At 37.3% G+C, this 57,671-nt stretch carries 40 protein-coding genes and 3 tRNA genes (1 of these 43 running past the window's edge); 27 read left to right on the forward strand and 16 right to left on the reverse strand.

The window, feature by feature from the left end; translation table 11 throughout:
* From DKG80_RS17090 to DKG80_RS17115, 6 genes are all read right to left on the reverse strand, one after another.
* A partial coding sequence (locus DKG80_RS17090; RefSeq protein WP_162555943.1) for a hypothetical protein occupies nt 1-293 on the reverse strand: 293 nt, incomplete at its 3' end.
* Nucleotides 294-312: 19 nt separating this feature from the next.
* Nucleotides 313-1,851, reverse strand: a complete 1,539-nt coding sequence (locus tag DKG80_RS17095; RefSeq protein WP_221409151.1) for a hypothetical protein — start codon at nt 1,849-1,851, stop codon at nt 313-315.
* A 44-nt stretch (nt 1,852-1,895) separates the two neighbouring features.
* Nucleotides 1,896-3,083, reverse strand: a complete 1,188-nt coding sequence (locus DKG80_RS17100; protein WP_162555944.1) for a hypothetical protein — start codon at nt 3,081-3,083, stop codon at nt 1,896-1,898.
* A gap of 12 nt (nt 3,084-3,095) precedes the next feature.
* On the reverse strand, nt 3,096-4,196 hold the full coding sequence (locus DKG80_RS17105) for a porin family protein (protein WP_109832599.1): 1,101 nt from the start codon (nt 4,194-4,196) through the stop codon (nt 3,096-3,098).
* A gap of 17 nt (nt 4,197-4,213) precedes the next feature.
* Entirely contained in the window at nt 4,214-7,198 is a 2,985-nt protein-coding gene (locus DKG80_RS17110; protein ID WP_109832600.1) for a WD40 repeat domain-containing protein, read from the reverse strand.
* Nucleotides 7,199-7,207: 9 nt separating this feature from the next.
* On the reverse strand, nt 7,208-9,928 hold the full coding sequence (locus DKG80_RS17115) for an MFS transporter (protein ID WP_162555945.1): 2,721 nt from the start codon (nt 9,926-9,928) through the stop codon (nt 7,208-7,210).
* Nucleotides 9,929-10,728: 800 nt separating this feature from the next.
* On the opposite strand from DKG80_RS17115, the gene DKG80_RS17120 reads away from it, so the two are divergent.
* The 16 genes from DKG80_RS17120 to DKG80_RS17185 are packed head-to-tail and all read left to right on the forward strand — an operon-like array spanning nt 10,729 to nt 30,222.
* Entirely contained in the window at nt 10,729-12,492 is a 1,764-nt protein-coding gene (locus DKG80_RS17120) for a glycosyl hydrolase family 18 protein (protein WP_109832602.1), read from the forward strand.
* A gap of 2 nt (nt 12,493-12,494) precedes the next feature.
* On the forward strand, nt 12,495-13,031 hold the full coding sequence (locus DKG80_RS17125; protein WP_109832603.1) for a DUF4255 domain-containing protein: 537 nt from the start codon (nt 12,495-12,497) through the stop codon (nt 13,029-13,031).
* Nucleotides 13,031-13,960: a hypothetical protein gene (locus tag DKG80_RS17130; protein WP_109832604.1), complete on the forward strand. Its 930-nt coding sequence runs from the start codon at nt 13,031-13,033 to the stop codon at nt 13,958-13,960. Before DKG80_RS17125 ends, DKG80_RS17130 begins: the two co-directional genes overlap by 1 nt.
* 26 nt (nt 13,961-13,986) lie before the next feature.
* Nucleotides 13,987-15,570: a phage tail sheath family protein gene (locus tag DKG80_RS17135; RefSeq protein ID WP_109832605.1), complete on the forward strand. Its 1,584-nt coding sequence runs from the start codon at nt 13,987-13,989 to the stop codon at nt 15,568-15,570.
* A gap of 37 nt (nt 15,571-15,607) precedes the next feature.
* Nucleotides 15,608-16,045: a phage tail protein gene (locus DKG80_RS17140; RefSeq protein ID WP_109832606.1), complete on the forward strand. Its 438-nt coding sequence runs from the start codon at nt 15,608-15,610 to the stop codon at nt 16,043-16,045.
* An 18-nt stretch (nt 16,046-16,063) separates the two neighbouring features.
* Nucleotides 16,064-16,543 (forward strand): phage tail protein, encoded by a 480-nt coding sequence (locus DKG80_RS17145; protein WP_109832607.1) that lies wholly within the window; start codon nt 16,064-16,066, stop codon nt 16,541-16,543.
* A 12-nt stretch (nt 16,544-16,555) separates the two neighbouring features.
* On the forward strand, nt 16,556-16,720 hold the full coding sequence (locus DKG80_RS21195; protein ID WP_162555946.1) for a DUF5908 family protein: 165 nt from the start codon (nt 16,556-16,558) through the stop codon (nt 16,718-16,720).
* A gap of 13 nt (nt 16,721-16,733) precedes the next feature.
* Entirely contained in the window at nt 16,734-17,414 is a 681-nt protein-coding gene (locus tag DKG80_RS17150) for a CIS tube protein (protein ID WP_162555947.1), read from the forward strand.
* A 4-nt stretch (nt 17,415-17,418) separates the two neighbouring features.
* Complete coding sequence (gene vgrG / locus DKG80_RS17155; protein ID WP_109832609.1) at nt 17,419-19,200, forward strand: type VI secretion system tip protein VgrG; 1,782 nt, start codon at nt 17,419-17,421, stop codon at nt 19,198-19,200.
* Between the two features lie 8 nt (nt 19,201-19,208).
* Entirely contained in the window at nt 19,209-19,499 is a 291-nt protein-coding gene (locus tag DKG80_RS17160; RefSeq protein ID WP_109832610.1) for a PAAR domain-containing protein, read from the forward strand.
* A gap of 13 nt (nt 19,500-19,512) precedes the next feature.
* Nucleotides 19,513-19,950 (forward strand): GPW/gp25 family protein, encoded by a 438-nt coding sequence (locus DKG80_RS17165; RefSeq protein ID WP_109832611.1) that lies wholly within the window; start codon nt 19,513-19,515, stop codon nt 19,948-19,950.
* Between the two features lie 10 nt (nt 19,951-19,960).
* Nucleotides 19,961-23,665, forward strand: a complete 3,705-nt coding sequence (locus DKG80_RS17170; RefSeq protein WP_109832612.1) for a baseplate J/gp47 family protein — start codon at nt 19,961-19,963, stop codon at nt 23,663-23,665.
* A 12-nt stretch (nt 23,666-23,677) separates the two neighbouring features.
* Nucleotides 23,678-24,424 (forward strand): hypothetical protein, encoded by a 747-nt coding sequence (locus DKG80_RS17175; RefSeq protein WP_109832613.1) that lies wholly within the window; start codon nt 23,678-23,680, stop codon nt 24,422-24,424.
* A complete protein-coding gene (locus tag DKG80_RS21200; protein ID WP_162555948.1) occupies nt 24,421-24,570 on the forward strand; it encodes a hypothetical protein in 150 nt (49 codons plus the stop codon). The genes DKG80_RS17175 and DKG80_RS21200 overlap by 4 nt, the downstream gene beginning before the upstream one ends.
* 6 nt (nt 24,571-24,576) lie before the next feature.
* On the forward strand, nt 24,577-27,405 hold the full coding sequence (locus DKG80_RS17180) for a hypothetical protein (RefSeq protein ID WP_109832614.1): 2,829 nt from the start codon (nt 24,577-24,579) through the stop codon (nt 27,403-27,405).
* Nucleotides 27,406-30,222: a contractile injection system tape measure protein gene (locus DKG80_RS17185; RefSeq protein WP_109832615.1), complete on the forward strand. Its 2,817-nt coding sequence runs from the start codon at nt 27,406-27,408 to the stop codon at nt 30,220-30,222.
* Nucleotides 30,223-30,496: 274 nt separating this feature from the next.
* Here the strand turns inward: DKG80_RS17185 and DKG80_RS17190 are convergent, their stop codons facing one another.
* Nucleotides 30,497-31,147 (reverse strand): hypothetical protein, encoded by a 651-nt coding sequence (locus DKG80_RS17190; RefSeq protein WP_109832616.1) that lies wholly within the window; start codon nt 31,145-31,147, stop codon nt 30,497-30,499.
* Between the two features lie 171 nt (nt 31,148-31,318).
* Here DKG80_RS17190 and DKG80_RS17195 point away from each other — a divergent pair, with 171 nt between their 5' ends.
* Entirely contained in the window at nt 31,319-32,734 is a 1,416-nt protein-coding gene (locus tag DKG80_RS17195; RefSeq protein ID WP_109832617.1) for an AAA family ATPase, read from the forward strand.
* 252 nt (nt 32,735-32,986) lie between these two features.
* Here DKG80_RS17195 and DKG80_RS17200 read toward each other — a convergent pair whose 3' ends face one another.
* Nucleotides 32,987-33,274 carry a hypothetical protein gene (locus tag DKG80_RS17200; RefSeq protein WP_109832618.1) on the reverse strand — a complete coding sequence of 96 codons (288 nt, stop codon included), beginning with the start codon at nt 33,272-33,274 and terminating at the stop codon, nt 32,987-32,989.
* 615 nt (nt 33,275-33,889) lie between these two features.
* Between DKG80_RS17200 and DKG80_RS17205 the strand changes: the two genes are divergently transcribed.
* From DKG80_RS17205 to DKG80_RS17235, 7 genes are all read left to right on the forward strand, one after another.
* Nucleotides 33,890-35,872 (forward strand): hypothetical protein, encoded by a 1,983-nt coding sequence (locus DKG80_RS17205; protein WP_109832619.1) that lies wholly within the window; start codon nt 33,890-33,892, stop codon nt 35,870-35,872.
* A 166-nt stretch (nt 35,873-36,038) separates the two neighbouring features.
* Nucleotides 36,039-36,305, forward strand: coding sequence for a hypothetical protein (locus DKG80_RS21205; protein WP_162555949.1), 267 nt, complete (start codon nt 36,039-36,041; stop codon nt 36,303-36,305).
* 56 nt (nt 36,306-36,361) lie between these two features.
* The gene (locus DKG80_RS17215; RefSeq protein WP_221409152.1) at nt 36,362-36,838 is read left to right on the forward strand and encodes a hypothetical protein; all 477 of its coding nucleotides are present in this window, start codon (nt 36,362-36,364) and stop codon (nt 36,836-36,838) included.
* A gap of 56 nt (nt 36,839-36,894) precedes the next feature.
* A complete protein-coding gene (locus DKG80_RS17220; protein ID WP_221409153.1) occupies nt 36,895-37,374 on the forward strand; it encodes a hypothetical protein in 480 nt (159 codons plus the stop codon).
* Between the two features lie 32 nt (nt 37,375-37,406).
* Nucleotides 37,407-38,261, forward strand: coding sequence for a YARHG domain-containing protein (locus tag DKG80_RS17225; RefSeq protein WP_109832623.1), 855 nt, complete (start codon nt 37,407-37,409; stop codon nt 38,259-38,261).
* Nucleotides 38,262-39,241: 980 nt separating this feature from the next.
* Complete coding sequence (locus tag DKG80_RS17230) at nt 39,242-40,366, forward strand: FISUMP domain-containing protein (RefSeq protein WP_109832624.1); 1,125 nt, start codon at nt 39,242-39,244, stop codon at nt 40,364-40,366.
* A gap of 63 nt (nt 40,367-40,429) precedes the next feature.
* Nucleotides 40,430-46,582 (forward strand): Ig-like domain-containing protein, encoded by a 6,153-nt coding sequence (locus tag DKG80_RS17235; RefSeq protein ID WP_109832625.1) that lies wholly within the window; start codon nt 40,430-40,432, stop codon nt 46,580-46,582.
* Nucleotides 46,583-47,439: 857 nt separating this feature from the next.
* Here DKG80_RS17235 and DKG80_RS17240 read toward each other — a convergent pair.
* The 4 genes from DKG80_RS17240 to DKG80_RS17255 form a co-directional block, all read right to left on the reverse strand.
* Nucleotides 47,440-47,613, reverse strand: coding sequence for a hypothetical protein (locus DKG80_RS17240; protein ID WP_162555951.1), 174 nt, complete (start codon nt 47,611-47,613; stop codon nt 47,440-47,442).
* 73 nt (nt 47,614-47,686) lie between these two features.
* The gene (locus DKG80_RS17245) at nt 47,687-48,841 is read right to left on the reverse strand and encodes a leucine-rich repeat domain-containing protein (RefSeq protein WP_109832627.1); all 1,155 of its coding nucleotides are present in this window, start codon (nt 48,839-48,841) and stop codon (nt 47,687-47,689) included.
* Nucleotides 48,819-51,845: a hypothetical protein gene (locus DKG80_RS17250; RefSeq protein WP_109832628.1), complete on the reverse strand. Its 3,027-nt coding sequence runs from the start codon at nt 51,843-51,845 to the stop codon at nt 48,819-48,821. The genes DKG80_RS17245 and DKG80_RS17250 overlap by 23 nt, the downstream gene beginning before the upstream one ends.
* Before the next feature lie 89 nt (nt 51,846-51,934).
* On the reverse strand, nt 51,935-54,109 hold the full coding sequence (locus DKG80_RS17255; RefSeq protein WP_109832629.1) for a carbohydrate binding family 9 domain-containing protein: 2,175 nt from the start codon (nt 54,107-54,109) through the stop codon (nt 51,935-51,937).
* Nucleotides 54,110-54,649: 540 nt separating this feature from the next.
* Here DKG80_RS17255 and DKG80_RS17260 point away from each other — a divergent pair.
* Both DKG80_RS17260 and DKG80_RS17265 read left to right on the forward strand, forming a co-directional pair.
* Nucleotides 54,650-55,411 (forward strand): sensor histidine kinase, encoded by a 762-nt coding sequence (locus tag DKG80_RS17260; protein ID WP_162555953.1) that lies wholly within the window; start codon nt 54,650-54,652, stop codon nt 55,409-55,411.
* Between the two features lie 4 nt (nt 55,412-55,415).
* Nucleotides 55,416-56,123: a LytR/AlgR family response regulator transcription factor gene (locus tag DKG80_RS17265; protein ID WP_109832631.1), complete on the forward strand. Its 708-nt coding sequence runs from the start codon at nt 55,416-55,418 to the stop codon at nt 56,121-56,123.
* Between the two features lie 89 nt (nt 56,124-56,212).
* Here the strand turns inward: DKG80_RS17265 and DKG80_RS17270 are convergent.
* The 3 genes from DKG80_RS17270 to DKG80_RS17280 all read right to left on the reverse strand — a co-directional run bounded on the left by DKG80_RS17270 (nt 56,213) and on the right by DKG80_RS17280 (nt 56,498).
* A tRNA-Lys gene (locus DKG80_RS17270) sits at nt 56,213-56,285 on the reverse strand.
* Nucleotides 56,286-56,318: 33 nt separating this feature from the next.
* Nucleotides 56,319-56,391: transfer RNA gene (locus DKG80_RS17275), tRNA-Lys, on the reverse strand.
* Between the two features lie 34 nt (nt 56,392-56,425).
* Nucleotides 56,426-56,498, reverse strand: a tRNA-Lys gene (locus DKG80_RS17280).
* A gap of 73 nt (nt 56,499-56,571) precedes the next feature.
* On the opposite strand from DKG80_RS17280, the gene DKG80_RS17285 reads away from it, so the two are divergent.
* On the forward strand, nt 56,572-57,321 hold the full coding sequence (locus DKG80_RS17285; RefSeq protein WP_109832632.1) for an SH3 domain-containing protein: 750 nt from the start codon (nt 56,572-56,574) through the stop codon (nt 57,319-57,321).
* Here the strand turns inward: DKG80_RS17285 and DKG80_RS17290 are convergent, their stop codons facing one another.
* A protein-coding gene (locus tag DKG80_RS17290; protein WP_109832633.1) for an SDR family oxidoreductase crosses the window boundary here: on the reverse strand, nt 57,322-57,671 show its 3' portion. 457 nt of this gene lie beyond the right edge of the window; only the last 350 of its 807 coding nucleotides appear in the window; its start codon lies off the right edge, out of view; it ends in the stop codon at nt 57,322-57,324.

A 57,671-nucleotide genomic window follows, 5' to 3' on the forward strand; every position in this document is an offset into this window, starting at 1 on the left:
GTTTTGAGCTTGACTTGTACTTGGCTATTGGCTTCTGTATAAAAGCCATTGATTCGGTCACTGACTCTTTTGCGTTCTTTTTCCTGATCGCCTTTCCCTTTTTTTTGTGAGTCATTGGCCCGAGTGAGTTGCCGTTGGCGTTCTCTGACCATTTGGTCCACAGCTACTTTCTCTTCGGATTGTAGACTTTTGTCTAATGCACTTTTTTCTTTTTGTTCGAGGGCTTTGGCTTCTTTGGGAGCTTTCTCTACGTCTTCTTTGATTCCGTCTCGGGCTGCGCGGGCTTCGACCATCGGTGCGGCAGTGGAGGATTCAAATTCCTTGAGGAGGTTCTGGGGATTGTAGTTCGTTTTTAATCAGGTCATCTCCAGCGGTCTTGTATTCTGTAAAGTCTGACTGTACTGAAGGTACTGGAGGTAACATTCCTTCAGCAAGGTTCAGGGCTTGTACTTTTGAAGGGGCTTCTACTCCTGGGAGCTCTTGTTTGGCTGATTCGTGGACAGGGGTAGGAGCGTCTTTGATTTTTTGATAGTTGCCTTTGACGTCTCCTGTTTGCTTTTTGATGAGCTTATTCATCCCATCAACGGAGTCTTTGGCGGGGTTGTGTTCACTTAGACGTTTGACAGCTTCTTTGGTAGTGGGTAGGCTGTCGGCCATTTTTTTAGAGACGTCTTGTTTTGGAGTGTCAGCATCCAGTTTAGGCTCTGGAGACTTCTCTACGTTGGTGATGGCTTGGTCATTGGCTTTGCTGGTGGCTTCTTCTTTGGGAGGGACTACGGCTTTTTGAACGTCTGCTACTTTTTTGGCTGCTCCTTCCGTCTTTTGTACTTGACGTGAGGTCTTACCTACTTTGGATAGTCCTTTGGTATAGGCGGATTTGGAGTTGGTGTCTAGTTCTTCTCCAGTTTTAGTAAGTGTGTCAGTTTTGGCTTTAGTGGCGTCTACTTTGGCTTCGGTAGATTCTGGTTTGTTTATTTTAAGTACATCACCGCCTTTGCCTTTTTCCTCTTTATCCTTCTTAGAAGGGTTTTCTCCTTTCTTGGCTGCTTTATCATTGACTGCAGGGGCTTTAGTAACGGGTGTTGCGTTTTCTTTTGGGGCTTCGGGGAGCTTGGTTGTTGTTGCTGTAGCTGCAGTCTTCGCAGTAGTTGTTTCAGCTTTCTTTGTTACTGAGGCAGGGGGATTAGCACCACCATTAGTACTGCTTGATGTTTTAGTGATGTTTTCTTCATTCTCACCACTCTCACTCAACGGTTGGTTGAAGTTTTGTGGTTCGGCGAGCCATAAGATGTTTGGGAATTCTTCTTTGAGGACAGAGACAAATGCTGTGGAGCCCCAGCCGAGTCCTTCTCGTACTACTTTACTTTCGAAATGTTTGAACTTGGTTCTGGTGCGTTCTTTTTCCCGACGCACGGTTATAGCCTTTAGATAGGATGTCTTGACGCCTTTGTAGTATTTGATGATGCCTTTTTCGAAATCTTCCTTGGCTTTTTTGCGACGGTTGATTTCTTGAAGCTTGGCGAAGCTTTCTTGTCTTCTGGTGCTTAAGTCTGGTTTTTTCTTGGCTTTGACCGGTTGAGGAGATGGTTTTTTGGTTGGTTTAGGAGACGGTAGCGAAGATACTTTAGGTGTAGAGGGTGGAGCGGGTGCAGTCTTTTTTTTCTGCATACTTTGGAACTCTGCCATGACTTCTTCTCTGGAGTAGTGCAAGGAAGGGTCTCTATCAGCTAGACTGGCTAGCACTCTTTGTCGGTGGCGATCTTCGGGGGAGAGGAAGGCTACAGGGGTGTGATCACTTTCTTGTCCCTCTAATTCATATTCGTGCTCCTCGGCAGAATCAAAATATGACATCTGTGTTCCCATTGATTTAGTTAATTGATAATTAAAAAGTCATTCTAATATAACTCTCCTTCTGGATTGGTTTTCATTAATATCACAGACTGATTAGTAAAAGCATAGCTAGTACCGAATACATGAAGTCCATCAGCTGATTCTGATATTCGATGAGATATATCGTTTCCATAACTATTTTCATATACTTTTTCCCAGATTAGATTACCTTGACTATCCCACTCTGCTATCATTTGATCTTGGTTATCTACAGCAGTAATTTGATATCCTGAAACTAGTAAATTGCCATTACTTGCTTGTTGAAAACCATAGAGTAAAAACTCTTTATCTCTTGTCTGTGTGATAGTTTCTTGAACCAAAATATTTTCATTTATATCAAAAAGTATCATCATTCCTTGAAACGACCCACTTTCGTTATTTCCTCCAGCTATGATAAATCTACTCTGATATGGGTACAAACCAAAGGCTAGGTTTGATGCTCCGTTAAATTGACCTAATTCAACGCTTTCTATTTTTATACCTGTTGTATCAGCTAGATTAATTGATATACTGCTGCTACCAGATGTTGGCTCATTATTTGAACCTATCCATACAATCTTGTTTTTATCTACTTCTATGATATCTACCACATTTTTTGCACTATGAGTAGTATAATTCTTAGACCATTTGATATCAAAAGTGTTTGGCTCTAGCTTCATGATGATATTATCCCATAGGTTATCATCTGAAGTAGTCTCAGCTGCAACTATGTAACTAGAGTTATCTGTCATTTTTACAAAGTGTCCATTTCTTTCAGACTCTTCAAGGGTTCCTATAGAAAGACTGTCCATTGTATTGCCATTGAAGTCCAATATCCAAAGAATCATTTCTGTACTCAGATCCTCAAGTATCATATGACCAAGAGCCAGGATTCTATTTTCTTCAACGATCATGTCAGATGCTACCGCTATAGTTCCAAAGCCAAATTCTCGACTCCATTCAGTATTACCAAATTCATCGATTTTAGTAATTAGGTAATGACTTTCAGTTTCTGGATTGATCTTTTTCGTAGCCAATATATAGTGTCCATCACTTTCTGAGGGTTTTACATCTACAAACTCTTCTTCAAATGCACCTCCAATATACTTTTGATAAATATTAGGCTCTGTATTTTTATTTAGTTCATCTGATTCACATCCAAATAAAAATAAGGCGAACAATAGGTTTAGGGTAGTTAATTTTAAATATTTCATGATTATAAGAGGTTAGAGAATATTAGATTTTTTCTTTTTCAATTTCTTCGGTCTATATATTGGAATTCCATAGCCAATCTCAACTGTGAATTGATTGATGGAAAAGTCGTTCGGAATGTAATTGTATTTGTTGATCAAGTTAGTGTTAGCGTATCTTTTGTCAGGTTCTATCAAGTTACTAAGTCCGTATGAATATCCAATTTCCATCATTAGATATCCATTACCGACTACATTCTTCCAATAGCCTCCAATGGCTGATTGTAAAGAGAAGAAGAGTTTAGCTTTTTGATCAGAAAGATCTTCTGCTGGACCTACTACAGATTGGTAACCTAATTCTTCGTTTAAAGAGTCAATCCTTACTAATGTAGCACTACTAGATACTAAATAATTGACTTTAGCTCCCAACTGTAGGTAGAACCTTAGATCACGTTTAGTATAACTAAATCTGGTGTGGAGTGGAATGCTAAGAGTCGAGAATGATTCTTCTACTGACACATTTGAGTAACTAAACTGACGATTACTATATTCAAAATTACTTTTGGAGTAAGATAGACCAGTTTCTAAAGAGAGTAATGGGGTAATTAAGAATTCACTCGTGAATGAGACTCTGTAACCAATTTTAGCCGTATAAGTTCCTAAAGACCTGTCTATATCATCTTGACCAAAATTGTCAATTACGTTGACCATAGTGCTATTTACTCCTGCTTTGAGTCCAATTATAGCAATAGGATGGTGGCGAAATTGATTGTATAAATCAACAAATTCCGACGGGTCTACATTAGGATCAATTATATACTCAGGATTTAAGTTAAGTAGTTTTTGCATGTTCTTAGATGCTTCTTCCTCTTCATTGAGGTACAGATAGGTGATCGTAAGTAGTTTGTAAGCCCTAATTTTATCCTGTTTATTGAAGTTACTTTTACCTTCTACACAGGGTTTAATGAGGCTTTGGACTTCCTCAATCTGACCATTTTTGTATTTTTCTTCTGCCAAATTAAGGTTAAGCTTACATCCTTGCTCATCTCCACCTGTCGGTTTTTGAGCTAGAGTAGGTATAATGGTCGATACATATGAAATCATTGCAGCAGCAATAAATTTGGAAAGGGTATTCATTTTGTTATTTATTTAGGTTAATCACAGGTGGAGTTTACAATTTCACTGAAATCTTCCCCCGCATAGTGGATCCATTCTTCTTGTGTAAGTTGTTTTCGATGTATGTTTGGGCATATATTAGCCGCCATTTCGTCTAGATCTAGAGGCCAAGTTTTGATTAGATAGTCTCTACTTCCTGCCCACAAGTATTTATCGTCTTGAGTAAAGGCGATTGACCAAACCCAGTCCTGATGATCTTTCAATATGATAGGGGCATCGTCTTTTGATAAAATATTCCAAATTCGAACAGTCTTATCAAAACTAGCTGTAGCTAAGAAATGGTTTTGATGATCAAAAGCAATTTGATTGACTCTAGCACTGTGACCAGGGAATTCGACTGTCTTTATAGGTGTTTTTAAGTAAACCTTACCTTTTTCATCTCCTACAGCGATATATCTTCCGTCTTGGCTATAAACTAGTGTATAGATGGACGATGGACTGGTAAGAATTTCTGAAGCATGCTTAGTATTTAAATCATATTCTTCAACCAAGCCATTGTCCCAGCCTACAAGTACAACATCCTTCTCAGGATGCACCGCTACTGCGTTGATTTTACCTGTTTTGTAAGTGATTTCTGTGAATTTATCTAAATCTAAATCATACAGCATCAATTGATTGTTGGAACCTATACAAACCAAATTGTTTTTGGGAGTGAAAGCTAAATGCCAAGTATCTGTCCATTCTGTTGGAATCATGTGTTTGAGTGATTTATTGTTTGACTTTAAATCATACACTTCAATGAAATTGAAGTTTCCACTGCATGCCAATAGATTTTCCTTGTTGTTTAGTGCCAGAGATTTATTGATTCTGGTTCCAGATTCATTTTTTTTGATGTAACTGTGAAACTTGTTTTTTTTCCATCGGATGATATTTCCGTCGCTTCCGGTTGAGAACATATCTCCGTTTTTAGCCCCAACTATGCTTCGGACATTTTGTTCGTGTTCACTCAAATTGAAAATACTTTCATCCTGTAACGATTTGAGTGAATAATAGAGTCCGTCATAGATATCAGGATCTTTTTCGAGTTTTTTAGTCTTGCCAGTATTTTCTATGGATTCATAAAAATTGTATGCTTGTTTCGCTACTAGGCTTTTTTTCTGAGGCTTATCATTTTCTATTTCTTTGGACTTAATAGCCATTGATTTGGCAATAGATAATAGTCTCAGCTCTGTAGCTTCTTTTTGCTTTTCTAAAGCGATTTTTTTCTGATTTTCAGCTTTTACCGCATTAGAGTCGGCTTCAATCTTAGCTACTCTGGCAAGTTCTTCCTTTTGTTTGGCAACCAATTCGCTTTGCTTTGCTAATTGTTCACTTAGCTTAGCCTTTACTCTTGCTCTTTCGGCTGCTTTAGCACTATTTTCGGCTTCTTCTTGTGCTGCGATAGCTTCGAGTTTTTTGTTTTCAGCTATTTTGGCACTTTCTCTAGCTGTGATCCAAGACCATCCGGCGGCAAGGGTTAAGAGAAACATGACAGCGGCAATTCGCCTAAAAATAACTATTCTTCTTCTTTGAACCTTTTCTTTTAAGATTTGAGCCCGCTCATATTCAGATTCGCTGTGCTCAAGAAACAAAATGGTGCTTTCGAAGGCTTTGTTGTGCATTAACCCCCAAGCCACACTTGGTTTTTGTTTTTTGTACCAGTCTTGAGCTAATAGTAAATCTGGTGGAACCCAAAGACCAGCTTTACCTTCTTGGTGCATGATGGCAGCTTCAGCGAGTCTTTTGTAAAGTTTGACAGATTCCGCCTCATCATCAACCCATTCTGAAAGTTCAACCCAATTTCTCATTAAACTTTCATGTGAAATATCTATCACAGTTTCATCCTTGAGATCGGTGCCTGCTGGAGGGAGTAGAAGTGATCTAGATGGGCTTCTAAAGAAGTCAACTATTTTTACAATACGATGCTTGTCAGCGTTAACAATTTCACAAATTTCAGAAAGCTGTGTAGGTCGTCGTACACCTCGACCACCATCCCCTTTTTCAGTAAGAGTTTTAAATATCTTTTGACAGATTTTTTGATCCTCTTTCTCTAATTCTCGATAGGCCTCACGAGCATGTTCAGATAGTGCATTTTGCATTCCTCCTATAGATTCGTAGTCCTCTTTTGTAATTGGTTCTGAGGGTGGTTTAAGCTTGCTCCACTGAGACCAAGTTCTCATCATGGCATGTTGCATAATTGGAAGTTGATCAGAGCTTTCGCCCATTTCATCAAGTATTAAGTCTACAAGAGAGTCTTTTATTTTAGCTTTTCTGAATTTTATCGGCCCAACTATCGCTTCTCTCTTTTCTTCTTTGGTAAGCTGAGGAATTAGATATTGACTATTATTAATGATTTTTGTTAATCTAGGGAATTTGGCACAGTCGCCTATAAAATCCGCTCTGACTGCTAATACTATATAAATCGGCGATTCGATTTGAGAAAGAGAAGAAACTATAATGTCGATAACCGAAAGAGCAGATTTTGATCCAGTTTCGTCATCATCATTGAACCTGAAAATTTCTTCAAACTGATCAATGAATAAAAGATAATTTGTATTGGAACTATTGGCTTGTTCTTCTACAATATCATTAAACGATTCTGGGTTGTTAAGCAGGGAATTTTCAAGGCTTTCAATATCTGAAAATTTCTTATTTTCCATTCCTATCTCAAACATACATTCGGCTAAGTTTTTAATAGGATTTTTTCCAGGTGTCATGGAAAGAATATTCCAGCTTTTCCCATAACTGTTCTCTTTTTGATTAGGTAGTTCAGAGAGTAATCCACAAGATATAAATGAGGATTTTCCTACTCCTGAGGCACCTACAATAGCAATAAACTTGTTGTTTAAAAGTTGATCTATGACAAGTTTGACTTGTTTTTCTCTACCAAAAAACAAGTCACTTTCATCAGGTTTGAAAGGCCTAAGGCCTGGGAATGGGTTGACTATTCTTTTAGTAATAGGTTTAGTAATCGTAGATTTCATGATTAAAGCTTAGTTTAGGTTAAATGAAACTTGAGACCAATTCAGATAAATATTTGACTCTGAATATTGACAGTTTGATAATATTGATTTGGCAATTGCTTCATCCATATACAGTGCATTTTCAAAGTCAGTTTTGGGTATATAAAATAGAACAGATTTTTGTTCGCTAGTGAGTTTAATGTCTCTTTCATTTGACACAAATCCCAAAGGGTGAATCATCTGATTTTGGCCTTTTTTAGAGCTGTTTTTTTGAGTGTCAACTTGAATAGTGCCCTCGTATATGAAATAATAATTCATCTCATCAATCGTAGTGGTAGTAATAACTTCATTTGCGTCTAATCTCAATATTTTGATAAGCCTTGTTAGGGTAGTTATACTTACACCGGATACGTCGTTTAGTTCTTTTACCTGTGATAAAAACTCTGCTATTTCTTGACGCAAAATAGAGTTTGATCCAGAAGTTTGTTTGTTTTCTATCTCTAGAAGGGTATCATAGACGTATGAAAACATGTCTTTTTGATTATATCTCGCTTTAAGATCTGAAAAAATATCTGGATAGTTTACTAGCAAGGAATATGCAGCTGTCTCTCTTAATATTGGGTTTTTATTGACTAATTGCGCTGAAAGGATCTCAGCTGTTTTGTCATCAGAAAATTCACATAAATCAATTAGAGCTCGTGTCTTTGTCCAGCCATTCATCCAGCGATAATCTCTGAAAATGATACTAGTAAGTAAGTCTCGCTTATTGTATTTCTCACAGGCAAAGACTCCTTCTAAATCATTGATTTTTTCTCTGTATGCTGATGTTTTTAAAAGAGGAATTAAATAGGTCTTAAGTTCGTCGTTGATGAATAAGTCGAGAAGTTGAGACGCTAACTCTGAATCATCTACATTTTGACTGTTGATATTGTTTTTAACTGATTCGACTGATTTTGGATCATATAGAAGAGATAGTAATCTAAACATCGTCTCGTACTTATCTTTAATCTCTATTTCAAGAGCTTTTATAAGTTCATTAGAACAGTGATTTGATTTAGCATCTAGTAATGCTGACATATTCCAAATAGTAGCCTCACATACTTCTGCAATTTCTGACCTTACACTTCTAGCCATCTTTTCATTAGTTATAGTGAAGCCACATTTACTCAATGATTCAAGGGCTACCGAAACTATGTTATGATTTGGATCTTTAAGGTATTCTAAGAGCTTATGTACGGCATACTCATTACCAATTTTGCCGATCGCCATTACTATTCTTTTCTGAGTATCCTCATTTTTTCTATTAAGTTCAAAAGCTGTTTCAAGCATATCAACAGTATTGTTATTGCCTGAGGATAAAACAGATATTACGGCACTTGAATATTGAGAGTATGTAATTCGATTGATTACACCGTTGACTGTGTCATTGTTTGTTAGGTTTTGACTTCCTATGATTGAATTTAAAATAATAGAGGGGATGCTGTCTTTTAATAAGGCGTCTAAAACTCCTATTCGTTCACTGTCAGAAAGTTCAGATAGTAATAACGCTCCATAAAGTCTTTCATATGGTAGTTTACTTGAGGTAAGTTGTGTGATGTACTTTCTATCTTGAATAATTTCAATAGTTTGTGAAAGTGATTTAACCGTTGAATTAATTAGTTTCTGTGTTTTTAAGGTAGAGAAGTTCTTGTCCGTTTGAATTCTTTTAAGTTGGTCGTAAGCTTTTATTAAGTGTAAGGTTTTAATTTCTTTGACGACTAACTCTTGTACATTTTCGTCTTTATGTTCAACAAGGTTTGACAAAACACTTCTATACTGGACGGGATCAATAATTTTAAGAGTTTTAAGCTGCGTAATGACGTCAGGGTAATCCGCAGAGCTAACCTTTTTTACTAGCACATCTGATAGACTGTCTATAAATGATTGATCATGCTTAATGAGATCACGTTGTTTATCTAGGTTTTCTTCGAGAAGAGAAGTGTATTCTTGATGTAAGTTTTTGAAAGAGAAATGTAATATCAAGCAGCCGAATATAATAAGTAGGCCAAGTGAAATAGGAATTTGACTATGCTCCGAGATAAATTCAAATGCTATTGGATAGTTGATAATAAAGTAACCTAATCCAGAGGTAATTGCTAATACAATACAGGTGCCGTATCCATTAACAATATTGTCAATACTGTTTTTTTGACGGATATCAATCGGTGTGAAATAGGTAATAAACCCAGTAGTTTGAAATCCATAAGTATAGCTAATGGAAACTATTGTGAAGATGTTACAAACAATGAAAAATCTTATATAAGTTACATCATAACCAGAGAAAGAGTATAAATAGCCAATACTTAAACAGAATAATGTTCCAATAGCTATAGTGGATGGTATAAATGAAAGAATCTTAGATAAACCAAATTTTCTAATTGTTTGACTCCCAGTTTGTGATAGTAAAATGAATGTGAGAAGTGATACACATAAGGTAAATATTAGACCAGAGATTAGGTTGTTTGGTTGATTTACCTTGAATTCTGCTACCGAGTAAACGAATAAAAGAAAAACTAGAAAGATTATGCTCTGGCTAACAGTTGAGAAAAAGAAAAGAGATAAATAGTATTTGTTTTTTATAAGTTTAGTAAGTCTGTTTTGGTATTGTAAATACTGCTTATTCCATTTTAATTCACTAAGAGGTTTGTGTTTAATTGATGCAAATTGTAGCGTTAAAAAAGTAAGAATAGAAGCTCCTAATGAAATGAGCATCAAGGTTGATAATAAATGGGTGTCTGAGGATATATTATCTGATATTATTAACAATAAAAGAATTACTATACTCAAAGAAACGGATGAGAAGTATCCTATTTTAGTATGAAACACATATTTTCTTAACTCTCGAATATTAATAAAATCTAAGGCAATTAGTTTTTGACTTTTATTCAATATCCAAAGGAAAGGTACCAAAGAAGCTATTTGAAACTCAAAAAATTCAATTCCTAAGAAAGAACCTTTTATCTTAAAATAATAGCTAAGATACTGAACTACAGTAGTTATTGAAATAATGATGGAACAGGAGCTTACTGTTGGATAATTCCGCTGTAAGTAATTGAATAAAGTTATAAGAGGTAAACCAAATAAGCTGGCCAGAATTAGTAGTCTAGGTAAATTTTCAAATGAGACATCAGAAAATAAAGAATTAACCGAAATGATTAACTGCGAGACGAAGGCAAGTCCAATACAAAAGCCAACTGTGTTGATCGATATTAGGGACTCTCGAATTCTAAGGTTAGGTTTAGTTTTTATAGCAGGTTTCATTAGAAAAAAATGGTATAATTAGATAGAACACTTGGTTAAATTCACCGTGAAATTAAAATAACTACTTTAAAATAAAAGTGTGTTTACATCAAAAAATCTATTTACATGAGAACTTTATTGAGCTACAAAAAAAAATAAAAATTAGTGTTGTTAGTTTTTAGATTTATGTTTTATTTGCTCTCGAAAGCAGTGAGAACTGCAAGGAATTTAATTTACTAAACCGTTATTTCTAATTTTTACCTAGTACCATTTTGTTTAACCTCCTATCAATACGAACCCTATCTACTTTAGTCTTTGCGATTCTAGCTTTTTCTGTTGCAGCGCAAAATGATCCTTTAAAGTCTTTTTTTAATCAAAGAGTTAAAGAGTACAACGATAATGAACCTCTTGAGGCTAAGTCAGACTCATTTTCTATAGATCCAAAACTAAAAGAAACGGTTAGTGAAGATTCTATGCTTCTGTCAAATGAATATGTTGATTCAGGGCAGTTGCATGCGATAGATACCATTTCTTTTATAAAAAGATCTAATGCTGTAAAGAAACGTCGTCCTAAACAGGATTATAAAAATGAGTCTCAATGGAGTAAGCATTATCGTATTACTCAAGCTGAAACTTATAAAGAAGAACACATTCTAGATGATTCTTATAGGGTGTTTGGTTGGCATCCGTATTGGATGGGGACAGCATACCAAGATTATAACTATTCGCTTCTATCAACAATAGCATATTTCTCATATGAGTTGAATCCCAATACAGGAGGATACAGGACTATCCATGACTGGAAAAGTACAAGTATGATAGATTCTGCCAAAGCTCATGGAACCAACGTGTTACTGAGTGTGACAAACTTTGGAAAAGAGAATAATAGGGTTTTTCTAGCATCAACAAAGGCACAAAGAGAATTTATCAAAATTCTGATTTCTCTGTTAGAAGAAAGAGGAGCCAATGGAGTTAATATAGATTTTGAGAGTATTCCGTCTGATCAGAAAGGGAATTTCACAGCATTTATTATTCAATTACATAATGAGCTTAAGAAAACCGATAAAAATTATCAGGTGACATTAGCCATTCCTCCGATAGATTATTCGAGTGTATATGAATTTAAAGTACTGAATAGCTACATTGACCTATTTGTAATCATGGGCTATGAGTTTTATGGTGCTAATAGTAATGAGGCTGGTCCAGTATCTCCTGTTGGAAGTGGAAACGTTTGGTGGGATTATAACTTACAAGGTGTATTAGATGAATATTCTGCTGAAGGAATTGCATTAGATAAAACTCTAATGGGGTTGCCATATTACGGTGCAGAGTGGAAAACAGAAAGTTTAAAATTCCCTTCTAAGGCTAAAAGTTTTGTAAAGTATCCGATGTACCGGGATATCATAAAGAAATATGGAAAGCTCCCGTGCTGTGAAGAAAAAGGGAGTATGAGCAAATATTATGTCTACCGTGATTCCAATGACGAGTATCGTCAGCTGTGGTATGATGATAGTCTTTCCTTGAGTAAAAAGTATGATTGGGTAAAAGAGAAAGGTTTAGCTGGTGTTGGGATTTGGGCACTAGGCTATGATAATGGACATTCGGAACTTTGGAAATTACTAGCTGCGAAATTTGCATATTCTGGTATGGAAGAGAATTCTGCTAGGTTTAGTAAGTTCTTTGGTCGTTATTCTCCACGTAGATTATTGATGTTACTGATGAGAGTAATTAAAGACCCTACTTATTTGACTAGAAATCCAAGACCATTATTATCTCTTTTTGGCGCGATTTCAGGTTTAAGTCTAATCGGTTTCTTCTTCATCTACAGATATGGTTATCGTATTTCAAGAACATTTAATGTCGCATTAAAGGGGACAGTTACACTCTTAGTATTGTTGATGGTAGGTTTAGTTTTTTTAGCTATGAAGTTCTCAGTTGGAGGGCAACTACTGTACCTGAGTATCGGGTTTCTTCTTGGAGGGGCGATAATCATGTGGTTGAGTAGAAATTTTTTAAAAGAAAAAGAACTTCCGTAATTATGATAGGATCTGCATTAATTACTATAGCTGAATCGGTAAACGAACATCTGAATAACATATTTTCTATTTCAGATGACAAAGTAATTGTTTCGAATTTAGTGGATTTCGAAGGGAACATGGCAGTTACTGACCCCGATAGATTGATTTTAAGTTTGGTCAATCTCCAGCCAGAAAAAGTTACACAAAGAGGTCAAATTTCAAATAAAGGAGTACTTAACGTGAATTTGTACCTTTTATTTTCTTCTACATTCATTGATGCCAATTATGTGCAAGGTTTAGATTATTTGGCTGCGATTATGTCTTATTTTGAAGTAAATAAAGCACTTAACCATTCCAATACACCTAATTTAGATTCAGGTCTAGAAAAACTTACTTTCGAAATTTTTCCTCAAAATATTCAAGATACAAGCTATCTGTGGGGAGCTGTAGGGGCTAAGTATTTGCCGTCAGTTATTTATAAAATGAGGATGGTAAAGCTTAGGGAAGAAAATATGAATTTGAGTGCTCCTTTAACTGGTTTATCTACCAAATTTTAATGATAAGTTTTCAATTTCAATATCGACCTTTCATACAAGTTGACGTTAGTCATAGTTACTTTGATAATGACTCTATCAGTTATTTGAAAGTTATCCCGGACAGATCAACAGAATCTCTAATCCGAGATTTAGGAATAGTTTTCAAGCAGGAGGATTTTAGATTTATCCTGTTAGCTGATCAAGTCAATGAAGATTCTTTTAAGGTAAGACTTCAGAGACTTGAAGAACTTAGGTTTGGTTTTTGGCTGTCCTATGGTACTCCATATTTTAGAGGAGTTACGCAAGGAGCTTCCTTAGAAACGGATACTTTGTTCTACTTTTCAAATGAGAATAATAAAAGTGAGCTCCATCAAAAAAGTGTAGTAGGGAAAGATGAACAAATTACACTTTTAGAAGATTCTCCTTATAAGGAAAGAGTTCAATCAGTTGAAGGAATAGTTGTCGTAGGGCAGGAAAAATTTTTGGTGTTACCCAGTTTACCTCTAAAGTATCCGCTAGGGTATGTAGAGTTGATTTTTGGAGCTCAAGAGTTGAAATCTTTAATCGATTCAATTGATAATGGAGACGGGATTCCCAACCAGAATTATCAGATCAACTTTGAGTCACGAGAATTACCCTGGAAGTATGTTTTAAATTCAAGTAGTGCCCAAAGATTGAAAAATACTCTGGTATTATCAGATGCTAAGAATATAAAGTTTAAAGGACCTGTTGAAGAACACGAGAGAACGGGGGTAAACTCTGTCTCCTTCTTATCTAATAGCTCTTTGAAGTTGAGTGAGTTTTCAAATTATCAATTTCAATTGGTAGAAATGAATGGAAGTAAGGTAGAAAAAGTAATAAAGAAGAGGTTACCAGTTCCACGTGTTGACTCAGTAATAAAGGATAATTCGAGTGGGGAACTACTCGCATATATACATATTAATCTATAAATATAATCTATAACAAAATCTAGAAGATGGCAATGAACTTGGCTACTCCTGGTGTTTACATTGAAGAATTAAACGCCTTTCCGAATTCTGTAGCAGGAATTCCGACTTCTGTACCGGCCTTTGTAGGCTACACAGAAAACACTAGAAGAGACGGCAAGTCTCTGATTAATCAACCGGTAAGAATTAGCTCTTTGTCTGATTACATCAAAATTTTTGGTGGAGCAGCAAAATCTACTTTCAGTATTCAGGAAGCTAATGGTGCTGACGAAGCTGTTGCAGAAATTGCGGGCAAAGGCTATAAACTAGTACCTGATACGACTAGTAGATTTTTACTTTTTGATAGTATTAGACTATTTTTTGCGAATGGAGGAAGTACTTGCTGGATAGTGAGTGTTGGAAGCTATGAAAAAGAGGCTCCAGCCCCAACGCCAGCTAAAAGCAAAGATGGCAAGGAGAGCAAAGAAGCTCCAAAAGCTGCTGCTTCGCCTGTAGCAAACACAATTGCAAAAAAGGCTCTATTGGATGGTATTACTGCATTGGTTGCTGAATCTGAACCGTCTATGTTGGTTATTCCTGAGACAGTAATGTTATCTGAGGGTGACTGTTTTGCTGTACAGCAAGAAATGTTATCACACTGTGGCTTCAAAATGAAAGACAGGTTTGCTTTGTTGGATGTATACAACGGTGCTAAACCAAGATCATATGATGCTAATGATGTTATTGACAGATTTAGAGAGGGTATTGGTCTTAATCAGCTTTCATATGGTGCAGCATATTACCCATGGGTTCATACTGCAGTGGTAGATACTGATGAAATTGATGTAAGTAATATTTCCAATCTCGATGTTCTTGAATCTGTGTTGGGTAAAGAAGCTGAGAAACTTGCTGACAATGCTAAAAAAGCTGATGAAGTAAAAGCTGAATTAAAGAAAGTAACACAGGGAGTAATTGATTCAGAAACAGCTACTCAAATGTTAGGAGTAATTAGTCCTGCATTCAAGAAATTTCAAGCTGGAATGAAGACTTTTATGAATATTCTTCCTCCAGCGGCAGGGATGGCTGGTGTTTATTGTATGGTAGACGATGAGAGAGGAATCTGGAAAGCTCCAGCTAATGTCAGTATCAATTCTGTTGTTTCACCTACAGTAAAATTGACGAATGAAGATCAGGAAGATTTGAATGTTACGGTTTCGGGTAAGTCTATTAATGCTATTCGAGCTTTTGTTGGAGACGGAACTACTGTTTGGGGTGCTAGAACTCTGAACGGAAATAGTCAAGACTGGAAGTATATTAATGTAAGAAGAACAATTACATTCATAGAAGAGTCTATTAAATATGCTGCTAAGAAGTATGTCTATGAACCTAACACTGCTAATACTTGGGTATTGATCAAAAGTATGATTAGTTCATTCTTGAACAATATTTGGAGACAAGGTGGACTTGTTGGCTTGACAGCAGAGCAGGCTTTTGATGTGCAAGTTGGCATGGGCTCTACAATGACTCCTAACGATGTTTTGGATGGAATCATGAAAATAACAGTGAAAGTAGCGGTTTCAAGACCTGCTGAATTCATTGTGGTTACTTTCCAGCAGAAAATGCAGGAGTCTTAATTTAATCAAATACTTAACGCTTTAGACAGATAAAAAAATGGCAGAAGAATTATGGCCTGTTCCCAAGTTTCATTTTGAAGTTACTTGGGGAGATATAGATTTAGGTTTTCAAGAAGTAACAGGGTTAGAAATGGAAACCCAGTTCATTGAGTACAGAGCAGGAAACGATCCTGATTTAATTTCTCAGAAGATACCAGGTTTGAAAAAGCATGGTAATATCACTCTTAAGAAAGGTGTTTTTGAAAATGACACCACTTTCTATGATTGGTTTGCAGATGTACAAACCAATACTGATAGAAGAGAAGATATAACGATTTCGTTGTTGAATGAGGAACACGAGCCTGTGATGACTTGGACAGTTCGAAATGCGTTTCCAGTGAAAATTTCTGGTCCTGACTTAAAGGCAGATGCCAATGAAGTAGCTCTTGAAACTATAGAGTTAGCTCATGAAGGCATTGAGCAATCTGCAGGTTAATTGATAAACAATTAATTGATGGCAGGGAATAGTGATTATCCTTTAACAGGATATCGGTTTCGTTTAACGCTTGCTGGAGTTACTTCATTCCAGCAAGCGTTGGGAGCCGATGATACTAGTTTTCAAGAAATTTCTGGAATTAGCTCTCAGTTGGCCGTTGAAGAATACAAGGAAGGTGGACGGAATGGTTTTGTTCACCACCTACCTTCTCATGTTAAGCATTCTAATCTGGTTTTGAAAAGAGGAATAACAAGCAAGTTTAGTGAGTTATCTACTTGGTGTATGACTACTATGAAGTCTGGTTTAGCTATTCCGGTCGAATTAAAACAAGTTTATATTCAATTATTAGATGATTCTAATTCTCCTGTTTTAAGTTGGATTTTCGCGAATGCCTATCCAGTAAAATGGGAATATTCAGCTCTTGATGCACAGAAAGGTGATATATTCATTCAGACAGTAGAATTATGTCATCAAGGTATGATTGAATTGCCAATATAAATATAGATGATCATGGCTATTGAGATCAAGGAGCTAAAAATTAGAATGACTGTAGCAAACGGAACAATATCAAGACAAAATACCGATGATATTATAAACAAACAGCACGAAGACTGGATGGTTAAAAAAATTACCAATAGGGTACTAGAGAGAATAAAACGAAATTCAGAAAGATAAAAATTAAAAAGTAATGATCCCGAATACCCCAATGGACTTGGTGGGAACCAAGCTTACTATTGATAATAAAAAAGAAAAATTTCAAGTTCAAGTTAATCCAACATCTATTAGTTTAACAAAGGGAATTGGCTATAATCCTAAAAATGGAATGGGAAGTGATGGTGCGACCCTTACTTTTAAAAGCAAAAAGCCTACAACCCTTTCTTTCGAAATTTTGTTCGATGGTACTGGAGCATTGGGTTTTGGAGATATGAGTAGGAGCTTATCAAAGGATCATGATGTAGATGCGAGAATTAAAAAATTAGAAGATGTAGTCTTAAAATATCAATCAGCCGAACATGAAACACCGCTAGTAAAGGTTGATTGGGGAGAACTTATATTTGAAGGAAGGCTCACCTCTTTAGATTATACCCATTCTATGTTTAAACCAGGTGGGAAACTTTTAAGAACGAAGGCCAAGCTAACATTTACAAGCTCCGAAAAGGAAGAGAAAATAGCAAAGAGACAGAATGAGAATTCTCCCGATTTGACTCATTTAGTTACTGTAAAAGCCGGTGATACTCTTCCGTCAATGTGTCAAAAAATTTATAAAGACAGTCAATACTATTTACAGGTAGCTAAAGTAAATAGCTTGACTAGTTTTCGGGCGTTGAAACCTGGTATGCAAATTCTTTTCCCACCTTTGAAAAAGTGAAGATATGTTGGCAAATAATGATAAGTCTGTAGTTACACATCAAGTATTGGTAGATGGGGTTCAACTTGAAACTAGCTATTTTATAAGTGCTATCTATGTTTCCAAAGAAATTAATAGGGTCGCTTCAGCTAAACTAACCTTTAGTGATGGAGGGCTGGGTACAGACGATGAATTTAGAATCAGTGATTCCGGAATTTTAGAACCTGGTAAGAAGGTGGAAATTAAAGTTGGTTACAATACGGATGAGAAATCTTTATTTGAAGGTATAGTTACTAAAAACTCCTTGACAGTAAATGATGTAGAAGGTTTTGTGCTTACTGTAGAATGTAAGGATCCCGTCGTGAAAATGACCGTTGGGCGTAAAAATTCAGTTTTTTACGAAAAGAAGGACTCTGATATCATAAACGAATTAGTCAAAGCTTCAGGAAGTCAAGCTACTGTTGGAGAAACGTCTACAGAGCATGAAGAAATGATTCAACACTATATCTCAGACTGGGATTTTATGCTAATGAGGGCGGAGGCCAATGGTTTTATCGTAGCAAATTCAGATGGGGAATTAATAGTAGATAAACCATCTACAAAGCAGTCAAAAATAGAAGTCCGATTTGATGGGACGATTCGTTCATTTGATGCAGTATTGGATGCTCAAAATCAACTTGCAGAGGCGGAGGTGACTGCATGGGATAGAAGTGAACAAAAGCTTGTCAACACAGTTGTAAAAGCCCCTAAACAAGAGAAACAAGGAGGGGTGCGCTCCTCAAAATTGGCGGAAGTTATAGGTGTTGATACTTATACAATGCAATCTGGTGCAAACGTGGTGATGTCGGATTTACAAGCTTGGGGAGAGTCAAAATTATTAAAGTCAGAACTCTCGAAGATAAAAGGAAGTGTTACGATTGGTGGTACATCGGATGCGGAATTAGATACTTGGTTTAAGTTGGAAGGTGTCGGAAAAACATTTGATGGTGATGCCTATATATCTGGTGTGTATCATAGAATAGAAGATGGCGATTGGGAGACCGAATTGCGGATAGGATTGTCTGAGGGCTGGTATGTTGATCATACTCCAAATATTGCAGCTATGCCAGCCTCTGGAATATCATCACCGATTCATGGATTGCATATTGGTATTGTGAAACAAATTCATGAGGATCCTATGGGAGATCACAGAATACAGGTGTCAATTCCCACGCTTCAACAAGATAATATGCCTGTTTGGGCTAGAGTCTCAAATTTATATAGTAGCAAGGGAGCGGGCTTTTTCTTCATGCCAGAGTTAGAAGATGAGGTTGTTTTAGGCTTTTTTAATGATGACCCAAATTTCCCAGTAGTACTCGGCTCTATGTACAATAAGATGGCAGAGCCAGCTTATGTGGCTAGTGAAAACAATGAGATTAAATCTATTTTAACTACTAGCAAACTAGAGATTCAATTCAATGAGGAAGAAAAAAAAATAACCATTCTCACACCTGAGGGACAGAAAATTGTTCTGGATGATAATAATAAATCTCTTACCCTAATGGATGAGGCAAACTCTAATGAAATTACTTTAGGGAACGGTGGTTTACAGATAAATTCTGCTGAGGATATAGTACTTTTTGCTGAGGGTAATATTTCAATGAAATCTAACGGTAATATTGAGCTAATGGCTGAAGGAGATTTGTTAGGAAAAGGTATGAATGTTGAAATTAAAGCAGATACAAAATTTTCTGCAGAAGGTGCACAAGCTGAATTGAAAGGTTCAGCTAGTACCGTGATTGAAGGGGGATTAGTTCAGATAAATTAATAAGTAAGATGTCTTTTGCAGCGGTAATCGGAGATTTTCATGTTTGTCCAATGGTAACAGGTACAGTTCCTCATGTGGGGGGACCTATCACAGGCCCATGTATCTCTACAGTATTGATCGGTGGTAAACCTGCAGCAGTAGTTGGGGATTGTCTTCAATGTACGGGGCCTCCAGATAGCATTGCCATGGGATCTACTACTGTGATGATTGGAGGAATGCCTGCAGCGAGGGTGGGAGATACTTGTAGTCATGGAGGAACTATTGTAGGTCCAGGAGTCCCAACTGTAGTAATAGGATAAAGTATTTAGCAAAATGAGTCGAAATAAGTCGTTTTTAGGTGTTGGGTGGAAGTTTCCCCCTGAGTTTGAGCAAAGGAATGGAAGCATTGTATTGGTTTCAGAAGAAGAGGATATACGGGAGAGTCTATACATTTTATTATCCACTCACCCTGGTGAAAGAGTAATGTTACCAGACTATGGTTGTAATCTTAGGTTTATCACATTTGAGAAACTAGATTCTAACCTTGTGACCAATGTTAAGTATGCTATCGAAAATGCAGTCTTATTTTTTGAACCCAGAATTACATTAGAAGAAGTAAGAGTATCTCCAAATGATGAAGATCAAGGACGTTTAGATATTCAACTTGAGTACACTGTACGAAAGACAAATACTAGAAGTAATATGGTTTATCCATATTATATCATAGAAGGGACTAATGTAAGATTTAAACCAAATACCCAAGCCGAGTAAGTAGATAGTCATGAAGGATACCCAAATTTCTTCCAACATAGGAACAAAGCAAGAGAAAAGGTTTTTTGAGCCTCTAAGTGGTGACTATGTGAAAATAGATGAGAGAAGTTTTGAAGAGCTACTTTTGTATACTTCAAGACTGTCAAAATTGATTAATTTCTACGGAAGTGATGATCAAGTTCAAGGAGATTGGTCACACTTTTTTTCAGATGAAACAGTTATTTTAGCTTCAATAATTCTTTCAAATCCTAATCAGATTGAAAAAAGGTTTAAATCTTATCTGAATAAAGTTAATCTCTTTCGTCAAGAGGCTAAAAAGAAGAAATACCTTGTTAGGTGCAGTAAAGAGATACATAAGTTAGCTCTGGACTTTAATCACTGGTTTGTAGAACTTAAAAAAATAGAGTCTTTTTCAGAGACTAATTTGTTGATAAGAGCTGAAATTGAAAGTGCAATTACAGTGAAACTGGGAGCTTCATTGAAATTATTTATTTCGGAAAGTAAAGCGTTGAATTTATTAGAGAACATAGATGAAGGCTTTGATAAAATTTGGGGATTAACAGGTAGAAGCGACGAATCAGTTAATAGATCTGAACAATCTGAAGTAGCACAGGTATTCCAAGATGTGTTTCAGACTTTTTATGAAACATTGCACTATTTGAGAACTAAGACTCCTGAATATTTAGACCAGTCTCTTAGCAAGGATACCCATTATCCAGAGGTAGCCTTGAATTTGGCATTTCTAAAATTATATTCTCATGCACAAGAAAATATAAATAGTGTTGTTGACAAGCATATAGATTACTACTATAAACAAGTTTTGAATCAAAAAGTGCTGGGACATACTTTGGACAAGGTGTATCTTCAGATTGAACTAGATAAGGAATCTGATTCAACTATGGTGCCGGCGGGAACCAGATTTTATGGATTAGATAAAAATACTAATCAGGATGTTTATTATTGTTCACAAGATAATCTTCTTGCCAATCAGGTTAAAATAGACAAAGTTTATTCATTGTACGTAGATAGGTCTGATAAAGAGGTAAGTGCAATGAGGATTAATAATGTCTTCTTTTCAAACTTGCCTTTAGGTAACATAGTTAGCTCCTCTTCCAATGAAATTCAATCCCCAACTACTCTAGCACTTTTTGGTGAAAGTCAGTCAGATAAAGGAAGAGATGAAAAGTCGATGGACAACGCTAAAGTAGGATTCGCTATTAGTTCTCCCAATTTGTTTTTAAAAGGAGGTAGCCGAGAAATTGAGGTTACTCTATACTTTGAAACGAAATCGTTTGAAGAGATGATGGCTACTTTAACAATGCTAAGCGAGCAGGCTGAGTTGGAAGCAGAAGATCACGAGAAGTTGGATTCTTATTTTGTTAAGGTTTTCTCACAGTCCTTTAATTTGACTTTGACAACTTCTCAAGGGTGGTACGAAGTTGAAAAGTATGTGGTTAGAAAGAATCCACAAGAACATAGTTTGACATTTTTATTTGATGTCAATAGTACTGTAGAGTCTATCGAAGCATTTAATCCAGAGCTTCATATGGAGCACTTTGAGACAAATCTTCCAGTATTGAAGTTTCAATTAAACTCTGACTCCTTTGTGTATGGGTACACATTTATGTCTTTTTTGAAATTGGAGAAGGCTAAGATTAATGTTGAAGTTAGTGGTATGAGAGATTTAGTGCTATATAATGATATTGGCCAATTAAGTCCTAATTCTCCATTCTTACCTTTTGGACCTACACCTAAGAAAGGATCTTATTTTTTGTTAGGTAATAATGAGGTGTTTTGTAAATCACTTGATGATTTGTCTCTGGATATTGAGTGGTTTGACTTACCCCAATCTGAAGGAGGGTTTAAAAAACATTATCAAGCCTATAATATTGGTGTTGATAATACTTCATATGAAATTTCTGTTTCTGTGCTAGATAATGGCAATTGGAAGCCTGAAAAACAGGTAGATCAACAAACTCTTAAACTTTTTAGAACTGAAGAGAATGGATCAATTAAAGATCCTCTTTCAGAAGATACTCTGCATAAGAATACCACTATAAATCAAATAGATTTAAAGAAGATCGCTCAGTCTCCAGCCTATAAAAAAATTGAGGATAGTCTATCATATACTTCTACATCGCAGAGAGGCTTTTTGAAATTGGAATTGACAAATCCGATATATGGCTTTGCACATGATGTATATCAGGCAGTATTGTCAGAGGCAATAATAGAGAACGCAAAAGGAGGGTTGTTAAAAACATCTAAAAAAGTAGAGATGCCGTTGCAGCCCTACGCTCCTAAGGTCAAATCAATATCATTAAACTATAAATCGTCATCATCCATTTCATTACAAGATTCCGCTGAATCAGTAGATGAAGGGAATGGGCAGGTATTTCATATACATCCTTTTGGCATTCAAAAGAAGTTTCCCAATGCTAAGAGTATTGATAATTATGTTGTTCCTCACTATGATTTTGAGGGCGCAGCGTATTTAGGTTTGGCTGGTCTAACCCCCCCAGAGTCCGTTTCTATTCTTTTTGATATGGTAGATGAATACTCAGAGTCTTCTGAGGAGGGAATTCCAGAGATGGATTGGGATTATTTAATTGATGATGAGTGGAAACCATTATCTACTTCCAGAATTGTAAGAGATGATACGAATAAATTCTTGAAAACTGGAGTAGTTACAATTTCCTTACCTAGTGATATTACTAAAGAAAGTGAGGTTTTTGGAGATGGTCTCTATTGGCTAAGAATAAGTGTTCGAAAAAATATTAGTTCTGTATCTGCATTAAGAACCTTAGCTACTAATGTAGTCAGTGCTTCATTAGACAATGTGGACGAAGTAGGTAAGGATTATTTAAGAAAAAGATTAACCAAATATTCGATTAGCAGAACAGTCAATCATATAAGTGGGGTAAGGTCTATCATTCAGCCTTTACACTCCTTTGATGGAAGGGCAGAAGAATCACTTGAAAAATTTAATACTCGGGTGGGAGAAAGGCTAAGGCACAAAGGAAGAGCAGTTACTACCTGGGATTATGAGCGTATTGTTTTAGAAGAGTTTCCTGAGATTGACTACGCAGCTTGTCTTTCGAATATGAACAGTAATAGTACGAACCTCCCAGGGAGCGTGCTTATTGTAGTAAGTCCCAAAGGTGAGTTTTCTTCGTCTAATACCGAGCCAATGGCTAGTAGTGAACTCTTGATGCAAATCAAGGCTAGTTTAGCTTCATTCGGTTCGTCTTTTGTGAATTTAGAAGTTCGAAACCCAACTTATGAACGGATAAAGATTCTGTGTGCAGTTAAGTTCACAGAAGGGCATAACCACGGTTTTTTTATTCAAAAACTCAATGAAGATATCAATAATTATCTAAGTGGAACCTTGCTATCACAGTCAAAAAAAATGGGGCTAGGAGGAACAATTCATATATCGGATATTATGAGTTATATCAGGACATTAGAATATGTAGACTTTATTACTCGATTTTCAATGGTTCAGGTGGCTAGAGATAAATCAGGTAAACATGTATTAGTAGACACGGCTAGAGAAGGGGATAAAATAGGTGCGTTGAAAGCTACTAAACCATGGTCGATTTTGGTACCAGCTACTGAACACCAAATAGCAGTAATGATAGATAACGAGGAACAGCGATCTAGACAAGCCGGAATTGATTATTTAGAGTTGGGACAAGATTTCATTATTGAAGATTAAAAGTAAGAATAGATGTCATTACAGAATAGAGAGACATTACGAAAGTACTTTAGAAAAGGGAACCTGCCCTCAGAGCAGAACTTTAATGATCTTATTGATTCTTATCTCAATAAAGTCGATGATGGTGTTTCAAAATCCATTGATGATGGATTGATGCTTTCACCAATAGGTGATTCTTCCAAACTAATGAGTTTCTATAGGAGTATAGAAGAGAAAAGTGCTGCATGGAGTATTGACATCGACCGTGGTACATCTGACCTTCATTTTAAAAATCACAGAGGAAAAGAAGTCGTCACTTTTAGAGAGAATGGAGATGTAGGGATTAATAAAAAGGATCCAGAATCAGCATTGGATGTGGCAGGGGTGGTCTCTTCACAAGGAAGAAAGGGGACGGCTTACCATGGTAAAATTCCTGGCGATGGAAAATGGCACCCTATTGTTGAAAGTCTGAGAGGGTGTTATGCATTCGAGGTAGTAGCAGGTGTAGGGAAACAAAAGACAGGTAAATATTCGTTGTTGATTGCTAATGCTTTAAGTACTTACGGTAAGTCTAAGAGCAAAATAAAAATAGTTCAAGCTTATTATGGCTCTAGAGGACATAAGCTACAACTTCGCTGGAAAGGGGATATTTATGACCAAAGATTGGAGATTAGGTCAAGAATCAACTATGGTGAAGGTTTTAATATACAGTTTCATATTTCAAGTCTTTGGCATGACCCATTAATGGAGGAATGCTTCGATCAAGATGTGATCAAATGAGTGATAAAAAAGAGATAAGTATTCAGTTAAGTATAGAAGAACTTAAAGTAGTCTTTAAGGCTCTAGGAAAACTGCCTTTTGAAGAGGTATACGAAATAATTGGAAGCCTAAATGAACAAGTCAATTCGTCGAAACAAGATAATTAACCCAAATTGAAACAACCATTATTTTTAGAAACAGATCTGCCTTTAAATAAAGGCGCTGACTTTGATTATCTTCGAGAAGAAGGTATTAAACTCATTCAGAATCTTACCGGACAGTTTTGGACAGACTTCAATGAGCATGATCCCGGAGTCACCATATTGGAGCAAGTGGTTTATGCGTTGACTGAAATAGCTTACAAAGCTCAGTTTGATATTGCAGACTTACTGCATTCGGATTCTGAAGATAAGCAGTCATTTTTTCGACCAGAACAAGTTTTACCGGGTAATGCACTAACTATAAATGATTACCGTAAAATTTTATTTGATTCCGTATTTGAAATAAAGAATGTTTGGGTTTTTCCTATTAACAGTAATGGTTCAGGGTTGTCAGGGTTGTATCGAGTATTGATAGATGTTGATCAACAAAATAACGCTGAGGCATATGAAGCTGTTAAGGGAAATACTTTTAAGGCTTATAATGCAGTAAGAAACATCTGTGAGGATATTGGGAAAATTGATATTGCTCAGCACATTGAAATAGGATTATCTGTCGACATTGAAGTATCTGGTACTGCTTCCACAGAAGAAGTGATGGCTCATGTGTTTTATGAAATTAATAATTTCCTGTGCCCAGAGATCAAGTTTTACTCGTTAGAGGAGTTATTGGATGAGGGATATCAGTTGAATGATATTTATAATGGGCCCTTATTGAAACACGGTTTTGTTAAAACCGAAGATCTTCCTGCCAAAACGAACCGTGTATTGGTTTCTGAGGTCATGAAAATAATAATGCAGGTAGAAGGAGTTTCGAGTGTGAAAAACCTTAAGTTCCATGTTGGAGAAGAAGAGGTCGATAATCAAATCTTATTAAAAGAAAATGAGCTGCCAAGACTTAGACCAGTAGACGATAAGGAACAGAATAATCATTCTATAAATATTTATAAGGGAGAAACTCAGTATCGAACTCCAAACAGTGAAGAAGTTAAGCGTCGAATCAATGAGTTGAAATCAGCAGGAAGAAGAGTCTATCGCTTGAACGAAAAAACGGTAGATACTTTAAAGGCCAATGCTGTTGATATAGAGTCATATTATTCTATTCAAAATCAATTTCCCGCTGTTTATGGGATAGGCGAAGAAGGTGTTTCGGGAAAAGCAAGTAAAAGAAGAAGAGCCCAAGCCAAACAGTTGAAAGGGTATCTATTGTTATTTGAACAGGTTATTGCTAATGGTCTGTCTCAGCTTGCTCATGTAAAAGATTTATTATCATTTAATGGGAAATTTCAAGAGAGCTATTTTACTCAAGAGCTTACATCAGTGCCAGATATTTCTCCGATTTTAAAGAATGAGAAAATAGATACTTCTTCAAATGATGATTTTCAAGCTAATTATAGTGTCGGGTTAAAAAAAATACTTTCAGTCGGTGAGAATAGGTTTGATCGAATCCAAAGACTTCTAGATTATCTTCTAGCTCTACATGGAGAGGAATATTCTAAACCATTAAAACAGTTCAATTATTATTTTGATAATAATGGAATGGAGCAATTTATGAATTCTCATAAAGCTACTTACTTACAAGCTATTCCATTTATCAACAGCAATAGATCAAAAGGATATGATTATACCGAAAATATAGAGATCAATACGAATGCCTCAGGATTAGAAGTAAAAGTTGCACTTCTATTAGGATTGAATGCTTTTCTTACAAATGATAAAGACACTTTTACATATAGTAAGCGGTCGGTTTTCTCGGTCTTTGATCAGTTCAAAATAAAATTGACTGAAGATGTCATAGATGAAGAAGATGATCTGGATTTTATATCGGAAAATATTGTCAATGAAAGGTTCGAGATTGTAGATGACGAAGAAGTATTACTTTCAGGTCTCAATCAAAAAGAGAGGGAAGAACTTTTGTCTAGATCCTGGTTTAGTAAAAAAGGATTTGTAACTCCTCAAGTTTTACTAGACGGGTTAAATATTGAAAACTATCGACTAGGTACACTGACTGATTCAGAGAAGACCATAACGGTGGTGTTTTACAATCAGACAAAAAATCAGTGGATGGTACTGAGCAAGTTTAGGTCATTTGCAAAGGCTGAGAAATTTGTGATATCTCAAATTGAACATGTTAGAGAGCTAAATATGTCTTGTGAAGGTGTGCATCTTATAGAACATCTATTATTGAGACCGCACAATGATGAAAAGAGCTTTGGGTTGTATGTATTGGATGAAGAAGGGAATCGGATATTAGGTAGTGAGCAGACTTTTTCTTTTTTAGAAAGAATTGAAATGATAGACGATGTGCTTCCTTATTTATTAGATATCAGCAACTATTCTGTAGAGATCAATACAAATAGAGACTTTGAAATACACTTTAAAACTGACCAAATTGATGTTTCATTTGAAAGTATTGTTCCAGATCCATCGGTAGAAAAGACTCATGAAACTCTCAAGAGATTAGTTAGATTCATGAATTCTAAAGAGCCTAGTCACCTTAAGTTTGACTTCTTTGTTAGGAATAAAGAAGAGAGTCCAAGAATTCCTGAAGACTTTTATTCTCATAGATTGAGTATGGTTTTTCCTGAGTGGACTGCAAGGTTTATGGACGAAGAATACCGTAGAGTAGCAGAGGAGGTTATTACTAATGAAAAGCCTGCCTCTGTAGATGTTAATATATCATGGTTAGAGTTTGAAAAGTTTAGAGAATTAGAAGGGTTGATGTTTAATTTCTTTGACTTAAAGAGAAACTTTTTGGATAATTCATATCAGGATGAAGGATATCTTAATACTGTAGATGATTTGACCAACCTTTTATTTGAGTTTGCTGATCAGCTATCATAATTGAAACCTAAAGGACATCATAATAATAGAATTCGAACGCTAGAGTTTGATATTTACAGTGATGATAGTTCATCAGCAAACGAGCTACTTAGTCAGCTTGAGAGTAAAATTAAGAATAGTCTAATTAGCATAATTGATGATGTATTGTTGGAAGAGTCCAAAGGCAAACTTATTTCTTTCAACGAATTGGAAATTGATCTAGGAGTAGTAGAGGTAGATGAAATAGAGGAACGTTTAGTAGAAAAGCTTAGGGAAGCTCTATTTAATCAACTATCAGGAAAAATATCAAAAGAAGTACTAGCATTAGACGAAGGTATTGATCAATTAGCAGAGAAACAGACTGTATATCAAGTAAGGACTAGTAACTGGGAAGTAGTTTTTTTACAAACAGGAATACTCCCATGGTGGGTAGAGGAGGATATAATGAAAGATATCGCTTCTTCTATGAAAGAATGGATTCGTTCAAACCAGCATGCTTTTTTAAAATCAATTCAAGAGAATTATCCAATCGCTCAGTACAAAGACAGAATAGAAATACTGTTCGGTAATGAACAATTGCAGAACCACGTAGGAGTAGACTTATCGAAATTCTGGAATGAATCGAAGGAACTCTTTGAATCAGCAGGATTGAGTCAGTTAATAGGAGGGATTTCGTTCCCTGAGTTGTGGAAATCTGCTTTCGTTAAGCTTTTAGAAACTTACATTGTCTTTTCAAAAGAAGGAAAGGTTAATAAAGAAGGAATAATATTGCTTACGCTATTACAGTTTCTAGCAAATAAAGTAGGCAAAGACACTCTGGAAGTAATGCTTTACGTACAGGCTAAAACTTCAGACTACCGAACTAGAAGAACTATCAATGACTTAATTGCTTCCTATTCTACTAACCAACGCGTAAATACAATAAAATGGACATTAGTGCCATTAGAGCAGCTTTTACTGGTTATTGCCAAGCAAAAAGATCCCTTTACTTTCTTTACTCTATTATTCCCACAGAGTAAGTCACTCTATTCTCCTCTAAGAACCTTATTAAGAGGATTCGCAGAAGTGATTTCATTTACATCATCAGAAGAAAAGTCAGTTGAACAAGAATTAATATTCAGCTTGACTCTAGGCTTTATGACAGCTAAAGGTTCTCTGGAGACCTTACTATCCAAACAAGGGGAATGGTTAGTTAAAGCTATGCTAGAGAGAAAGCAACTAGGGAAGGAAGTATTAATTCAACTCGTTTCCAGACTTGATAAGTCGGAAAAAAGCCTGGAGGACATTAAATTAGGTATAAGTGAGATATGGAAAGGAGGAGATAAAATTACTGATAAAGAGGTGTTGAAAATAATACAGACCATAGATGATAAAAGTACAGCGACAAAGGTTCAAGAAACTATAGATGCCATAGTTACAGATGAACAGAAACAGAAAGAAAAGATATATCCAGATCGCGAAGTTCTTAAGTACTTGATCTATGGGGTAGTGCCAGAATATGTAATTGTAGAGTATTCTGATGTTCGTGAGTGGGTTAAAGAAATATTAGGTAGGGGGATCTTTTCCGAAGATGTCAAAAAACGGGTAGTCTCTTTGACACTAACGGAAATAGATTATTTAATCGTTCGAGCAGAACGTACGGAAATACCAACAGTGCTTTTCTCAGAGATATTTGAAAATAATCTTTTCTCTAGTCTAGTGGAAGAGAGTGGTCATTCAAGTTTTCAGCAAAATCACATGTTGAACGAACGTGTTATGGAGTATGTTGTTCGACGATTAATAAAAACTGGTCAAGTCGCGTTTCGACCTAAAATGGATGCAGGTGTATATATAGAACAACTACTAACACAGTATAATGAAACTGCAAAAAAGATCATTAATAATTTAAGCTCATTAGAAGTCATTCGTTTGTTTCAGCAGATGAGAGACCGTAGCTTGAATTTAACTTTTTCGGTTATAGAATCAGTATTTGACTTTGCAGATGAGCATGTATTTTTATTGAAAGAAATTTTAGAAGGGGATTGGCCAAAGCTAAATGAGCTTGAAAATAAACGTATTGAAAGGGGAGGAATATTAGATACTCGTGATGCCACTGACGAAAGTGACATCAAATCACAATCAGATATCGATGAAACTGATGCAAAAACATCAGGAATCAGAGAACTGGATATAGAAAAAGAAGAACCTCATTTGCAAATTGATGAAACCAAAGAGGAGAGACTTGATTTGGAAGTTGATGATATTGTTAGTGAGTTAGTTGATGAAGAAATTGAAATTGTAGAAGATCAACCAGTTGATTCGGAAATTGAAGAGAAAGCTAAAGAAGCCATAGAGTCCTCAATTTTCCTTACTAGTGCGGGAATTGTATTACTGGGATCGTATTTACCACGACTATTTGGACGCCTTGATCTTTTGAATGAGGAAAATAATTTAATCGATCTGAGAAGTAAGCAAAAGGCTCTTGAATTAATGCATTACTTAGTTTTTGGGACAGACGAAATAGTGGAGCAGCATACCATTATTTTTAAAATTATGGCTGACCTTCCAGTGAGTTTACCTACACCGAAGATGATATCATTGTCATCAGAAGAAAAGGAGCTTTGTGATGGACTTCTTAAAGCCGTAGTAGGTAACTGGCCTGCACTTAAAGGTTCAACTATTGATAATTTGAGAGGTTCTTTTTTGATCAGAGATGCTAAGCTAGTTCTTGAAAAATCTGTTTATAATTTATATGTTGAGGAAAAGCCATATGATATGCTTTTGGACAAGCTTCCATGGTCCTATAGATTCATTAAGTTCAAATGGATGGAAACACCTATACAAGTAGAGTGGAGATAAAGAGTACTATTTAGGGCTTACTTTTATCTTAATATTTTTTTAACCAAAGATTCCCCCGACAAGACTAAGTATTTTCTGAGTTTGAGCTTTGTTCTCCTTTTGAAAAATTAATGCCTAAAGTCGAATACATTTTTAAACGTGATTTTATTTCAAAATCAACTAAGCTATAAAGAGGTATGTACAAATGAGGCAGATGACTTACCTATTCAACTTCTCTATAATTCTGAAACGAAAAAAGAATGTAACCAACAGAGTTGGTTCAGAATTGATCAATTCATTTCTTTCCGAAAAGCCACCCTTTTTTAGGAACTTCTACTGGAACTACCTCTTCAACAGAAGGGGTAGTCAATGCTTGAGTCGCTTCTTGTTCTGCTTGATCATTTACTCCACTGATAGCTTGTTCAAAATTTGGTTTTAAAGATCCAGCTTCAGATTTGAGATCTTCTTGCTTCTTGCTAAATACCTTCCATAAGAAGAATTTAGGTCGCTCAGTAGTGTCAGCAATTTCTATATACAAAAGTCCATTCATCGCTTTTTTACCAGACCACTTCATCTTGTAGTAAGGATATAGCTCCAGATCATTTACGACTTTGCGTTTATTCTTTTGTTTATAGTAGTATGTATTTGGAACGATTTTACCCAAACCCTCTGTGAAATGAAAAGAAGCAATATATGTGCTCTCTTGTGCTCTGGGGGCATTGAGAATAAAAGCATCTACATTTTCACTTTCATTTAACGCTATGATCCATGACTTTTTATACTTGAAAGCATAAACATCATAAGGGATACAGTTTTCAGCATTACCACTAAAACTAGGATGTATCAGTTTTAAAGACTCTACTGTTTTACTTTCTGCCTCTTTACGCTGAGCAACTACTGACAATGAAGTGATAAGTAAAAGGCCGGTTACGAAGAAATATTTCATCAGGTTAGAAATTAAAATGGATTATAAAAAGTCTAGTTGCTCGTCTGCAACCATCAGGTGCAATTTTAGTGGAAGAATATTTATTGTCCAACGCTCTTGTAGTACAATTGCTCATAAGATTTAATTACATTTGTCCCAGTTTAATAAACCTAATAATTGGATCTAAATATTATGACTTTACCTATTACCACAGCAGTGGCTTCTAATGGTCACCTAACCCTCACAGATTTCGATAAGTTATCTCCAGATGAAAAAAAAGTAGAACTTCTTACACGAAGTTTTAATGCTTTTCAAGCAGCTGCCGATTGGGTTCAAGCTGTGACCGATCAGAGAGTTATTGAGCTGGATGATAAATTGCCAGCGATTGGTTTTCAAGAAATCATGGATGTACCACAGTGGCCAGAGCATACTGCTTGGAATCGTTTGCAAAACGAAATGGAGCTCAAAGAATCGGAGATATTCATGTTGGCATTTGTGTATATAGGTCAGTTTGCGCCACACACTATTTCCAAAATATGGGATCATGATGAGCTACGTTACAGAGTAGGCGGGGTACAAAAAGAGCAGACTAAGAGGATCAAACCTACCTTAAGTACAATACTGTATCTGCTGTCAGGAGAGAAAACAATTAAACGAGCACATTATTATCCAGAATTAGTAGACTCTAGATTGTTCAATGAGCAAGTACTAGTAGCTGAGGATGATAAAAAAGAGATTTTAGACAATCAGGCACTTAGACTTAACGAGGAGTACTATCGTTGGTTGATGGATGGGAAACGAGTACAAATAGATGTAAGTGCAGACTTTCCCGCTGTGTTACTGGATACGCACTTGACATTCGACGATTTAGTTTTGAAAGAGAGTGTTACAGATCAGCTAGAAATTTTGATGGATTTTGTCAAAAGTCAAGATGAGATGTACGAGGATGAGGAATTCTCGAGCAAGATAAAAAAAGGGTATGTAGCGATGCTCTATGGCCCTCCTGGTACGGGTAAAACCATGACAGTAGCAGTGATGGGTAAGACGCTGGAAATAGATGTCTACTGTATTGACCTCTCCAGAGTGGTGTCTAAGTACATAGGAGAAACAGAGAAAAACCTAGAGAAAATATTCAAACGATTGGAGCACAAAAGGTGCATATTGTTTTTTGATGAAGCAGATGCATTATTTGGTAAAAGAACGGAAGTAAAAGACTCGAAAGACCGGTACGCGAACCAAGAAGTAGCATATCTACTGCAGAAGATAGAGAGATTTCCAGGTTTAGTGATCTTGACCAGTAACTACAATCAAAATCTAGATAGTGCATTTAGAAGGAGAATACTCAGTTCTATATTCATGCCACCACCTAGTGAAAGTGAGCGATATATACTCTGGCAGAAGGCGCTTCCATCTACCTACCGATACATGCCAGAAGACCTTCCCGAAAGGTTATCAAAAGAATACTCTCTTACAGGTGCTAATATTTCTAATATTATCAAACTAGGATGTATTAAAGCCAGAAAGGATGAAGAAAATCCGAAGCAGCTAACACATAGTATACTGGCACCGATTATCAAGCTGGAGCAGCACAAAGAGAAAAACCAATAATACGCAATTGTATATGGCGGATGAATTATTGATTTGTTCATTACTCAATAGACTGTGATCAGCTATTGAGTAGTGAAGCAGGATAGCTGACTTCAAAGCAAGAGAAGGAACTATAGATATTTATAGAAGATACATCACCACCTTGAAAAACTAGTGTGTAGTCATTATCAAAGTGGTGAGCATCTCGCATATCAGTTAAAAAGAATTAGAGATGATGAATTAACTCATTATCTTTTTCCGAGATAGACGCATTTACTTAATAGTAATACAGCCGTCTTTGATTTCAATGCGATCATCATCCTCTACAGTGATCCATCCGCATTCAGTTTTGATTTCAGCTTTGTCGTTTCCACCTTGTATTGTAACAGAAGATGTTCTACTGCTATTAAACTCTACCGTTTTAGATGAACCCGAAATTTTCACATCGAATGTCCAATCTTTAGAGTCTTTGTTGTAATAGCGCAGAGTTACACCTGCTTGAGCAATAGAAGCACTGAATACAAGTGCGATGACTAGGAGTTTGAAAAATGTGTTTTTCATGTTAATTAAAGTTTATGATTAATAAATATTGTATTAGCTACAGCGCCCAAATAGGATATATACAGAAGGCTGATTTAGTAATAATTTTATAGTTCTTGATTGACTTGATAGGTTGGTTATTTGATTTTAGATATAGAGAATCAGACTATAGATCAATAACTAAAGTATCTAGAAATATGGAATACAATTGGGTATGGAATCAACCTCAGTCTATTTGAAAACTCAGTATGATTCGATGAGGTTAGGTGAATGTTGGTGTGAAGCGGTTTCATCAGTTAATTATTAGGTTATTATTAATTCTATTCAGATACGAAGTTGAGTAATTCTAAAGATAAAAGGATGTATTTACTGTTTTTTATTTGTGAACTTTTTGTTGCCGTTCAAGAGCTTTAATTATATCATATTAGTTAGACTTTTTTGGCTTTGACCATTTGAAAGTTCATAAAAGAACTAACCTTCAAAGGAATTGGTGTACTAAATTTCACCAAAACTCAAGCGGTTGATCAGGATTTAGCTTGTAACTGTTTGAGGTTATCTATAGTATTGCCCTTGAATATTTGAAAATACCGTGGTTTGTCATCCATGGCTTACCACGATTAATTAACCTGATAGCCAATGTTCCAATACGAAAAAGAGGAAGAAAAAGAAAAAAATACAAGTTCCACCTCTCAAGAAGAACTTAAAAAAGCTGCACGAGTTAATGCAGAAATTAACGAAAGCAGAAAGCACCTAGATCCTACAGGAGAAAAAGAAGTAGAAGAGTATCTAGCAGAGTTTGGTCACACTAAAGAAAGTATATCCGCAGCAGCGCATGCCCAAAGAGTAGCTGAAACAGAAGCTAAAAAAGCCAACGAAAAATCACCAGAACAAGTCCAGAAAGAGAAAGAAGCTAGACGTGAAGCCTCTAAACAAGCCATAGAAAGAGCAGGTGCCTCTAAATACTACACTAAACTCAAAAAAGACACCATCTTCAGATATGGCAAGAGAATTCCGAATCTGAAGCTAGCTTTTAAAGACTTTGAATCTAAGATGAGTAGAGAAGGTCTTGAAGTAGGCACCAGAGGATTTGTGACGGCACTCGAAGCCGATTTTGTAGGTCTACAATGGGGTGCAATGATCAGAGGAGAAGAATACGGAGAATATGTCGGTTCTGCTTCCGTGCTCAATCGCGAGTTTGAGAAAAAGAAAGTAGACGCGAAAAACACACAAATCTCCAAAGGGGTAGGGGCAGGATCAGCGGCCAACTTAAAAGGTGATGTATTGATTATCCAACAAGCATTGCACAAATTGGGACTACTTGCTGATACTGATTTCGCTAGTGAAAGCGAAGCAGTAAACAACACAACCAGTCCGTCTGTAGAAAAGGATTCAATACAAGCAACCATCGCAGCGATAGAGAAGTTTCAAAGAGAGGTACTTCGATGGGGTACATATGATGGTAACATATCAGGTCCCGGTAGTGGCACCCTCAAAGCTATGCACTCAGAAGAGATTGATTATGATCATGTACAGAAAATGATCAAAGGGTTTCCTGATTATGAAGCAAAAAGAAAAGCTAAAAAAGAAGCAGAAGCCAAAAAGAAACAAGAACTGGCCAAAGCAGAAGAAGCTAGAAAAGAAGAAGCAGAAAGAATACAATGCATCAAAGATGAGCCTACCACTGATCAACATATACAGGAGAACTTCATCGAGCAGTACGACAGCCTAGACACATTCGCGAAAGTATTGATAGACTATGTAGAGCACAATCCTGATCTAGTGATTGCTATCTTAAACTCTGAAAATGTAGAAGATGAACTTTCTCCTAAGCTCCTTGATCACCTTACAGATGCTCATTTAGCAGCGGCCAGTGATGATCTTCTCTGCAGCCTCCAAGACTCACTTAGCAGGTGGTATGATTGGGCATTCGATCGGTATGAAAATGAAAAGGCACGGATAGAAAGATTTGTAGCTGTAGAGCAAAACGAAAACCTTCTGGAATCAAAACAAGGAGAAAAAAGAGCTGAAATAGCTGCGGAGGCAGTTAACAATAAAAATGATAAACGTAAGTACCGATGGAATACTGCTGATAAGAAGGCAGGGAAAGGAGTCGACTGTTCTCATTTTATCAGGGAAATAGATGCAGTATATCACTCAGAAGAAGCCAAGAAACAGAAGGATAAGAATGGTTTTCTTACTCCGAAGGAGCTTAATAAATACTGTAAAACTTTTTCCCTAGAACGAATTAACGAGCAGGATAAATATGAGCGAGGAACACAAAAAATGGTAGCTGTGCTCAAAGAGCATGGAACATTTAGTGACAAGCTGGAAGATGTCAGAGTCGGTGATTATGTTTTTACTGGATCTGGTAAACAGAAAGATATCTCTACTGTCAGTCACGTAGTCATTATCACCAAAATCGAAGAAGTTGATGGAAAGAAAAGATATTATTTCGCACAGTCTGGAAAAGCTGGAGCTAAATGGAATGAGAAAACTGAAGAGTATGAAGGGGGGACAGAAAGTGTTTCAAATAAATACCACATTAGATCGAATGGAGGTTTGTGGAAAAAGAAAGACGGTACGTACAAAAATTATTTTAAGGGCGGTGGTCGCCCTTAGTTTATTATTATATGCGTGTAATTCTAAAACAAAGGATATAGACAGTTACCCTGCGATTCCAATTGAAAGTAATGTTTGGTTTTATCAACTTGATGGAATCCATAATTTTTTAAATAAAGTTGATTCTCTAAATGATGGTAAAGAATATGTTTTCACAAGAAATAAGATGAGTGAAACGAACTATTTTGAAGTAAGTTGTGTGAAAAAAGCAGGCTTAAATGTCTGGTGTTTTAAGCTTAAAAAACAAGGTCAAATAGTTGATTCTTTAAATGTTTCAAGAGAGTTGATGGATAACTACCCTATACTAGAAGATCACATGAATTTTGAGTATAAGGATAGTGGAAAGTTTTTTTGGATATACTTAGCAGCGGAGTATTATATCAGTGTATACCCTGACTCTATTATAGTTTCAGAAATAGAAGGAATTCCTTAAAGTCATTATTCTATATTTTGAAAAGAGCAATTTCGATGCTAAAACAAACTGGTCCAATGTGGAGGAATTTTACGGACATCACTTTAAAAGTGCTGGTAGGCCTTAGTTTAATTATTTCAGGTTGTACGAGTAAAAAAAAGATAGAAATAGTACCGTCCATTCCAACTGCTAAGCATATTTGGATAGAAGAGTTTCCTCATTATTCAAATACTATTTCTAAAATGATTGAGGAAGATGGGAAGGAAGTTTTATTTACCAGAAATACTTTGACTAATGGAAACCTTTTTGAGGTTTCATGTTTAAATCATTTGCAAAATGAAAATTGGGTTGTGAAACTTAGTGATCAAAAAGAAACTTTAGACTCTATCAATTTGAATTCACTTATTGATGGGCGAAATATAGATGATGACGGGATGTTAAAGTTCAAGTACTATGAGGAATCAAATTCCTTTCTCATTTATTTAGCTGCTGAATATTATATCGATGTATACCCTGACTCTATTATAGTTTCAGAAATAGAAGGAATTCCTTAAAGTCATTATTCTATATTTTAAAAAGAACAATTTCGATGCTAAACCAAACTGATTCAATGTGGAGGAATTTTACGCACATCACTTTAAAGGTGTTGGTCGTCCTTAGTGCGGTACTATACTCGTGTAATCACAAAGAAAAAACTCACATTGTTTATCCATCTTTATCAATGAGTGAAGAGCAATTGTTGGGGGACATTCCACATTATTCCGAAGTAATCTTGGAATTAGCTGAAAAACCAAATGAGAGTATTGTTTTTACAAAGAATTCATTCTCTAATGGTAATGAGTTTGAGGTGTCATGTTTTAATAATCAAGGAACAGAAAATTGGGTTTTTAAATTGACAAATGCTGATAGCTTAATAGATTCATTAAACGTAAATTCTTTAGTGGAAGGAATCAAAATTGAACCTGATGGAATGCTAAGTTTTTATTTTGATCCTGCTCTATCATCTTTTCTAATTTATTTAGATGCTCAGTATTATATAAGTGTATTTCCGGACTCAATTACCATCTCAGAGATAGAGGATATTCCTTAAAATCATTTGCAGAAAGTATAAGACCCTTTTCGATGAAGAAAAAAGCTAATCAAAGTCATTGTAGTAATTTTTTGCACATATTTTCAAAGGTACAGGTAGGGCTTAAAATAAAACTAATACCCTTTTATGTATTAGTAGGTGTGTTTTCTATATGTTGCTCTACTCAAAAAAAAGAAAAGACTATATCAATTTATGATGAGATTGATTTAGTTGACGTATCCCAGAAATTAGATAGTGTTGAGCTATCAACTTATGATTTTAAAAAGCTTAGGCTAGTTAGAAACAAGATTTTTGCAAAACATGGATTGATTTTTAAATCCTATGAATTGACTGATTTCTATTCAAGGTTTGATTGGTACAATCCAACGCAGCAAATTTGGGATGTTAACCCTGAGCTTAGCCCTATAGAAATTTATAATATCACGCTTATTCGGAAGATAGAGAAAAGTTTAGATTGGAATGATGACTTCAAACAATTTGTAAATTTGACTCCTTTCATTCCTCTACCGTTAAAAATTGAGGACTGCAATCTGCATATTGGAATCAAAGGTTCTTTCAATTACAGTGATTCTCTATTAGAAAAGTATAGACCGGAATACAGTACTATTCTAGGTAAGTTATATCAATCAGAAGATAGTGTTGCAATGATGTATTGTTATCCTGCTGATATCTGTGTAACCAAAGTTTTTATATACGATAAAACATCTCATGTGCTTGACACAATTACTATTCCTCTCAATTGTATAGCTGACCAAGGGTACATAGCTACAACTAATGGTGTTATCTCTAAGGAGTATGAGGTGATCACTGAGACTTATGAGGAAGAATGGGAAGGAGATGAACACCGGAAAAACACCTATAAAAGTACTATACAATTAAAGAAGTAATTCTTCGGTTTGTACGATATCTTAAAAAGCCCTTACTAGTTACAGTGCCCCAAAAGCGATATTAGTTATGGAGAGTAAAAAACAAAAAGTGACTAATAGGCTAATTATAGCCCTTATAATAATCCTTAATAAAGGTGCCTTACAATCAGCAGATTGCCGCGCCATAACTCCTTATAAAGACGCTTTTCAATAAATCCGTCCTCCGAGCACAGCACGGGGATCTGAGCGAGTAAGGTAGTGCTCTCATTTTTACAGATTATTTCGTCGCTCCTCCTGCTTATGGCGCTGCTCATCGAAGAAAAAACGCAGTCATATTGAGCAGAGCGAAATATCTTCTAAACTCTAGTGTGTCGATTCTCGATCACTCAGTAGTACATTAATAGTTCAACTTAGCGAAAGAAACAATCTAAACACCTGCTGAGCATCTTATTATAAGAATATAGATTCCCCCTTTTCGTCGGAATGACCACATACGACTAACCATACTCAGACAAAAAACAGTCAAGTTGAGAAATTAAGACTACCGCTATGCAGAAGTCTGCACAGTAAGGAGAGTGTCCAAAATCAAAGAAACAGCGTCAGTACGAGTGAAGCCTCGAAAGCAATCGAGATGGAATGTGGCAATCTACAAGCTGAACAGCAGTAGCCCTTTAGTAGATGAATGTGTTTTGGTAGGGCATGAGCCTGAACTTAATTCTAGTGACGATTTTACAATTGACGGTCTATAATCCACTGGATGAAAGGTATTTGTTTAGCCCTCAAAGCATCTGTGATAGGTTTTCGAAAAAAAAATGAAGAAATCAATGAGAATATTACTATTATTTCAGAGATGCATTTAATTTCGCTATGCACTTAGCTACCTAGCCTCACACATCTAATACAAGTGCGCTACCAAGCAAACAAGGCTAGAAAAGTTAGGAACTCAGGTTTAGCCAAGTGTTCGTTCATATTATTTGTACCTAGTTAAACACTTTCAAAAAATGAAAAGTACCAATGCAATGGTCGCTACGGTGATCAAATCATTTTATACACTTACTGCAATATTAGCGTTGTCCGTGATAGTCTCGTCATGTGGAGATGATTCAGACGATGAAGATGAAAAAGAATTTGACTGTGCAGCGTCTGGATTTGAGGCAGCAGTGACCAAGTCTGAGACGGAATTCTCCTTCACGATCACCAATGGAGATACCCCATACAAGTATTCGATAGCATACGAAGGTGTAGAAGAAGCGCAGGAAGGCACTTCAGAAGAGAAAACCTTCACCGCAGAAGTAAAGCATTTCCTTCCAAAAGCAACGATCACGATCACTGATGCCAATGACTGTACACTGACCAAAGAAGTAGCAGCATTTGACTGTGCTACAGAGTCAGACTTCGCAGTAGAAGCGATCGGATCAGATGGAGAAATCAGATTCACGATCACAGGAGGTAAGGCACCGTACAGCTATAGCGTTACGCACGAAGGCGTGACAGAGCCATTCACAGGAGAGAAAAGCGAAAAGGAATATACAGTAGTAACAGAACAAACATCTAAAGCCACGGTAGTCGTCACAGATGCTTATGAATGCACTAAGACCATCGAGATATCAGCAGATGACATGTCTTCTTTTGTAGACACTAGAGATGGTCAGCGATACAAGATGGAGACGATCGGTACACAGACTTGGCTAGCAGAAAACTTCAACTACGACTATGAAGGATCTAGATGCTATGGTGACGACGCATCTAACTGCGAGACTTATGGTAAGCTATATGATTGGGATATAATCACCTCTGATGACTTTGCTCCTGAGGGATGGAAAATGCCTACAATAGAAGAAGCTGAGACTCTTGAGACTTTCCTAGGGTCTATTGCAGGGAATTCAGGTGCTAAGTTAAAAGAAGGAGGGACTAGCGGATTTGAGGCCAAATTAGCAGGTCAGTATAATATTGGTTTTAAATATGCCGATCTTGAAGAATACGGATATTTCTGGACTGGTACAGAGCATAATACTACAGAAGGAAAAATATTTTCAGTTGAATCAGGTGACTCCGCAATAGGAATAGGTTTTGGAGTTGAAGGAGATAAAACAAGTTTTTTCTCTGTCAGATTCATAAAGGAATGAATACTTTAATTAGTCAGGCCATTTGAAGTGGCCTGACAATCTCTAATCGTCTTAATTAATCTCATGCAAAAGATAACAATTAATCTAATTCAGGTTTATCTATTTTTAGTAAGCCTAAGTGTACTTGCCCAACCGGATATCAGCCTTGTTGGTATGAGTCCTCTCACCGATTTGAAGATAGGAACAGAAGTAGAGACCATTGTCATTGACTTTAATATGACGGTGAAAAACCCTTCTGCGTCATTGACATTGATCAAATTAGGCACTCCTGTAGAGGAGGTAGAACTGTCGATAAAAAAGTTTCACAGTAGTAAAAAAAGCATACGACTGACTTTAAACGAACATTTCGAATACGATACCGATTATCAGATCAAAATAGTTGATCTGACAGATATCAGTGATGCGTCAAATAAAGCAACTGTTACTCATGATTTTAAGACTATGGAGGCTGTCAAGCCTGATTTTAATTCAGCGAGTACAAATCCTAGCTCTACCTCTCTGTCTGCGGTTTCTCCTTATATAAATGAAGTCATTGCGAAGTATGACTTTACTGCTCCGAGTACTGGAATAAAAAAAGGAACTGGCTTTGGAGTAACTATTACTCCTGACGGTATGCCTTCATCAGCGTTAACATTTACAGATACAGAAGTGTCCATTACTGGTGGTGAGAACGTAGTCATTGATTTGAGTGGGAAAACACTTGAGTATGATACAAAATATGAAGTAAAGATCACAGCTGTGCAGTCTAATGAAGATGCCGAAAATTTTGCAGATGATGTAACCTTTGAATTTACTACCGAGTCTGCAACCAAGCCATATATCACCAGCATAGAAACGAATAAAGCAGATGACATATCATTATCACCTACGTCTGTCACTCCATATATAACCGATATAGTAGCTACCTATAGCAAACCAACTAATAGTAATGGGATAAAAGGAGGTACAGATGCTCCTGCAGTGACAATCAAACCTGTAACTCCAACAGGTATGGGTGCAGCTTTGACCAATGTCTTGGTCAGTGTCAGTGGTCAAGTAGTAACGATAGATGTAAGTGGTTCGACACCGAGACTTCAGTATGGTACTAAGTATAATCTAGAAATAAAGGATGCTATTTCTGATGAAGCTGCTAATAACAAAGCTGATGATAAGACTTATGAGTTTACTACTAAAGCCGTCCCTCTACCCGTGCTGAACACAGGATTATCTACCAAAGGCATTGATGTAGACCCATATCTAAAAAAAATCATAGCAGCCTTTGACGTAGGAGACGATAGTGGAGGAATAGAAAGTGCTACTGATATTACAGTATCTTTTACAGGTGGAACCTTGACTCAAGGAACAGACTATGATGTGAGTTATGATGGCAACAATGTAGAGTTGAGTATAAAAACTCATTTGGAATATAGCACTACATATACAGTAAGCCTTAAGAATGTCAAATCAAAAGAAGATCTTAATGTTGTTGCCTATAAAACTACTCCAGCTAGTTTCAGTTTTACAACAGAAGCAGCCATTAAGCCCAGTCTAGAGAAAGTCGAAACAAACATAGGTACTAACCTTACGCTGCCACCAAGTTTTACGAGCTCAATATCTCCATACATCACTAGCCTTATAGCTACCTATAAATACGATGATACGCACAGTGCTGGAGTAGATGCTGCGACAGTAAAAATAACTCCTGTCAAGGATGATAATTCTGATGATGCATCAGCTCCAGTTGTTAATGTGACTAAAGTTGATTTTTCTAATAAAACTTTAGCTGGTGGAGATAAAGCGACGGATGTTTCAATAGAACTTGGGGGGCTGATCTATGGTCAAAAGTATAAAGTTGAATTAACAGATGTTACTTCAAATGAAGATGCCGAAAATAAAGCAGTGACTACAGTACTCTACTTCAAAACAGCAAATAAAGTCGCACCAAAAATATCAAGTGTAACAGGTATTTCTAGTGATGGAGCTACTGATATATCGCCTTATTTAGGAGTACTCGAATTGGTTTTTGATGATCCAGGAGTAAAAGATAATGGTACTAGAGATGAAATCAAGCTATCAGGAGTGGTAGATGCTTCACCGAACTACAGCGCAGCGTACTCTACGAAGGGAATTGTGATTACTCTCAACGACCCTCTGAAATTTAATGACGTCTATACTATTTCCTTGACTAACATACAGTCCAACGAAACGCTATCTAATGAGGCAGCAAGCCTCTCTTATTCATTTACAACTACAGCTTCCCAACCAAGTGTGACAGGAGTGACTAGCTCACAGTCTCTATGTAATGGAAAAGAAAGCGCCGCTATGGGATTCACAATCCAAGAAGGTCATCGAGGGAATTTTCACAAAGACGGTGCTAGTACCAGAGAAAGGGTCACTATCAAGATAAGAGAGAAAGGAGGAGTAGAAACCGATAAGTTCAATTTTGAAGCAGCAGGTAGTGTGTCAACATCTGGAATGTCAGACTTAAAAGGTACAGAGACTAAACTATCAGGAACAAAAACCTTATTGGTAGAGTTTAAGACCAACTCAGCCATTTCATTCGAAAAAATAGACCTTCTAGAAGTTAAAGGCGTGAAAATTAAATACTCAGGGATTAAATCTGCCGATGATGCAGGAGACTATGAGTTGTACATTAGTAATGTGACAGAATCTTTTAGAGGACTACAAGATGAAGTCGTAGGGGAGTTTACTTTGTACGCAGATGATGATGCTTTTACAATCTCAGCCGTAGGAGCCGAGACTGGCGTTTCTCCTACTGAGTTCTGCGCAAATGAAAACATTACGATTTCTACTTCTACCCCTTCTACTGCAGTTGCTGCCGACTATGATTTTTACAAAGAGAATGTACTAAACCATACTGGTACATCTTGGACTACAACGACTATATCAGAAGGAAATAAAGTCTATGCACAGTCCAAAGGTACCTGTCCCGTAAGAAGTAATACGCTGACCTTTGATATGGTAGAGATTCATAATTATAAGGATATCAAATATGCGGTCTATGATCCCGAAGACGCGACAAAAGTAGATATCATAGCTTACGATGAAAAAATTGTTAAAGCTAGCACTGATTCGGAGTTCAGGATAGAGGCACTAGATCCATCGAATAAGGCTATTAAAGGTACGTTCTATGATGTTTATGGGACCTCGAATCCTCCTATTAGAGAAGATGCTGGCAATACCTATTGGAGTCCTGCAAAAGCTCAGTTATTTGCTGATAATGCTGCTACTGGACAGAGCCTCTTTTACGCACGTTTTTATCAACAGTGCACAAATAAAGTAGATATAAATTATGCACGATTTGGGGTTAACCTATATGACCCTACAAAAGCCACACAGCTATCCAGTGCAGCAATTTCAGAAGGTACCATCTGCAAAGATGAAGAAGATGCAATACCTGTAACTTGGGTGCCAAGTATTACGATAGCTGATTTGGAACTAAAATCGCTGAGCGGCTTCGCTCCTGATGGAAGTCCACTACCAAATTTAATTACGATAGGGACAGTAACGAATGCTGAAACTGGGATAGCGACTAGTGTTTATTTAATAAAACCAAGCGAGGCGGGTAGTTACAATAATGTGGATATCGTAATAGAATATTCATTAGGAACTGGGACGACTGCATCTGTTTCTCAAATAACCCAAAAGCTAAGAGTAGGAGAATCAGAAGAGCCAAGAGTATTTGTACTTGGATCTGCTAGCCAAATAGCAAGCGTACAATGTGAACAAGAAGATCCCGTAGAACTGTATGTTCCAGAGAACGGTACGCAGCTCTTTTTTGTCAAAGATTTAGACACTAATATAGAGACGCCTTTGGAGGAAGAACAGCTGTACTTTAGAGCTGCTAAAGCTGGTGAAATAGTGACACCATTGAAAGCAGGTAACTTTCTGGTTCCTAATACCAATGGGTATGAACTCAGAGTAGAGCATAGAAATGAATCTAACTGCATGAAAGAAAGAGTGTATCCTATCACGGTATATTCAGGTCCTGCACAGCCGCCTGTCTCATTTACTGAATTTTGTGTAGGAGATGGAAGCGCAGGTTTTATTCCAGCGTTGGATATGACTCCAGCTAAAGCAGATTCGGCTACTTACTATAGTTTGGCTTGGGTAGATGGGGACAATATACTAGGGACTGGCTGGAAATACGAAGCTAAGATCAGAAACGATCAATCCTCTACGGCCAATTATGCCATCAAACTCAAAGATGCCTCCACTGGCTGTTTGAGTACCGAATCGCAAGTGATAGTGACCGTCGGAGAAAATCCCGAAGCTTCATTTGACTACCAAGTGACCAATGATCAAAAAGTTTGGATGGAAGAGCATTCAACAGGCGCGGCAGTAGGTGCAGATAGAATTGTACAATGGGACTATGAGGTAGTCGGTACCACCGATAAGCTGCAAAGGCTAAGCCCGTTAGCTGCATCCGCAAAAGATGAATTGTCAGTGTCTAATACAGGTATACAAACACTTCAGCTCAAAGTCACTACCCAACTGGGCTGTGAAGATATCATCCAACAAGAAGTGACAGTACCAGGATACGGAACACCCACAGGTGATCAATACACCGCTAGGTTTGACACGGGAGACACGAATGATTGGGTACCTACCTCTTCCAACGAAAATTCATCGACTGAGGCAGCTGTAAATAGTACTTGGAAGATGACAGAAGACCTAGATGGTCATGAGTATGTATGGCAAGCGACAGGAAATGGTGAGTATAGTTGGGTAGAAAGTCCGCTGATAGATTTGAGTCATTGGTCAGCACCATTAGTATCGATGGATCTGTTCTATGATACGCCATCACTGGAAGGCATAGCACTTCAGTACAGAGTAGTAGGTCAGCACCCAGATGAAAATGGAGACTGGGAGTTAGTAGGATCAGCCGAAGCGGGGCTACACAGATACAACAGTACCAGTATCTCAGCAGGCCCTGGGGGCAGTATCATAGGATGGACAGGGCAGTCAGAAGGCGTACTAGACGACTGGGTTAAAGTATCCTACGACCTGTCCAAGGTCAAAGCCGCGGCGATATCATTGGCTGATAGTAAAGGAAGACCAATTACCACAGGTCTATTCGTACAGTTTAGAGTCGCCTATGCATCACTCAACCTATCCACCGCGAGGACGACCACTGGAGTAGCATTCGACAGTTTTACCATACACAACAAGACCCGTCACAATCTGGTAGAACATGTCACCAATCTCAATGCGACCGGTGATAATCAAAAGGCGATCATAGACGAATTTGTCAATACCCGTCGAGCGAGCAGTGTTGGTAGTGAAGATTTGATATACATCCAGTACCATTCATTTAATCCGCAGCCAGACGAGTTACACTATGGGTATCACTTCGCAAGAAATTCGAGTAGTCACCATTCTCTTCGAGCATCATACAACGTGGGTACTACCATGATCAATGGAACAGGAGCGGATGAAAAGAACTTCAATGATTGGGGAGAATTGACCTATAGCCAACAGGCTGTCCAAGAGCCCGCCTTTGATGTTTCATTGAGCTATGATAAGTCCAGCTATGTAGCAGGAGAAAACCTCAAAGTAACAGCATCAGCGGTAAGAAATAGTGTTCCATACCTGTCACTAGATACAGCATCGCTTGACCTTCTAATGGTACTCAATGTGGCAGTAGTCGAAAAAGAAGTCACCGCTAGCGATGGGACAATACACCACAATGTGTTGGTGAAACTATTACCCCGATACCCAGCAGACAGCAAATGGGCAGATTGGGATGCTAGCTTGGGAGAATCACTATCCGCAGAAGAAGAGTGGGATATACCTGTAGATGCAGATCCTGATCGATTTGCGTTGATCGCTTGGGTGGAATTAACCAATACCTCTAGATATACAGATGGCAATGTGAAGATCTTGCCAGAAATATTTCAAGCAGAGCAAGTGAATATAGACATAGCACTTTCGAAAAGCAGTGTAGTAGCTAATGTTAGTAAACTAGAGCAGGACAATATATCCTTATACCCAGTGCCAACATCCGGAGAGTTGACCATCCAAGGAGTGGCAGGATTGATACCAGTGAGTACATGGACCATCGTAGATGTCACAGGACAAGTCTCCAAACAAGGTCAATGGCAAGCAGTATCAAGTGAGCAGAAGCTAGATGTCAGTGATCTGAAGTCAGGAACTTACCTACTACAGCTCAGAAGCAGAGAAGGCGTAGTTACCCTACGCTTCGTCAAAGAATAGAAATATGTTTAGAATTTAATGAATGATGAGGTCGGTGCAGCAATGTATCGACCTTTGTTTTTTATATACTTGAATACCAACTTATTTGATGCTTAACACGAAAGAATGAAAATTATACTGTCGGACCCCGATAGCGCAGTGTATCGGGAGAGTTTATAATTTTCTAGACTTTTGGCTTCCTTTTTGGGCAATGCAGCTTCAATGAATGGTGATACAGTGATCATCAATGCGATAATCTATTGGTACCGTTTAAGGTACCAATAGGCACGACACCAACACACCATAGTGCACGACACCAACACACCATAGTGCACGACACCAACACACCATAGTGCACGACACCAACACACCATAGTGCACGACACCAACACACCATAGTGCATGACACCAACACACCATAGTGCACGACACCAACACACCATAGTGCACGACACCAACACACCATAGTGCACGACACCAACACACCATAGTGTACGACACCAACACACCATAGTGTACGACACCTGCACACCATAATGTACAATACCTGTATTACATAAGGCACGACACCTGCGCCACATAAGGTTCTACATCTGTGCCACGTAAGGCATGATACCTGTGCCACGTAAGGCATGATATCTGCGTCACATAAGGCATGACACCTGTGCCACATAAGGTACGACACTTGCGTCACATAAGGTACGATACTTATACAACATATAGGTATAACGTCTGTTTCATATAAGGAGCAGACTCATTCTGTAATTATTATTTAATATCGGAGCCTTCTATTCGAGAGACTCAGGTTACGTAAGTAGTTACTTGTTCTAGAAGGGGCAGCTTGTAAAGCTAAAGCTGCAAAAAGAAGGGAAGCACTATTAAATAATACTTTGAATAGCGGTAGCATGAGCTTTTTTATAAGTCTTCCAGTCTTCAGGGATATCATATGTAGGTTGACCATTCCAAGTTTGATCTCTGAGTTTCTTTTTCTCTGAAGCTGGTGCATTTTTTCTCTCCTCTTCAGTTTCCTTGAGACTCTTGTCGATTCTCATTCGCTCTTGCTTAGGTAGAGACTCATACATCATTTGGTTGTATAGTGAGAGCTGATTAATGTAGGTAAGGAAATTAATCCCTTCTCGGTACGCCGGGAAGAGGATTGCTATAAGCATCGACATAAGTATCATCTATACAACTAGGAAGATATTCAAGGTCATTTCGATAGATTTTTAAACCTATAATCTTGTCAAGGTTACATAGTGAAGCAGGGATAGTTTTGAGGTTGTTCCAAGCAAAATTCATGTAATTGAGCTTTGTACAATACCCCAGTTCTTCAGGTAAGTATTCTAGATAGCAGTAATCCGCATACAATGAGAGTAATTTTTTACAGTTGCCTATTTCCTTAGGTATGGTTTTCATAGGGTTATCAGAGAGTGTTAAATGTTCTAGATTTGGTAGCTTCCAAATAATAGAAGGGATGTCATTTTCAGTCATCCCAGTACCTCTTAGGTCAATAGAGCGTAACCCTTTCATGTTAAGAATTGACTTTGGAAAATCTTTAATCTTAGTTCCTTCAATGGACAAGGTGTATATACTATCCATATTGCCAATACTTTCAGGGATACTAGTGACATTTGTATAGTCAAATCCTAGACTACCGAGGTTTTTGAGTCGATCGATATCTTCAGGAAGTTCAGAAATTGGATTGCCATGTAATATGAGCATATCTAACTGTTCAAGTTCTAGTACTTCTCTAGGGAATTCTGTGAAATGGTTGTAGTCTAAATAGAGTGTTTTTAAGTTTTTTAGTTGTGTAGTAAAAGAAGGTAGTTTTCTGAACTGATTTTTGCTTAAAAACAATTCGTTAAGTTTTTCTGACTTTAAAATGCTACTTGGTATGTCTTTAATATTATTTCCAATTACACTTAATATCTCAAGTTTTTTGAATCGATCAATATCTCGTGGTATTTCCGAAAGGTTTACATTTCGTAAACCTAAAAGTTCTATTTGAGAGAATTCATACAGCTCTTCGGGAAACCTATCAAGTTGAACATCATTAATATATAGAGACTCTACGTAGCCACTATCATTTTTATAAATACCGAAATTATCTTCAGTAGCATTTTTGCCTACTTTTTGCTTCAATAGTTCAATGGCCTTTTTCTCTTTTTCGATACCGATATTGTTGTTTTGCATAGGAGCTTTTGTTTTGTAACACCCTGAGAAAACTAATAGTATTAATGAGAACCAGAGTGTTTTTCTATTCCATCCTGTCTGCCACATCTTCTTTGAATTTATTAAATAATATATGCTGTTCGAATTGGGATTCTGAGAAGAAATTACCCCTTAATATATTTTTTAGGAGTAGGGGTTTATTAAAACTATCATACTCCCCAAAATAGTCTTTTAGCTTCATTCCCATAACCTTAGCGTGTTCCCAAGCATCTTCAGATTTCAGCGCCATTCTAACCCCATCAGAGAAGTTTTCAATAATACTTTGAATAGCGGTAGCATGAGCTTTTTTATAAGTCTTCCAGTCTTCAGGGACATCATATGCAGGCTGACCATTCCAGGTTTGATCTCTGAGTTTCTTTTTCTCTGAAGCTGGTGCATTTTTTCTCTCCACTTCAGTTTCCTTGAGACGCTTGTCGATTCTCATTCGCTCTTGCTTAGGTAGAGACTCGTACATCATTTGGTTGTATAGCGAACTGATGTAAGTAATATTGTTAGTGCCTAGTACCTCAAACAACCCCTGTTTGAGTGAACCCGTTATGCTGACCCCAGCTACTTTGCCATCTACAGAAGGACTAATCGTTTCTTTAGCGTTTACCCGTACATAATAAAGGCTCCATCCTGAAGTATTGTAGCCAAATTTGATGTGCAGCTCGATCTCACTAGTTGCGGTGAGCTTTTTGCTTACCTTAGACTTTTTCTCTGTAGCGAATATTTTAGTCAATACCTCTCGACCAAATTCGGATTCGAAATTACCTAAGAGCCCTTTTAGTGCTTTGATATGGCCCATTTTCTCTTTTATAGAAGGTATCAAGCCATTAAACTGTTGTAGCAGTGGATCAGCACTCGTCCCCGCAAAGAGACTGCTGCTAAAAGAACCAATGATATCAAAAGAATATGGTGTGCCTTGTCCTACGGAATTATATGCGAGATCAACCTTAGTACCATCGAAAACTACATTTCCAGAAAGAGTAGTGATCGACAAGTGATCCGGATTATTGTCAGTATCCTTAGGAGCTTGCCCTATTTCAGACACCTCTTTCTCCTGACTATTGATCTCTAAGCCTGATAGCCCAATCTCAGCTCCCGCTTTATCATCCATCATAGATCCTACAATCTTTCCAGATTTTTTGTTCACGGACTGTTGAATGTATCGTTTTTTTAGCTCGTCTTCATTTTCTTTCCAATAGATACTATCCGTATTAAGCCCCAGCTTTCTAGGGTCAATATCATTGTTTAGGCAAAGCCGAAGCAGTGCGTTGTGAAAGTGGGCAGAAAAGTGATCCACCGACTCAAACTTACCATTGAGATCACCAAATGTAGAGATGTTAAGACTATCCTGATACTCGCCACTTATCGATGCCTTGGATACTCCAGTATCCACCCCAGTTTCGATACCTGTCTTGTAGGACACTTGAGTAGTAAAAGATCTGTTGTCAGGAACGCCCATCGTCATTCCTGCTCCGACAGAGACTTTGACGAAAAAGATCACATACTGACCTTTGATGTACAACTTAAGACCAATTTCACCACCAGCCGGGATTTGGTTGTGATCTCCAAGCATCAGTAGGTTTAGCTTGGAATTGAGTATTTCAGGGTTGTAAAGTTGTGATACATCCTTTGTCTGTGCTTTTTGTTTTTCTTCCTCCTTGCGACGAAGCGCCTCAGCAATAGCTCGCTGCGACTCAAAGGCAAAAACATCAAACTCAGGATCTTCGAGAATTTCTAGTGCTCTTTTTCGTATCTCTCGAAGAAGGGAAGCACTGGCAGGCGTATTCTTATCAGCTTTTCTGAAGGCGTCAGTAGCCTTCTGAGCATCAAACTGATATTTTCCATCCTTTAAAAAAATAAAGAAGTCTCTACTCAGTTTGGCACGAAACTCATCTACCGATTGTATCAAGAACTCATGGTACATTCTATCCAGCTTATTACCAGTAGCATGTTTCTCAGCTCCTTCACTCAATTCCCATTTCTCCAGTAAGTCATTTTGAAACTGGACACCAAATTCATATTTATCCTTTGGTAATACAGGGATTTTGGGTTTTTCCGCAAGAAAGACTGGGACTTCAGCATTCTCCTCTTCTTTTTCTTCTTGATTCTTCTTTTCCTCTACCTTTTCAGCGGCCTTGCGTCGATGCTCCAAGCTAGCATAGGTATCTCGGCACCTTTGAATATAATCTCGGTCCATCATCTCGGCATGCATGGACTGAAGCGTCTTGCTGCCAGGTCCAGAAATATTGCCATCGACACTAGACTCCCTCCACCCAAGTACTTCACGCTGTAGTGTTTCGATAGCCGTTATTGTTTTTGCGATCTTTTCCTGTTCGACAGCTGGAGTAGGTGTATTACTAACTATGGTGCTTTCGTCCTCAAAGTCTGAAGGAGTTAGAAGACCAAGATTGAGCAAAGCCGTTTGAATATTGAGGACATCACTCTTAAGGTTTTCAGCATCTCCACCACCTACACTACCTTTGACCTGCGTGTTCTTTGCAGTTACTTTTTGCTCTCGGTTGGCCTGATTTAGATTCGCCTCAGAGCCAGAGTATTCGCCAAACTCCTCACCAAGAATCTTTACACCCCACTTCAAACCAATAAACTCAGCTTCCAACGCTTCCACAAACGGGCGAGTCCCTACCTTGAATCCAGCAGCACTCATTTTTCTGTCAAAGTCATTAAAGGCCTGCTTGATACCGGGTATCCGCTTTCGATACTTATTAACGGTGTCTCGCTGGAGATTACGATAATGTCGAGTGGCACCGACTCTTTCCAAGTCTTTTAGTATTTGAAGCTTCCTAGTTTTTTCATCCCTTTGAAAATAATCTCCTTCACTTGGCTTAGGAGCTGGTTTAGGTTCAGGTTTTTGTTGCTCGCGGAGAGCATCTCTTTTCATTTGCTTTCGGATATCCTCGAGATCCTTTTGTACCTCTTCTTCAGTGTATTGATACGATCTATCAACATAGGGCTCTTGTTCCCGTGCTGTTCCTTTGTCGGATGAGAATTGAGGAAGTTGAGAATATTCAGATTCCTGTTCAGGCTCGTATTCGTATTCGTGCATGGCTAGAATTTAGATAATGATAAAACGTGAGGTGCCAAATTATAAACTTCACAGACAGCTACAAAATGTTTTTTAGAAATATATCTCTACTACCAACTCAGTCTGTAATTCAATTTCGCAGAAATGTTCCAGTTGTGATGACTGAAGTCATCTCCATAGTTGTCTGACAATACTAGATAGAAATAGGATAGAGGGCGGTACTGCCATTGTAGACGTGAATTGATATTGAACAAGTCGAATTGGTTGTTGTATTGGATATAAGTAGTCCAATTGATATCATTAGTGATGAAGATTTCACTGATGAATTTTATCAAGTGAAATGACTTACTTCCCAGTTCGTTCATGTCTAATCTATTGTGTTCATATTCAACTTCAAATGATGCCAGAGGGAGAAATCTATAGCCTACACTTGAGACGTATCTGCTTCTATTCCCATTATAAAACGATCCTTGCTGGACGCTGGCAGTATAGAAGTGACGCTGAGTAAAGTCTGAGTCAAATGACAGTCTTACGGAATTGTATTTATACAAACCTGGAGAAACGGAATTGCCATTACCTAACGGGTCAAATGCATATCTAAGTTCTGTCATGTCTGAAAAAACATCTAAGGAAATAGCCGAAACGTTCTTGAACCAGAGTGTGTTATTCAGCCTTAAATTCCACTCACTGAATTCTCCACTTTCATTTAGGTAGAGGTCAGATTTTGCCCGAAGAAATCTATAAGAGTCTATTTTGGAAGAATTGGAAAAATGGACAAGATCCAAATTGTTGGAAATATGGGTATAAGCATGTCTGATGGTCTGATCTGTAGCTACGTCATAATTATATAGCCTAGGAACAAAACCAATATCAGTCACATAATTATTCTCGACGTGATTGATCTTGTTGGAAAAAGTCACTTCTCGCGTATTGTAAAAGGATTCAATACTGTACATGTTGCTTTGGTCATTGTACTCATTCGAAAAACTCCTTCCGAGATTGACCAGTCCTGTCCATTTTTTGTTTTCTGATAAGAATTGGAGATTAGTACCTAGTACTCGGTTGTAATCATGATTGATGTCAGAGGAACTCGATTCCTGTCGATTAACTAAGTATGCAGTAGCTGCGAATAGTTTGGAAAGTTGTTGTCGTCCAACCAAAACACTGTAGTTCTGTGGAGCATTGACCGAGTCTAGCCTTTTGGACTGAACGTTCATGATGCCCACTCTTGTAGAAGGACTGGCATTACCCGATAGCTTTAGGCCAAAGAGAATGTCTCCTTGTGCACCGATAAACCTCGAGTAAAAAGGAATGATGTCAGACGAAGTTCCCAGATTAGCGAAGAGATCACCATTTTCAATGAAGAAGTTTCTTCTTTCAGGGAAGATGATATTGAACCGAGAGAGATTAGTTACCTGCTGGTCTACATCTACCTGAGAAAAGTCAGGATTGATAGTCGCATCTAAGCGCAGCCCTTGATTGACATTGTATTGAACATCAAGGCTTGGGATGATTGAAAAATCTTCCGACCCAGTAATTACATCTTTTTCATAGGCTCCTGTAGTAGAGGCGATGACTGTGCTTCTAGCTGAGGGTGTTTGTTTCAGATCTTCTATTTTGATCTTGGACAAAAAACGAGTGTCAAATTGTAAAAAACCTCTTGGGAACTTAGTCCAAGTAGTATACAGTCTGTTTTTAGTATCTCTATTGTAAAATTGAAAACTCCACTCATCCACTTCAGGGTTAAAGTTTAAATACCGTAGAGGAATCGATAATTCATAGATTTTATCAGTTCCGATGACTGATGATTGTCCATACCAAATTGCATCCCAGTTGGTGTTAAGGTCTTCATAGTTTCCAATAGTACCGTCTAGTTGATTGTTGCCAGCATTGAGAGCAAAGAAGTAGCCTCTATTCTGATTGTTAAACGGATCAATGATTATCCCAAAACAATCACTAAGGTGGAATCCAGTAAAGTAATCATCTCTTTTTAGACTACTTACATTCGTCTGCGAGGTCGTGTCGTGATAGACCACTGCTATATTCAGGCGCGTACCATCGTGGAATATTTTGACCTCAGAGTCATTGACAGCCATGCCGTCATTGATGGGGTAATAATTATAAAAATCCTTAATAGGTTCGATTTTAGACCATATTGACTCATCAAGTACACCATCTACTTTTATTTTGTCATCATAAATTTTAACCGAAGGAGGAGTACTATATTGAGCAATAGAATACAGGGCTGACAGATGGAGGAAGAGGAATACAATAAGTCGTTTCATTTTTTTCGAATAAAACTATTAGCCTCAGTCGAACAATTTGGAAATAGTAGACGAGGCTCAGGTATTCGAGATTACATAGGTATTTGTGGATGTAGAATTGGGTTCGTCGACTGTTAAGGGCTATTCTTCAGTAGTTAAGTGCTATTTAGCAGTGTTAATTCTAAAAAGAGGTCATAATTTGTACATTTAGATCGATAGATTTGAAAATGAAGCTTTCCGACTCTAGAGTCTGGAAACTATATCTAATACCTATTGTCCCGTGTTAAATCTTACCAGTATTCGTATATGTCCAAGACTCTGAAGCATATTGTTTTTTGGTTGTGTGTTTTTGTGTTTTACACCATCATGTTTTCTTATGAAGAGAATTTGGAATCTCGCGTTCAATATAATTTGGTGAACGTACCTCTATTCATGGTAGCATATTATCTCCTCGATTATTGGCAGATACCCTTTTTTCTGAACAAGAGGAAATACCTGCTTTTTGCATTAAGCTTGATATTAAGCAGTTCTTTCATTAGTTACTCTTGCAAATACATAGGTGTGGAGTTTTTAGGGGGTGAACATCATAATGAGCAAAGTTGGTTTTTACACACCTCAGAGTTTCTAGCCAAAAGCATTAAATTCTACACACCAGCCGCGGCTATACTATTCATTAAATCTCATCGAAAGGCACTCAGGGAAAAGGAGGAACTTGAAGAACTCAATAGAGAAAAAGTAGAAGCAGAACTAAAGTATCTTAAATCTCAACTCAATCCACATTTCCTATTCAATACTCTAAATAACCTTTATTCATTTGTAATAACAGGTTCTCCCAAGGCTCCAGACATTATCTTAAGACTATCCGAGATTCTGGATTATGCTTTGTACAAGAGTCAGAAAACTCTTGTTGCTCTGGGTGATGAGGTCAAGACTATTGAAAACTATTTGGAACTTGAGAAAGTAAGACATGGTGATCAATTGAATGTGGATTTTAATAAGAATATAGAGGATAGCTCTGTTAAAATTGCTCCGCTCATCATCTTGTCACTAGTAGAAAATGCCTTCAAGCATGGGACTACCGAGAACATCGATGAGGCTCTAATAGAAGTTAATTTGAAACAATACTCAAATACGGTCAACTTGGACATTAGAAACACTGCAGCTCATGCATCAAGTCTTCCAGACGAAAAATCCAGTGAGTCTGGAGGTATAGGATTAGTTAATATAAAAAAGCAACTTAAATTGACTTATTCTGATCGACATGAAATAACAGTGAATGAGGAGAATGGTTTCTTTGTGACATCTTTACAAATTAGTGTGTAGTACTATGGCAATACGATGTCTTTTAGTAGATGATGAACCGCCTGCAATAGAATTGCTGAAGAAGCATATCAGTCTTATAGAGGATTTGGAAGTGGTAGACACGAGCCCTAACGCTATAAAAGCACTGAATGTACTAAGAACAAAGAGTGTTGATTTGATTTTTTTGGATATTCAGATGCCTAAGCTGACAGGGCTGGAGTTTCTCAAGACATTAAAGCATCCACCGTCCGTAATTTTAACCACGGCCTATCGTGACTATGCTTTGGAAAGTTATGAATTTGATGTCATAGACTATCTTCTTAAACCTATATCTTTCGATAGATTCCTTCATTCTGTAGAAAAATATCATCAACGACTCAATAAATATCAACAGGAATCAGCAGACAACCCATCACCACATAGATCACACATATTTCTTAACATCAATAAAAAGCACTATCGTATAGAGATTGATCAGATCCTGTTCGTAGAAAGTTTAAAAGATTATGTACGAATACATTTTGAGGATAGTAATCTTTTATTGAAGACCTCGTTGGCAAGTTTTTTAGACATGTTGCCAGTTGATGACTTTGTCAGGATTCACAGGTCTTATGCTGTTTCAAGATCTAAGGTGTCTGTGATCGGAAGTAGTTTTGTTGAGATTCAGGATCGCAGACTACCGATAGGGAGTAGTTATCGGGCTTCGGTACAAAAAGATATTACAAGAGGGTAGGAGCAGGGGTATATCTTGTTTCTTTATAGACTTGTACTATGCATGGTTTTGGGAATAAAAAAGCCCCAGATACTACTGAGGCCTTGAAGTGATTCGTCTGGGGCTCGAACCCAGGACCCACGCCTTAAAAGGGCGTTGCTCTACCAACTGAGCTAACGAATCGAACCAATAAAAATCTCGACAGTTTCGAGATTGTGATTCGTCTGGGGCTCGAACCCAGGACCCACGCCTTAAAAGGGCGTTGCTCTACCAACTGAGCTAACGAATCAAACCAATAAAAAATCCCGACTGTTTCGGGATTGTGATTCGTCTGGGGCTCGAACCCAGGACCCACGCCTTAAAAGGGCGTTGCTCTACCAACTGAGCTAACGAATCTTGCAATTTTTAAAAGAACTTTTCAACTTTGTAAGCCGTTCCTTTATTTTGCGGATGCAAAGCTATCAATCAGATGAACAAAAGACAAAAATTACTATCTCTTTTATTTCTAATATTTTCAGTAGTATTTATCTCTGTACCGTACTCTTCTCTTTCCCAGGAGGTTAATCATGTTTTAACCAAAGCTGATTCCCTTTTTAAGGAAAAAAAATACACAGAGTCGTTTGAATTGTATGCTCAAATATTAGAATCAGACCACCAAGCGACGGATCAGATGCTTTTGAAAATGGCCTACATTAAAGAAGGACTAGGAGATTACAGTGAGGCTTTACTTTATCTTAATAAGTATTACCGTCATAGTGCCGATAAGAGAGCTCGGTACAAAATGGAAGATATAGCTCAAGAGAAACAGTTATTTGGGTATACTAGTGATGATACAGAGTTTATTGTAGGGTATGTCAATAGAAATGCCATTGTTTTCTACATGATAGTATTTTCGGTGATCCTGTTCCTATTGTTTGTAATTGTCTATAGAAAGTTGAAATCCAAAACTAACGCTACTCCATATGCTATTGGTGCTTTGGTGCTTCTCGTCCTTTTTTGGTTTGCGATTAATTTCCAATTAGCACCCGCAAGAGGGATAGTAATAGACAGTCATGCTTATTTGATGAGTGCCCCGTCATCAGGAGCAGATTTGGTAGAGGTAATTGATAAAGGACATAGAGTGAAAGTACTTGATCAAACTGATGTTTGGACTAAGATCTCTTGGCAAGAGAAAGAAGTGTACATTCGAAATGAAAAAATTAAGCTTGTAGCAAGTTGATTACCGGGTGAATAACTCAGGGTCTTCTTTTTTCATTACGCGATAGACTGTTCTGTCCATCCACCTAGGGAAGCGCTTATTCAAGAAGATCAGTGCTTTTCCGAGAAGTGTAAGAATTACATCTCGCCGATGATGAGTTTGACCATAGTATAGGTATTTTGCCACCTTTTCAGCACTCATCATCTTGGACTCGTCGCGTGGAGACTCTCCTTGTACAACTCCATCACCTCTAAGGGCAAACTTACGGATGTTTGTACTAGTATAGCCTGGATTAATTACCATCACATGTACTCCTTTTGCTTTCATTTCGAGTCTCAAGGATTCAAAAAAACCTTGCATCGCAAATTTTG

The organism is Reichenbachiella versicolor, from assembly GCF_003171675.1.
Lineage (GTDB): Bacteria > Bacteroidota > Bacteroidia > Cytophagales > Cyclobacteriaceae > Reichenbachiella > Reichenbachiella versicolor.

Bases quoted from the DNA above. Each gene is read 5' to 3' on its own strand.
- DKG80_RS17095 (WP_221409151.1), bottom strand. From the start codon at position 1,851: ATGTCATATTTTGATTCTGCCGAGGAGCACGAATATGAATTAGAGGGA.
- DKG80_RS17250 (WP_109832628.1), bottom strand. From the start codon at position 51,845: ATGCACGAATACGAATACGAGCCTGAACAGGAATCTGAATATTCTCAA.
- DKG80_RS17110 (WP_109832600.1), bottom strand. From the start codon at position 7,198: ATGAAATCTACGATTACTAAACCTATTACTAAAAGAATAGTCAACCCA.
- DKG80_RS17130 (WP_109832604.1), top strand. From the start codon at position 13,031: ATGATAAGTTTTCAATTTCAATATCGACCTTTCATACAAGTTGACGTT.
- DKG80_RS17225 (WP_109832623.1), top strand. From the start codon at position 37,407: ATGAAGAAAAAAGCTAATCAAAGTCATTGTAGTAATTTTTTGCACATA.
- DKG80_RS17265 (WP_109832631.1), top strand. From the start codon at position 55,416: ATGGCAATACGATGTCTTTTAGTAGATGATGAACCGCCTGCAATAGAA.
- DKG80_RS17150 (WP_162555947.1), top strand. From the start codon at position 16,734: ATGATCCCGAATACCCCAATGGACTTGGTGGGAACCAAGCTTACTATT.
- DKG80_RS17195 (WP_109832617.1), top strand. From the start codon at position 31,319: ATGACTTTACCTATTACCACAGCAGTGGCTTCTAATGGTCACCTAACC.
- DKG80_RS17240 (WP_162555951.1), bottom strand. From the start codon at position 47,613: ATGAGAATCGACAAGAGTCTCAAGGAAACTGAAGAGGAGAGAAAAAAT.
- DKG80_RS17105 (WP_109832599.1), bottom strand. From the start codon at position 4,196: ATGAATACCCTTTCCAAATTTATTGCTGCTGCAATGATTTCATATGTA.
- DKG80_RS17230 (WP_109832624.1), top strand. From the start codon at position 39,242: ATGAAAAGTACCAATGCAATGGTCGCTACGGTGATCAAATCATTTTAT.
- DKG80_RS17255 (WP_109832629.1), bottom strand. From the start codon at position 54,109: ATGAAACGACTTATTGTATTCCTCTTCCTCCATCTGTCAGCCCTGTAT.
- DKG80_RS17235 (WP_109832625.1), top strand. From the start codon at position 40,430: ATGCAAAAGATAACAATTAATCTAATTCAGGTTTATCTATTTTTAGTA.
- DKG80_RS17220 (WP_221409153.1), top strand. From the start codon at position 36,895: ATGTGGAGGAATTTTACGCACATCACTTTAAAGGTGTTGGTCGTCCTT.
- DKG80_RS17245 (WP_109832627.1), bottom strand. From the start codon at position 48,841: ATGTGGCAGACAGGATGGAATAGAAAAACACTCTGGTTCTCATTAATA.
- DKG80_RS17190 (WP_109832616.1), bottom strand. From the start codon at position 31,147: ATGAAATATTTCTTCGTAACCGGCCTTTTACTTATCACTTCATTGTCA.
- DKG80_RS21200 (WP_162555948.1), top strand. From the start codon at position 24,421: ATGAGTGATAAAAAAGAGATAAGTATTCAGTTAAGTATAGAAGAACTT.
- DKG80_RS17165 (WP_109832611.1), top strand. From the start codon at position 19,513: ATGAGTCGAAATAAGTCGTTTTTAGGTGTTGGGTGGAAGTTTCCCCCT.
- DKG80_RS17125 (WP_109832603.1), top strand. From the start codon at position 12,495: ATGATAGGATCTGCATTAATTACTATAGCTGAATCGGTAAACGAACAT.
- DKG80_RS17285 (WP_109832632.1), top strand. From the start codon at position 56,572: ATGAACAAAAGACAAAAATTACTATCTCTTTTATTTCTAATATTTTCA.
- DKG80_RS17215 (WP_221409152.1), top strand. From the start codon at position 36,362: ATGTGGAGGAATTTTACGGACATCACTTTAAAAGTGCTGGTAGGCCTT.
- DKG80_RS17160 (WP_109832610.1), top strand. From the start codon at position 19,209: ATGTCTTTTGCAGCGGTAATCGGAGATTTTCATGTTTGTCCAATGGTA.
- DKG80_RS17140 (WP_109832606.1), top strand. From the start codon at position 15,608: ATGGCAGAAGAATTATGGCCTGTTCCCAAGTTTCATTTTGAAGTTACT.
- DKG80_RS17135 (WP_109832605.1), top strand. From the start codon at position 13,987: ATGGCAATGAACTTGGCTACTCCTGGTGTTTACATTGAAGAATTAAAC.
- DKG80_RS17145 (WP_109832607.1), top strand. From the start codon at position 16,064: ATGGCAGGGAATAGTGATTATCCTTTAACAGGATATCGGTTTCGTTTA.
- vgrG (WP_109832609.1), top strand. From the start codon at position 17,419: ATGTTGGCAAATAATGATAAGTCTGTAGTTACACATCAAGTATTGGTA.
- DKG80_RS17100 (WP_162555944.1), bottom strand. From the start codon at position 3,083: ATGAAATATTTAAAATTAACTACCCTAAACCTATTGTTCGCCTTATTT.
- DKG80_RS17115 (WP_162555945.1), bottom strand. From the start codon at position 9,928: ATGCTCATTTCATTAGGAGCTTCTATTCTTACTTTTTTAACGCTACAA.
- DKG80_RS17175 (WP_109832613.1), top strand. From the start codon at position 23,678: ATGTCATTACAGAATAGAGAGACATTACGAAAGTACTTTAGAAAAGGG.
- DKG80_RS17205 (WP_109832619.1), top strand. From the start codon at position 33,890: ATGTTCCAATACGAAAAAGAGGAAGAAAAAGAAAAAAATACAAGTTCC.
- DKG80_RS21205 (WP_162555949.1), top strand. From the start codon at position 36,039: ATGAGTGAAACGAACTATTTTGAAGTAAGTTGTGTGAAAAAAGCAGGC.
- DKG80_RS17200 (WP_109832618.1), bottom strand. From the start codon at position 33,274: ATGAAAAACACATTTTTCAAACTCCTAGTCATCGCACTTGTATTCAGT.
- DKG80_RS17170 (WP_109832612.1), top strand. From the start codon at position 19,961: ATGAAGGATACCCAAATTTCTTCCAACATAGGAACAAAGCAAGAGAAA.
- DKG80_RS21195 (WP_162555946.1), top strand. From the start codon at position 16,556: ATGGCTATTGAGATCAAGGAGCTAAAAATTAGAATGACTGTAGCAAAC.